48 protein-coding genes, 1 tRNA gene, 1 pseudogene and 1 riboswitch are annotated in these 57671 nt (G+C 41.7%); of the genes and pseudogenes, 20 read left to right on the top strand and 30 right to left on the bottom strand.

Annotated features, from left to right (window positions below; translation table 11 throughout):
* Positions 1-196 precede the first annotated feature (196 nt).
* Entirely contained in the window at positions 197-523 is a 327-nt protein-coding gene (gene trxA, locus I8752_RS02970) for a thioredoxin (protein WP_214430841.1), read from the bottom strand.
* A gap of 80 nt (positions 524-603) precedes the next feature.
* On the opposite strand from trxA, the gene I8752_RS02965 reads away from it, so the two are divergent.
* Positions 604-945: an ArsR/SmtB family transcription factor gene (locus tag I8752_RS02965; RefSeq protein WP_214430840.1), complete on the top strand. Its 342-nt coding sequence runs from the start codon at positions 604-606 to the stop codon at positions 943-945.
* Between the two features lie 201 nt (positions 946-1146).
* Here the strand turns inward: I8752_RS02965 and I8752_RS02960 are convergent, their stop codons facing one another.
* A complete protein-coding gene (locus I8752_RS02960; protein ID WP_214430839.1) occupies positions 1147-1338 on the bottom strand; it encodes a hypothetical protein in 192 nt (63 codons plus the stop codon).
* 431 nt (positions 1339-1769) lie between these two features.
* A complete protein-coding gene (locus I8752_RS02955) occupies positions 1770-2852 on the bottom strand; it encodes a glycosyltransferase family 4 protein (protein WP_214430838.1) in 1083 nt (360 codons plus the stop codon).
* A 638-nt stretch (positions 2853-3490) separates the two neighbouring features.
* Between I8752_RS02955 and I8752_RS02950 the strand changes: the two genes are divergently transcribed.
* The 4 genes from I8752_RS02950 to I8752_RS02935 all read left to right on the top strand — a co-directional run bounded on the left by I8752_RS02950 (position 3491) and on the right by I8752_RS02935 (position 10227).
* Positions 3491-4291, top strand: coding sequence for an ABC transporter permease (locus I8752_RS02950; protein WP_214430837.1), 801 nt, complete (start codon positions 3491-3493; stop codon positions 4289-4291).
* 759 nt (positions 4292-5050) lie between these two features.
* Positions 5051-6442: a sensor histidine kinase gene (locus tag I8752_RS02945; protein WP_225895404.1), complete on the top strand. Its 1392-nt coding sequence runs from the start codon at positions 5051-5053 to the stop codon at positions 6440-6442.
* The gene (locus I8752_RS02940) at positions 6435-7754 is read left to right on the top strand and encodes a hybrid sensor histidine kinase/response regulator (protein ID WP_214430836.1); all 1320 of its coding nucleotides are present in this window, start codon (positions 6435-6437) and stop codon (positions 7752-7754) included. Before I8752_RS02945 ends, I8752_RS02940 begins: the two co-directional genes overlap by 8 nt.
* Before the next feature lie 616 nt (positions 7755-8370).
* A complete protein-coding gene (locus I8752_RS02935; RefSeq protein WP_214430835.1) occupies positions 8371-10227 on the top strand; it encodes a bifunctional serine/threonine-protein kinase/formylglycine-generating enzyme family protein in 1857 nt (618 codons plus the stop codon).
* A 151-nt stretch (positions 10228-10378) separates the two neighbouring features.
* Here I8752_RS02935 and I8752_RS02930 read toward each other — a convergent pair whose 3' ends face one another.
* The 3 genes from I8752_RS02930 to I8752_RS02920 all read right to left on the bottom strand — a co-directional run bounded on the left by I8752_RS02930 (position 10379) and on the right by I8752_RS02920 (position 11992).
* On the bottom strand, positions 10379-10699 hold the full coding sequence (locus tag I8752_RS02930; protein ID WP_214430834.1) for a hypothetical protein: 321 nt from the start codon (positions 10697-10699) through the stop codon (positions 10379-10381).
* Entirely contained in the window at positions 10680-10907 is a 228-nt protein-coding gene (locus tag I8752_RS02925; protein ID WP_214430833.1) for a DUF433 domain-containing protein, read from the bottom strand. Before I8752_RS02925 ends, I8752_RS02930 begins: the two co-directional genes overlap by 20 nt.
* A gap of 110 nt (positions 10908-11017) precedes the next feature.
* Positions 11018-11992: a DUF1517 domain-containing protein gene (locus I8752_RS02920; protein WP_214430873.1), complete on the bottom strand. Its 975-nt coding sequence runs from the start codon at positions 11990-11992 to the stop codon at positions 11018-11020.
* A 1781-nt stretch (positions 11993-13773) separates the two neighbouring features.
* Here I8752_RS02920 and I8752_RS02915 point away from each other — a divergent pair.
* Positions 13774-15009, top strand: coding sequence for a glycosyltransferase family 4 protein (locus tag I8752_RS02915; RefSeq protein ID WP_214430832.1), 1236 nt, complete (start codon positions 13774-13776; stop codon positions 15007-15009).
* Here I8752_RS02915 and thiS read toward each other — a convergent pair.
* Together thiS and I8752_RS02905 are read right to left on the bottom strand one after the other, a co-directional pair.
* The gene (gene thiS, locus I8752_RS02910; RefSeq protein ID WP_214430831.1) at positions 15006-15218 is read right to left on the bottom strand and encodes a sulfur carrier protein ThiS; all 213 of its coding nucleotides are present in this window, start codon (positions 15216-15218) and stop codon (positions 15006-15008) included. The genes I8752_RS02915 and thiS overlap by 4 nt on opposite strands.
* Before the next feature lie 136 nt (positions 15219-15354).
* Positions 15355-16458, bottom strand: a complete 1104-nt coding sequence (locus I8752_RS02905) for a thiamine phosphate synthase (protein ID WP_214430830.1) — start codon at positions 16456-16458, stop codon at positions 15355-15357.
* Positions 16459-16902: 444 nt separating this feature from the next.
* Between I8752_RS02905 and I8752_RS02900 the strand changes: the two genes are divergently transcribed.
* The 3 genes from I8752_RS02900 (at position 16903) to I8752_RS02890 (ending at position 19330) form a co-directional block, all read left to right on the top strand.
* The gene (locus tag I8752_RS02900; RefSeq protein ID WP_214430872.1) at positions 16903-18675 is read left to right on the top strand and encodes a DUF1565 domain-containing protein; all 1773 of its coding nucleotides are present in this window, start codon (positions 16903-16905) and stop codon (positions 18673-18675) included.
* Positions 18676-18896: 221 nt separating this feature from the next.
* Positions 18897-19103 (top strand): type II toxin-antitoxin system HicB family antitoxin, encoded by a 207-nt coding sequence (locus I8752_RS02895; RefSeq protein ID WP_214430829.1) that lies wholly within the window; start codon positions 18897-18899, stop codon positions 19101-19103.
* A 2-nt stretch (positions 19104-19105) separates the two neighbouring features.
* Positions 19106-19330 carry a type II toxin-antitoxin system HicA family toxin gene (locus I8752_RS02890; RefSeq protein WP_214430828.1) on the top strand — a complete coding sequence of 75 codons (225 nt, stop codon included), beginning with the start codon at positions 19106-19108 and terminating at the stop codon, positions 19328-19330.
* A gap of 12 nt (positions 19331-19342) precedes the next feature.
* Here I8752_RS02890 and I8752_RS02885 read toward each other — a convergent pair whose 3' ends face one another.
* The 4 genes from I8752_RS02885 to I8752_RS02870 form a co-directional block, all read right to left on the bottom strand.
* Complete coding sequence (locus tag I8752_RS02885) at positions 19343-21505, bottom strand: pentapeptide repeat-containing protein (protein ID WP_404827071.1); 2163 nt, start codon at positions 21503-21505, stop codon at positions 19343-19345.
* A gap of 90 nt (positions 21506-21595) precedes the next feature.
* Positions 21596-22603 (bottom strand): zinc-dependent alcohol dehydrogenase family protein, encoded by a 1008-nt coding sequence (locus I8752_RS02880; RefSeq protein WP_214430826.1) that lies wholly within the window; start codon positions 22601-22603, stop codon positions 21596-21598.
* 268 nt (positions 22604-22871) lie between these two features.
* Positions 22872-23570: a M48 family metallopeptidase gene (locus tag I8752_RS02875; RefSeq protein ID WP_214430825.1), complete on the bottom strand. Its 699-nt coding sequence runs from the start codon at positions 23568-23570 to the stop codon at positions 22872-22874.
* The gene (locus I8752_RS02870) at positions 23567-26746 is read right to left on the bottom strand and encodes a type I restriction endonuclease subunit R (RefSeq protein WP_214430824.1); all 3180 of its coding nucleotides are present in this window, start codon (positions 26744-26746) and stop codon (positions 23567-23569) included. The genes I8752_RS02875 and I8752_RS02870 overlap by 4 nt, the downstream gene beginning before the upstream one ends.
* A gap of 387 nt (positions 26747-27133) precedes the next feature.
* Between I8752_RS02870 and I8752_RS02865 the strand changes: the two genes are divergently transcribed.
* Positions 27134-27376: a DUF1902 domain-containing protein gene (locus I8752_RS02865; protein WP_214430823.1), complete on the top strand. Its 243-nt coding sequence runs from the start codon at positions 27134-27136 to the stop codon at positions 27374-27376.
* Positions 27377-27379: 3 nt separating this feature from the next.
* On the top strand, positions 27380-27568 hold the full coding sequence (locus I8752_RS37135) for a type II toxin-antitoxin system HicA family toxin (RefSeq protein WP_225895403.1): 189 nt from the start codon (positions 27380-27382) through the stop codon (positions 27566-27568).
* A 3-nt stretch (positions 27569-27571) separates the two neighbouring features.
* On the opposite strand, the gene I8752_RS02855 is transcribed toward I8752_RS37135, so the two are convergent.
* The 9 genes and pseudogenes from I8752_RS02855 to I8752_RS02815 form a co-directional block, all read right to left on the bottom strand.
* Positions 27572-28810 (bottom strand): restriction endonuclease subunit S, encoded by a 1239-nt coding sequence (locus I8752_RS02855; protein WP_214430822.1) that lies wholly within the window; start codon positions 28808-28810, stop codon positions 27572-27574.
* A gap of 35 nt (positions 28811-28845) precedes the next feature.
* Positions 28846-29253 carry a type II toxin-antitoxin system VapC family toxin gene (locus I8752_RS02850; RefSeq protein WP_214430821.1) on the bottom strand — a complete coding sequence of 136 codons (408 nt, stop codon included), beginning with the start codon at positions 29251-29253 and terminating at the stop codon, positions 28846-28848.
* A complete protein-coding gene (locus I8752_RS02845) occupies positions 29250-29465 on the bottom strand; it encodes an AbrB/MazE/SpoVT family DNA-binding domain-containing protein (protein ID WP_214430820.1) in 216 nt (71 codons plus the stop codon). The genes I8752_RS02850 and I8752_RS02845 overlap by 4 nt, the downstream gene beginning before the upstream one ends.
* 237 nt (positions 29466-29702) lie before the next feature.
* Positions 29703-29969: pseudogene (locus I8752_RS37130) on the bottom strand (type II toxin-antitoxin system PemK/MazF family toxin); the annotation flags it as partial.
* An 843-nt stretch (positions 29970-30812) separates the two neighbouring features.
* Positions 30813-31391 carry a Uma2 family endonuclease gene (locus I8752_RS02835; RefSeq protein ID WP_214430819.1) on the bottom strand — a complete coding sequence of 193 codons (579 nt, stop codon included), beginning with the start codon at positions 31389-31391 and terminating at the stop codon, positions 30813-30815.
* A 2-nt stretch (positions 31392-31393) separates the two neighbouring features.
* Positions 31394-33148 (bottom strand): type I restriction-modification system subunit M, encoded by a 1755-nt coding sequence (locus I8752_RS02830; RefSeq protein WP_318780806.1) that lies wholly within the window; start codon positions 33146-33148, stop codon positions 31394-31396.
* 120 nt (positions 33149-33268) lie between these two features.
* Positions 33269-33340, bottom strand: a tRNA-Gly gene (locus I8752_RS02825).
* Positions 33341-33402: 62 nt separating this feature from the next.
* Positions 33403-36573, bottom strand: a complete 3171-nt coding sequence (locus I8752_RS02820) for an efflux RND transporter permease subunit (protein WP_214430818.1) — start codon at positions 36571-36573, stop codon at positions 33403-33405.
* Positions 36574-36615: 42 nt separating this feature from the next.
* Positions 36616-38100 carry an efflux RND transporter periplasmic adaptor subunit gene (locus I8752_RS02815; RefSeq protein ID WP_214430817.1) on the bottom strand — a complete coding sequence of 495 codons (1485 nt, stop codon included), beginning with the start codon at positions 38098-38100 and terminating at the stop codon, positions 36616-36618.
* 478 nt (positions 38101-38578) lie between these two features.
* On the opposite strand from I8752_RS02815, the gene I8752_RS02810 reads away from it, so the two are divergent.
* The 3 genes from I8752_RS02810 (at position 38579) to I8752_RS37920 (ending at position 40941) form a co-directional block, all read left to right on the top strand.
* Positions 38579-39454 carry an Npun_R2479 family HD domain-containing metalloprotein gene (locus tag I8752_RS02810; protein ID WP_214430816.1) on the top strand — a complete coding sequence of 292 codons (876 nt, stop codon included), beginning with the start codon at positions 38579-38581 and terminating at the stop codon, positions 39452-39454.
* A gap of 141 nt (positions 39455-39595) precedes the next feature.
* On the top strand, positions 39596-40714 hold the full coding sequence (locus I8752_RS02805) for an ABC transporter permease (RefSeq protein ID WP_214430815.1): 1119 nt from the start codon (positions 39596-39598) through the stop codon (positions 40712-40714).
* Between the two features lie 95 nt (positions 40715-40809).
* Entirely contained in the window at positions 40810-40941 is a 132-nt protein-coding gene (locus I8752_RS37920; RefSeq protein ID WP_263985280.1) for a hypothetical protein, read from the top strand.
* On the opposite strand, the gene I8752_RS02800 is transcribed toward I8752_RS37920, so the two are convergent.
* Positions 40938-41183 (bottom strand): hypothetical protein, encoded by a 246-nt coding sequence (locus I8752_RS02800; protein WP_214430814.1) that lies wholly within the window; start codon positions 41181-41183, stop codon positions 40938-40940. The genes I8752_RS37920 and I8752_RS02800 overlap by 4 nt on opposite strands.
* Positions 41184-41317: 134 nt before the next feature.
* Here I8752_RS02800 and I8752_RS02795 point away from each other — a divergent pair, with 134 nt between their 5' ends.
* Positions 41318-43843 (top strand): tetratricopeptide repeat protein, encoded by a 2526-nt coding sequence (locus I8752_RS02795; protein WP_214430813.1) that lies wholly within the window; start codon positions 41318-41320, stop codon positions 43841-43843.
* A 490-nt stretch (positions 43844-44333) separates the two neighbouring features.
* Here the strand turns inward: I8752_RS02795 and cobJ are convergent, their stop codons facing one another.
* The 6 genes from cobJ to cobG form a co-directional block, all read right to left on the bottom strand.
* Positions 44334-46136, bottom strand: coding sequence for a precorrin-3B C(17)-methyltransferase (cobJ, locus tag I8752_RS02790; RefSeq protein WP_214430812.1), 1803 nt, complete (start codon positions 46134-46136; stop codon positions 44334-44336).
* A 207-nt stretch (positions 46137-46343) separates the two neighbouring features.
* A complete protein-coding gene (locus tag I8752_RS02785; RefSeq protein ID WP_214430811.1) occupies positions 46344-46721 on the bottom strand; it encodes a hypothetical protein in 378 nt (125 codons plus the stop codon).
* On the bottom strand, positions 46693-47280 hold the full coding sequence (locus I8752_RS02780) for a Panacea domain-containing protein (RefSeq protein WP_214430810.1): 588 nt from the start codon (positions 47278-47280) through the stop codon (positions 46693-46695). Before I8752_RS02780 ends, I8752_RS02785 begins: the two co-directional genes overlap by 29 nt.
* A gap of 175 nt (positions 47281-47455) precedes the next feature.
* Positions 47456-48163 carry a precorrin-2 C(20)-methyltransferase gene (locus I8752_RS02775; protein ID WP_214430809.1) on the bottom strand — a complete coding sequence of 236 codons (708 nt, stop codon included), beginning with the start codon at positions 48161-48163 and terminating at the stop codon, positions 47456-47458.
* Positions 48160-48786 carry a precorrin-8X methylmutase gene (locus I8752_RS02770; RefSeq protein ID WP_214430808.1) on the bottom strand — a complete coding sequence of 209 codons (627 nt, stop codon included), beginning with the start codon at positions 48784-48786 and terminating at the stop codon, positions 48160-48162. The genes I8752_RS02775 and I8752_RS02770 overlap by 4 nt, the downstream gene beginning before the upstream one ends.
* A gap of 4 nt (positions 48787-48790) precedes the next feature.
* Entirely contained in the window at positions 48791-50422 is a 1632-nt protein-coding gene (gene cobG, locus I8752_RS02765; RefSeq protein ID WP_214430807.1) for a precorrin-3B synthase, read from the bottom strand.
* A riboswitch (cobalamin riboswitch) is annotated at positions 50397-50538 on the bottom strand. (Overlaps the previous gene by 26 nt.)
* 358 nt (positions 50539-50896) lie before the next feature.
* Here cobG and trpS point away from each other — a divergent pair.
* The 4 genes from trpS (at position 50897) to I8752_RS02745 (ending at position 54536) form a co-directional block, all read left to right on the top strand.
* Entirely contained in the window at positions 50897-51907 is a 1011-nt protein-coding gene (gene trpS, locus I8752_RS02760; protein WP_214430806.1) for a tryptophan--tRNA ligase, read from the top strand.
* A 179-nt stretch (positions 51908-52086) separates the two neighbouring features.
* Positions 52087-53019 carry a methylenetetrahydrofolate reductase gene (locus tag I8752_RS02755; RefSeq protein ID WP_214430805.1) on the top strand — a complete coding sequence of 311 codons (933 nt, stop codon included), beginning with the start codon at positions 52087-52089 and terminating at the stop codon, positions 53017-53019.
* Between the two features lie 135 nt (positions 53020-53154).
* Positions 53155-53922 (top strand): Uma2 family endonuclease, encoded by a 768-nt coding sequence (locus I8752_RS02750; protein WP_214430804.1) that lies wholly within the window; start codon positions 53155-53157, stop codon positions 53920-53922.
* A gap of 218 nt (positions 53923-54140) precedes the next feature.
* The gene (locus I8752_RS02745; protein WP_214430803.1) at positions 54141-54536 is read left to right on the top strand and encodes a helix-turn-helix domain-containing protein; all 396 of its coding nucleotides are present in this window, start codon (positions 54141-54143) and stop codon (positions 54534-54536) included.
* 161 nt (positions 54537-54697) lie between these two features.
* Here I8752_RS02745 and I8752_RS02740 read toward each other — a convergent pair whose 3' ends face one another.
* Both I8752_RS02740 and I8752_RS02735 read right to left on the bottom strand, forming a co-directional pair.
* Positions 54698-56038 carry a serine/threonine protein kinase gene (locus tag I8752_RS02740; protein ID WP_214430802.1) on the bottom strand — a complete coding sequence of 447 codons (1341 nt, stop codon included), beginning with the start codon at positions 56036-56038 and terminating at the stop codon, positions 54698-54700.
* Positions 56039-56099: 61 nt separating this feature from the next.
* Positions 56100-57128 carry a serine/threonine protein kinase gene (locus tag I8752_RS02735; protein WP_214430801.1) on the bottom strand — a complete coding sequence of 343 codons (1029 nt, stop codon included), beginning with the start codon at positions 57126-57128 and terminating at the stop codon, positions 56100-56102.
* A gap of 183 nt (positions 57129-57311) precedes the next feature.
* Between I8752_RS02735 and I8752_RS02730 the strand changes: the two genes are divergently transcribed.
* Positions 57312-57521 (top strand): hypothetical protein, encoded by a 210-nt coding sequence (locus I8752_RS02730; RefSeq protein WP_214430800.1) that lies wholly within the window; start codon positions 57312-57314, stop codon positions 57519-57521.
* The last annotated feature ends 150 nt before the right edge of the window (positions 57522-57671 follow it).

The following is a 57671-nucleotide window of genomic DNA, read 5'->3' as shown; positions in this document are numbered from 1 at the left end:
GAGGCAGAAGGTAGGAGTAAGTCAAAAAGTAAAAGTAAAAAGTAAAGAATTAAGAATTGAATCTCAAAATTTCATCAGTTCTCTTTTGCCTTTTGACTTTTGACTTTATCTTGTCTCCCTCATCCTCCTCATCTCCCCCTGCTCCCCAGTTCTTCACAAACTAGGGGCGAGCAAAGCCCACCCCAAGCTATTAACTTTAGCGAATATGCTGTGCTAGAGTCTTAGTCAAGGTGGTTTTTGGCACTGCTCCCACGACTGTATCAACTTGTCTTCCCCCCTTAAATACCATCAGCGTGGGAATGCTGCGAATTCCATAATGACTGGCAATAGTGGGATTTTGATCTGTATTCAGCTTCACCACTTTCACTTGTCCTTGGTATTCGGCAGCAACTTCATCTACAACCGGAGCTACCATTCGACACGGCCCGCACCAAGGGGCCCAAAAATCCACTAATACTGGAATTTCACTTTCCAGGACTTCTGGTTTAAATGTGGCTTCTGTGACGTTTGTAACGGATGACATAATAGCCCTCCTGATTTAATTCTATTATTCGATAATATCGAATAAGTAAAATATACGTCATTTTAAGAGATAATGCAACTATGAGATTCTTATATCATCCAGACCGAAAAGACATATCTTTGCCAGGAGTGCTGTATGCGTTAGGCGACCCGGTGCGGCTAGAGATTGTCCGCTTATTGGCGACCAAGGGCGAGCAGTGCTGTGCCAACTTTGATTTTGCGATCGCCAAATCTACCATGTCCAATCATTTCAAAATTTTACGAGAGTCGGGGGTAGTCTTGACTCATAAAGAGGGGACACTACACATTAATCAGTTACGACATGAAGATTTAGAGGCGCTGTTTCCCGGACTGTTGGATGCGGTGTTGCGATCGGCTCAACCATTGCTTGTTTGTCACCAATCAACAGTTAACAGTCGTTAGTAGGAGCAGGGGAGCAGAGGGGCAGAAGGGCAGAGGAGCAGAGGAGCAGAGGAGCAGGGGGGCAGAAGGGCAGAGGAGCAGGGGGGCAGAAGAGCAGAGGAGCAGAAGGGCAGAGGAGCAGGGGGCAGAAATAACTTATGACTCTTGGCTTTTGCCTTTTGCTTTCTAACAACTGACAACTGACCATTGTACAGACAAGGGTTAATCGCGTCTGTACAGAACACTGTTAGAATTTACTTTGCCACCAATAATTGCTTGCAACACATTTCCTATTAATACGAAAAACCCCGCAATTAACATCACAAGCATTAAACCTGTGAGACTTGCAAAAGGAGAGATAAGGAACAAGAGTAAGAACGCAAACATCACAATTGTTAATAGTGTCTTATTCATGTTTTTCGCCTGTGGTAACTTCTAGTTTTAACTTCACTAGCTAATTTATAAATTGACCTGTATCTAAAAGTAGAAATTATTTTTCATTCTTTAGTGTCTTAATTTAACCAGCTAATCCGCAGCAAAAGTAGTTACTAAACTAAATTACTTTTGGGTTGATATTTCTAAAATTTTGAGAACAAACTTCAAGCTGCATTTTCAGTTCTGAAATTGAATGATGGCTTTGAAAGACGTAATACTTAGAAAGTTATCTATAACTTCTAAGTATTACTGATGGGCTTTGAAATTTTCTACCCTATTCTGTAGTTATTTTTGCTAATGAGTCATTTTTAACTTCCCAAATTTTATGACCGTGGTGAAAAACTATCCAAAAGTTTGGCGGACAGAATTTTTAGCCACAATTATCAAAAAAGTCAACCAAAACTTTCCATCTAAATGCGACTAATTGCAGCAGCAGCACTGCGTACATGCCCGTTACTAGCAAATCGTTTTTGGATAATTTGCTGATAAGCTGCTTCATAACCATCGGCCATTCTTTGCATACTAAAACGGCTTTCAACATATTTCCGGCAAGTGGTGCGGTCTAACTCGGTCACTTTGTCAATAGCACTGACGAAATCTTCAACACTGTTGCACAGAAAACCCGTTTTTCCATGTGCAATTACTTCGGTAGTAGACCCCAGTTTCATGGCAATAACTGGCGTACCTGATGCCATCGATTCTACCATCACCAATCCAAATGGTTCTCGCCAAGTGATGGGGAACAAAGTAGCTACTGCACCTCCCATCAGGGCATTTTTTTGTTCGTGGTTTGCTTCACCAAGATATTCAATTTGTTTGCCGTCAATGTGGGGTTTGATTTCCTGCTCGTAATATTCCACATCAACCGCATCTATCTTACCAGCTATTTTTAAATGCCAACCTGCTTGTTTTGCAATGGCGATCGCTAAATGTGTTCCTTTCTCTGGAGATATTCTACCCAAAAATGCTAGATATGGTAACTCGTTTGGTTGGGCATAAAATTTGTAACTACTAACATCAATTCCGTTGTAAACGGTTGATACATAGTTTAGCCCTAATCTCGGTTCCCGCTGTGTATCTGAAATACTGATAAAAGATTGATGCTTGGCATATTGAAACACTTTTTCATTGTCAGGGGTGAAAATACCATGCAAAGTATGAACTGTAGGTGTTTTCACGAGATTTGCATAAGGTAATGCCGCACAGCCCATGTGAGAGTGAATAATATCAAACTCTTCTGCTTTTTGATAGACGGAGCCTAATTGCAGCATCTCATACATACCGTATTCTTTGACGCTGGGATCGAGTCTTAAGGCACGGGGATGAACTGATACTAATTTTGCCAAACTGATAGAATCACCCGATGCAAAGAGTGTAACTTCGTGTCCGCGCCGGACTAATTCATCAGTTAATAAGCTTACTACTAACTCTGTACCCCCATAAGCTGGAGGGGGTACTCTCTCAAATAAAGGAGCCACTTGAGCAATTCGCATTACAAACCTCCTAACAAAAATAAGATGTAAAAGAGACTCTTGACTGAAAACTAGGATAATGGTGTGGGGTTTTTGCTCATCAAAAATTCGGAAGAAGCTTTAACTCCTCCCAAGTTTTGTTGCACATCAGCTAGTACCCAATATCAAAGTCTGCAAGCCTTGTAAGCGTAGCCGTGAGGCAGTCGCAGACAAGCTCGATTTCCGTCGGTTGCGTTAGCAGTGTTTGTTTTTTGTTTCAAGAGAAATTGTAAATAACTTTGCACTAGAAACTCACTTGGAACGCTAACTCTTTGGAAAGAATCCCTCACACATCATATACTTTTACTTTTAAAACATTTATCTACCTAAATAAATAATTTTTATTATTCCTTAAAGTAGAATTTGTTCGACTAATTAACTTGTGTAAACCTGATTTTGACGACTCTTACACTAGATATGTTTGGGATTATGAGGAAAACTGAAAAGGTTAAAGAGAAAGGGAGAAAACCTGATTTCATTCTTTTTCCTCTTATTTATTTCCCTTTTTTCAATCCATTTCCCTACCTGCTATCGCTTGCAATGACCTGTAGATTGATATATTGACTTTTGACATTAAATAGGATATAAATGCAGTCCGTAGGAAGTAACCAATAGTAAGTGTGAATATTTCTCCATCTCGAAAAAAACCGCGTGTCGCATGGCAGGCGGTTTTCTCCATACTCATATTTGCGTTCATGTACCTGCCTATACTGGTACTTGGCTTTTATAGCTTCAATCAGTCACCCTACAGTGCAACTTGGAAAGGATTTACGCTTGATTGGTATAGCAGACTATTTGATGACGATCGCATTTTGTCAGCTTTACAAAATAGTTTGATAGTTGCCTTTTGTGCGGTGGGTATTTCCGCTGTGCTGGGAACTCTAATGGCGGTAGGATTGGGACGTTATCGATTTCCCGGCAAGAAATTGTATCGCGGTATTTCTTACCTACCGGTGATTATTCCAGATATTGCGATCGCAGTAGCCACCTTAGTCTTTTTAGCAGCGTTTGCCATTCCCCTGAGTTTATGGACAATAGTTGCAGCTCATGTGGTGTTTTGTTTAGCTTACGTCGGACTAGTGGTTTCTTCACGCCTAACTAACTTAGATCCCCACTTAGAGGAAGCAGCACTAGATTTAGGAGCTACACCAGTGCAAGCCTTCACTAAAGTATTGCTGCCACAGTTGATGCCTGGTATTATAGCAGGCTGTCTTTTGGCTTTTGTCCTCAGTTTAGATGATTTTCTCATTGCCAGTTTTACCGCAGGTAGCGGTTACAATACCTTACCAATGGAAATTTTTAGTCGCATTAAAGCCGGAGTTAAGCCTGATATTAATGCTCTAAGCGTGTTGCTAATTTTAGTATCGGCGATCGTGGCTTTTGTTGCTGAATTGATTCGCGCTTTGGGAGAGAAAAAGTGAAAACAGAGTTTTTCGGAGCAAATCAAGTAAAAATGACGTTAATACCAATTCGTAATTCGTAATACCCTTCGGGAAGCCGCGCAGAGCGCGTCTATGTAATTCGTAATTAAGAAAGTCAGAGATGGCATGGCTTTGGGGGTTTGAATGTGTTGCCTCATTTTAGAGGATTGGTATAAGACTGTAAAAGTCCAAAAAAACTATAGTTAATTGAGTCGTTAATAGCTAATTTGGCGAAAAAATAGTAGCTATATGGTGTTAAATTCTTGGGTGTGGTTAAAATCAAAAGTTTGATTGCTAAGTTATATTAGCTGTAGAGGCGATATTAATCTCAATTTGAGGATTGAGATTAATATCGTTTAATATTTTCACTAGCACTTGAATAAATGGCTCGATTAGTACAGAGTCAACATAAATTTACTTTTTTAAATATTCTTTTGATAAAGACTCCCGTGATAGCACTGATGTCACTTAAGCAATAACACCATGTAAAATAATGGTGATTTAGGATTAAAAATAATACTAAAATATTTATATTTTCATCATTACTTGCGAGTAAGTTATTTTAATCTCAAAAAATTGATGTTTATATAATCTTGGCATCAAAATAGTATTGTTGATTAATTATTAGTGCGGCATATTATAAAAAGTATCCAGTTTAAAAAGCTAAAAAGCTCATTTTAAAATAACTGCTTTTTTAAGCGGCACAATAGCCAAGTATATCAATAACTTGACTTGTTTTAGTTTAGTTATCATAACAATTTGCAGGATCGTAGCGAACAGATGGCTGGATTAGCAGTTCATGTGAATTTAATCAGCCAAATTTTAATTGCGGGAATTGATGGACAGTCTTTGACGAAAGTGTGGTTTTCGCAAGGAGAATGGCTATGGTTTTTTTGTGGGTTTTTGATTAGCAGTTGCGTGACTTGGCAATTACTGCAAATTAACTACACGAGCAAGCAGTCACAACTAGAAAAAGCTAATCAGCAATTACAAAACTATTCTCAAACTCTAGAGCAAAAAGTTAGCGATGTCTACGAGAACTATAACGTCTTACATTCTCAAGAATTAGAAGCTACTAAAAGAGATGCTGATGTTGCTAACCAAGCTAAGAGAGCATTTTTAGCAAATATGAGTCATGAATTGCGTACACCCCTAAATGGCATTTTGGGTTACGCACAAATCTTGCAACACTCCCAAACTTTAACTCAGACAGACCTTGATAGTATAAACATCATTCATCAGTGTGGTTCTCACTTATTAACCCTAATCAACGACATTTTAGATTTTTCTAAAATAGAAACTCAAAAACTAGAATTACACAAAAATGATTTTCATTTTCCTTCCTTTTTAAAGGGAATAGTGGAAATGTGTCGTATTGGTTCATGCCAAAAAAACATTTTGTTCATTTATCAAGCAGATTGTCAGATCCCTAATGGAATTCATGCAGATGAAAAACGTTTGCGACAAGTCTTAATTCACTTGCTTAGTAATGCCATTAAATTTTCCGATAACGGTAAAGTCGATTTTAAAGTAAAAGTTTTAGAAACTCATCTTTCGGGTGTGGAGAACGAGTCAAACATCATCAAAATTAGATTTCAAGTTGAAGATACCGGAATAGGTATAAAAGCCGCACAATTAGAGAAGATTTTTTTGCCTTTTGTACAGGTATGTGACAAACAAAACCCAATCGAAGGAATTGGATTAGGATTAGCTCTTAGCTGGAAAATTGCTGAATTAATGGGAAGTGAAATCAAAGTTGAAAGCAATTTCGGATTTGGTAGCAAATTTTGGTTAGATTTAGATTTAGAAATTGCCAGTAATTGGATACAAACTCTCCCCTCTCAAAGTACAGAGATGATTACAATTAAAGATAAAAAATCAAAAGTGATTGTAGATAACCAATGGTATCCTTTGACATCTTACATTCCAACTAGTGAATTTATTGTGCCAACAGATGTCGAACTAGAAAAGCTGTTAGATTTGGCCATGAGAGGGAATATTAAAGGTATCAAAACAGCATTAGAGGAATTAGAACAGTCAGACAATAAATTTTTTGCATTTATCACAAAAGTTCGACAACTAGCTGACGAATTTGAAGCCAAAAAAATTCGAGAATTTATCAAATATTTTAAGGACGATCTCAATGAATGAAAGATATTTTGAAAATGCTACAATCCTGATTGTAGATGACAATAAGACAAATTTACAATTAATTTCTACTGCGATCGCAGATTCCAGATGGGAAATTTTGATAGCTACTGATGGCGAAAGTGCCCTCGAACAAGCTGCATATGCCCAACCTCATTTGATTTTATTAGATGTTATGATGCCGGGAATCGATGGGTTTGAGACTTGTCGCAGACTTAAGGGAAATTACATAACACAAGATATACCAATCATTTTTATGACCTCTTTATCTGACACAACTGATAAAGTCAAAGGTCTTTCTATTGGAGCAGTTGATTACATTACGAAACCTTTTCAAACAGAGGAATTTTTAGCAAGAATTAACGTGCATTTAAAGCTGCGTTTTTTAACTAAACAATTAGCACAACAGAAGCTAGAACTAGAACAGCGAGTGCAGGAACGTACAGCAGAACTTTCTCAAGCGTTGCATGAATTAAAACAATCTCAACTCCAGCTAGTGCAAAGTGAAAAAATGTCTGCTCTCGGTCAATTAGTTGCTGGTGTAGCTCATGAAATTAATAACCCTGTCGGCTTTATTAAGGGTAACTTAAACTATATATCTCAATATACATCTAGCTTGATTCACCACTTACAACTTTATCGTTATTACTATTCAAATCCAGTATCAGAAATTCAAAATCACGCTCAAACGATTGACTTAGATGAAATGATTCAAGATGTATCAAAAGTGTTATCTTCTATGAACTTAGGTGTTGAACGTATTTGTGAAATTAGTCAAAGTTTGAGAACTTTTTCTCGCTCTGATAACTTTACCAAAGTAGCTATTGATATTCATCAAGGTATTGAAAGCACGTTGATGATTCTCAAGCATCGATTGAAAGCAAATAATCCATATCAGCCTATTGAAATTGTAAAAGACTATAGTATTTTGCCTGATATAGAATGCTATCCTGGCCCTATCAATCAGGTATTTATGAATATTATTGCTAATGCTATTGATGCTTTAGATGAATCTATAGATATTTCTAAAATAGATGTAGGACAATACTTTAAAGAAATCATTATTTCTACACAGCTAGATTCTTCAAGCCAAAGTGTCATTATCTCAATTAAAGATAATGGTAACGGTATGGAACCAGAGTTACAAGAACGTATATTCGATCAATTTTTTACTACTAAAGCTGTAGGCAAAGGAACAGGCTTAGGATTATCTATTAGTCGGCAAATAGTCGAAGAAAAACATTTAGGAAAACTTAACTGTATTTCTGTGTTAGGAAAAGGAACAGAATTTATTATAGAAATTCCTATTAAGTAGTTTAGATATGCTAAAAATATCACTCTATTTAATGTAACACATAACACAAAGCAAATTTTTTAGAAACTGCAAGACAACTTTTATACTCAGATAAAAATACAGAATTATTCAACAATTCTTTAACTTGTCTCTTTAGAGAGATGAATTTGAATAATCTTGAACTGAATTAGTATTTTAAAACACCTAATAAATGCCAAAATGAGATAGTCTAGTTGTTTTAGTATCAGTCAGTTTAGAGTCTGAATTTATTGATAAAGACTAATACAATGAGAACACGCTTGACAAGTTTCATCGCTTAGTATTATTATTCCTTGTTGTGAGAGAAATCTATTTTTTGCATATACTATTACTTAAAAAGTACCAGTAAACTACAAATAAATACAGGTTATTCATCTGTAGTTTTTAATATGGGTATATACAGATGAAAGCTATAACGAATTTATTTAGTGCAATGTGGTAAAAAATGAAATAACTATCTGATGAAAAAGGATATAGAGCTTACTAGAGAAGCAATATTATTTATATATTCAAGAAAACTGCTTTCTTGCACTAATATATATTTTAAGTTTGATAGTATTAGGGCTAATTTGGGACAAAATGCTATTTACTCTTCACTATGCAAATCTGCCAAAATCCCAATTGCTCAAATCCATTTAATCACGACGGCAACAGATTTTGCATCAGTTGCGGACAAAGCAGCTTTGGCAAACTTTTGAGAAACCGTTACCGCGTATTGAGGCTATTAGGTGAAGGCGGATTTAGCAGAACTTATGAAGCCGAAGATGCAGATAGATTGGATGCACCTTGTGTAATTAAGCAATTTTTCCCTCAAGTTCAAGGAACATTACAACGCACCAAAGCAGCAGAATTCTTCAAAGAAGAAGCGTTTCGCTTGTATGAATTAGGAGAAAATCATACTCAAATTCCTCGATTGCTAGCTTACTTTGAACAAGGTTTAAGTTTGTATCTTGTGCAAGAATTTATTCAAGGGCAAACTTTGTTACGAGAAGTTCAGCAACAATCTTTTAGCGAAGAAGAAATTCGCCAGCTTTTGATTGATATATTACCAGTTCTAGAGTTTGTTCACTCTCGTAACGTTATTCATCGAGATATCAAACCAGAAAACATTATCCGCCGTGCAACTGATAGCAAACCAGTATTAATTGACTTTGGTGGTGCAAAACAAGTAACACAAACTAGTTTAGGCAGACAAGCTACGGTTATTTATACCATTGGTTATGCCCCAACCGAACAAATGGCTGGATTTGCTTGTCACGCTAGCGATTTATATGCTTTGGGTGTAACTTGCGTGCGTCTTTTAACTCAATGTTTGCCTTTACAAAATGCTTACGGGCAAATTAATGATGAGCTTTACGATGCTATGAATGGTAAATGGTTGTGGCAAGAGCATTTACATCAAAAAGGTATTACGATTAATGATGACTTAGGCAAAATTTTAGATAAATTACTCAAACATTTGCCTAACGAAAGATATCAATCAGCAGCAGAGGTATTAAACGACCTAAAGTTGAAAAATTCTGCAACTGAAACACAAATTATAGAAACTACTCAACATACATTAATACAATTACCATCGCCACAAAAAGTCAATCTTCCATTACCTCCCTTACAAACCTTTCAATTTGAGGTAGTTACAGTAGATACAGGCGGTCGAGAAGTTAGCCGCGATCGCTCCAGTGCTAAATTTTTTATAGAAGAATTGAGTAAAGGTATCTCACTGGAAATGGTAGCCATTCCTGGCGGTACATTTATGATGGGTTCGCCAGAATTTGAAGGAGATGCTGACGAACGTCCCCAACATCAAGTTGCTATTAAACCTTTTTTTATGGGAAAATTTCCCGTAACTCAAGCACAGTGGAGAGCAATAGCAGGTTTACCCAAAGTCAAACAAGCTTTAAATCCCAACCCTTCTAAATTTAAAGGTCAGAACCGACCAGTAGAAAATGTCTCTTGGCACGAAGCTGTAGAATTTTGCTTGAGACTTTCACAAAAAACCAAACGTGAATATCGTTTACCCAGCGAGGCAGAATGGGAATATGCTTGTCGCGCTGGAACAATTACATCTTTCCACTTTGGCGAAACAGTTACCTCTGATTTAGTAACCTGTAGTGACAGCGATACTTACTCTGGGGAAGCCAAAATTAGATATCGTAAAGAAACCACAGATGTCGGCAGTTTTCAAGTAGCAAACGCCTTCGGGTTGTATGATATGCACGGGCTAGTTTGGGAATGGTGTGCCGATCCTTGGCATAACAATTATCATGGCGCACCAACAGATGGCACAGTGTGGGAAGTTGGCGGTGATGTTTATCGTCGCGTGCTACGCGGTGGTTCTTGGAGTTTTAGTGCAGAACTTTGTCGCAGTGCTAGTCGTAGCTGGAACGAGTCAGATGGTGGGTTGAGAGTATGCGGTTTTCGTGTTGTCTTGTCTTCTGTATCGGATGCTGAGTAAATTAGAAAGTTCAGAATCGGTTTTCGTGTCGTCTCCGTTCCCGCGTCAGGACTTCCTTCCCCTTTACACTTCTTAACTTTTACCCACTTTGGGCAATGAGAATTTCAAGCTAGAGATAATTTTAGCGACTGTCTTGAAAGTAGCTATAAAGCTATAGCTCAAGAGAGATTTGCACGTACATTCCTGACGAAATACTCTCTACTTCTGCCAAAATTTTATCGGTGATAGTTGATAATAGCTTTAATCGATTTGTAGGAAGCTCAATAATCGCGATGCTTCTTCTACTCAAGTTTTGCTGGTATTTCAAATTCTTATCTGATGTGAGAAAAATATCATACACACCATCAATCCTCATCATCAGTTCACCATTTTTAACTCCAGTCCATCCCTGTTCTTGAACAGTGGTTACTTCATAAGCTGACAAATAGTGCTTTAAAGCTTTTGGTAAATTCTCATCCAGAATGATTTTCATATTGAACTTGTTGGCGAGCAAGTCTTAGAAAATTCACTGCATCTACACGATTAACAGATGGGAAATTGTCCAAAAACTCTTCTAGAGAAAATCCATCATCTAAATACTCAAGAAGTGATTGGGCTGGAACTCTAGTATTTCGGAATACTAATGTTCCACCCATGACTTGTGGGTCGGAACTTACTGGACTTTGGAATAAAGTAATCATAACTATACATCGCCTCTAGATTCTTTGCCGATCGCTAGCAAAATAAAAAGTGTTGTGTTTGCAGCACAACACTTTTTCCTAACTACTATTTAGTTTAATCTTGCAATTGATTAAACCAGTTTTAAATCAGAATACTCTGCTAGGACATCATCAGATGTCAGAACATCGCCTTGAGCTTGGGGAGTCCAAAGAACTTCAATTGCTAGCAGTCTATCGCTAGGCAAACCGCCAATTTGCCGCAAAGCTTGACGCAAGTCATCAGCACTGTTGATTTTAGGAATTTCCAACTTGCCCAGTGTTGCTGCCAATAGGGTAACGATAATGTATTCGCCAGGGCCTTCGCTAATCAGACGAGTTGGATTATCGAGTTCATCAGCAGCTGGTAATGCTTCTTTGGCAAGGGCTGCTTTGAGCTGATTATTCACATTAGAAAGAGTTTCTTCGCTGAATTTGCTGCGTTCGGCCAACGCCAAACGGTTGAATTGACCTTCCGCTGAGTTTAATTTAGCTTGTTGCGTACCACCACCTGCATACACCCAGTATTCTGGATGGCGGAGCAAAGCTAGGCTGGCTTCTTGTAAAATTTCTGCTCTTCCTTCGGGAGAGTTAGTATCAGCAGTTTCGGCAATGCGGTTGAGTTCGGGTTGCAAATCGCGCGCTTGCGCCAATAACCCAACTTGCAAACGAGTTACAGAAACAGGGGGATTACTACCGTAGCCTGTTTCTTCTACTTCACCGCTACCTGCACGACGAAAACTTTGTACTAAAAAGTTAGCGATCGCGATGAAAATTAAAATGGTAAATAGACCGCCAAAGCCTCCCCCAATACCCCAGAAAGGAAGCAGAAAGGGAAAGCCAAAACCACCACCAGGATAGGGTGCGTAGTATCCCCCTCCACCAGGTGCGTAAGTGCGCGGCGTGTAAGTGCGGCTTGAAGGCGCTCTAAAGGAACCACCGCCGATCCGACCACCACTACGGGCAGCTAATGCTCCATCGGCGTGACTAAGTGCCATAGTTAACACTAGGCTCAGGACAAAGAAAGTTTTTAACAGCGGTTTGATGGTTTGTTGTAGTTTTTTACGCATAGCACAGTCACTTGAAAAATCGTATTGCTTAATAGAGAGGTTCCGGTGTGGTGCTGCCAGCCCGTAACAATTTAGCGAGTCTCGATCGGCAGTAGCTTTGTGTAACATTCATCTTTGACGGCTACATATCCAATCTACCGTGTCTTATCTTGGTTAAACAGCAAGCCAAAGGAGGATTTCTGTAGTAGATAACCGTACCTCAAAACCTCGACCCTATGCTGGGACTTTGGAATCAATTAATTATTTCTGTCTTTGGATACTTAAAAACAACTTACGCACAGGTAATGGAAAAACGAAGCGCTTACTGCTTCGCAGAAGCCGCACGGTAGAGTAGTGGCTTTTCGGAGGCTAGGAATAAGAGTTTGAGAGAGTTTTTGCATAAGTTGTATTAAAAAGCGCTGAGTCACCGAAGTTTACCCGCAAGGAGGAGCCAAAAAGAGGATAGGGGGATAGGGAGTAGAGGATATTCCCTTTCCCCTTTCCCCTTGTTTTTAGGTATGATTATTTGTATAGCTAGTCTTTAGTTCAACAATTGTGCATCCACCAATTATCATCTTTAGCAAATCTATCAGTGTGGAGCGATGGGCACGTTTGACAATTTAAATTAGTAATCTACACTACATTATGTAGGTTTTCGAGCCAACTTTCAATTGGGATTGATTTATCCTAAGATTTATATTGTAATGGAATTATAACAACTTATTTATCTAATACAAATGAGTAGTTGGCAATCATTTTGTCTACTAAAAAATAGTGTGTATAAAAGTAGCTTAAAGTCAAAAATTGAACATTTTGTTTTGAGAGCTATTTAATCAGATAGACTCCTAAAATAAGCTATTACGCTTTGAAATTGTACGATTGCTCGTGAGGTTCGTTGACCGCTGACAGTTAACAGTCAACACGAAAAGATGTGCAAATTAAATGCGCGACAGCTGATGATTTTTCGGCATTTTGGCACAATATGCATACTAATTCATTATAGGCTCTTAAAATGAGCTACTGTTAGTAATTTTTTTAACAGTTTATTGTTAGTTGTTTTAGCTATAATTGCTAGCTATTTTTTAGTTTTGGCTAATTATTACTTTAATTTGAAACATAAGAAACAAAATAATTAATTAACAAATACTTTACATAAATAATCATAAAACCTCTATATTTAACGTCTTAGAATATTACTTAAGTATTTGTAATGCGATCGCCGAAAAATCGAGAATGAGTTTCGTATATGTAAGCTTTTTTCTACAGAGTGTCAATGATAGGTATAAATATCTCTACATCCGAAAATTAATTACAGATTGTGACAATTTTTGACAAAAAATATCTAAATTCCTAGTTTTTACGAAGACACTGTTGGCGAACATGATAAAAAAGGAGAAAATTAAATACATAACCAGTATATTCCCCGATCGAATCATCAACAGGAATTATTCCTCAATATGTCTTGGAGATGGCTGCGATCGCAACTGTGATTTGAGGAGTCAACCCGTAGCCAAAATAAGTTGGAACAACCTTAGTCACCAATCTAAACTTCAAAGCGTTCCTTTTGCCTTAGCAACCACCATAGAGCAACAAAGCATCCTACTTCATCCCCATTGAACTCCAAGTTTTAGCTAAAAGAATGTCAAAACTGATGGAGCATTTTCACTTGAAAAAAATGTCACAAAGATAATAGCGAATTAGGAAATCTGAATTAATAGGAGCAAAATAAGACTAAGTTTATCTCGCCCCAGTGAAGTTATGGACAATTACAAATTATTGAAATTAGAGTTCTTGAAATTAACATGGAACATATTTCACAACTAGAAACAAAAATCCGAGACGAAACTGCATCCCCGGACATTTTAGTTATATCCCGTTTTTTCTTGCCAAAAGAAGCTTTAATCGGAGAATATCTTTATAATCGTTGTCTTCAAGACCCGGAACGGGTGATTGTTTTAGCGGCTAGTTGTCCGGGCGATAAGGTATTCGATAGAGTTCAGCAGTTTCCTGTCTATCGCTGGCCGAATCCTAAATACTTGTTGGGTCGTTTTATCGGGAGTCTTTTAAAGCCGCTGTGCAATTTAGTCTGCTCGTTTGTATTAGCAATTAGACTTTATTTTCGCTATCACTACCGCTACATTGAGTGGGGTCACGGCTACGAATTTCCTTCGCTGTTGCTATTAAGCTATCTTCTACCTATACGCTTTTTTATTTACTTGCATGGCAACGATCTTCTTAGGGCTTTACGCAACCCTCTTTGGCGATCGCTATTTAAATTGACACTGACACGAGCCGAAGGGATTGTTTGTAACAATTCTTCTACGCGAGATTATCTCAGAAATACTTTCCGCTTAGAAACTCCTACCCATGTAATTAATCCTGCAATCAGACCGGAAAAATTTGATGGGGAACCCAGTCAAAGCAATCTCGATGAATTACGCCTGCGCGTGCGTCAGTCTTACAATATTCCCGAAACAGCAGTCGTCATTCTCTCAGTCGGACGACTAGTGAAACATCGAAGCTTCGATCGCATAATTGATAACATACCACTACTGCTCACCATTGGCGTAGATGTCCACTACATCATTTGCGGTCAAGGCCCGTGTGAATCAGAACTGAAATCTCTGGCCCATCGCTTGCGGGTAGACAAGCGAGTACACTTTGCAGGATATGTACCGAATCGAGAATTATCTGGCTACTATGCAGCCTGTGACATATTTGCCATGCTGACCTTATTAGATACTAAGGCTAGCAGCCTAGAGGGTTTTGGCGTTGTCTACTTAGAAGCAAGTTACTTCGGTAAACCTGTAATTGCTTCTCGTTTGGGTTCTGTAATTGATGCGGTTCGCCATCAAGAAAATGGCATACTAGTGAATCCCAAATCTGGCTATGAAGTTTTTCAAGCCTTCAAACAATTATGCCAAAATCAACAATTGCGCGAGCAACTCGGTCGCCAGGGCAAAGAATTAGCCAAGCGTAAAACCCTTCACCGCTTGCTTTACAAAACCGAGTCTGTTCCCAACGGTTTATTAACTTAACCACCGCCAACAATCGTGACTACTTCCAAGCGATCGCCTGCTTGGATTTTTGTCTCTTGCCAGAACTGACGATGTAAGATTTCACCATTATATTCCACCGCGACCAAACGGGGATTAAAACCTAACTGCTGGAGTAAATCTGGTAAAAGTATTTGGGATGAACAGCTACGAGTTTCGCCATTCACTAAGAGCGTAATCTCGTTAGACATAAAAGTATTGCTGAGTCAGTTGTCAGCGATCGGTGGTCAGTTGTCAGTAGTCAGTAGTAAAGAGTGCTGAGTTATGAGTGAAGAATTATCTCCTCGATCTCCCTCTGCCCCCATGCTCCCTTGCCCCTCTGCCCCCCTATGTCTCTGGTTTGATGCGATTTAGCTGTGACAGTAAATATTGTGTCACTAGGGTAGGTTGTTCGGCTTGCATAAGCGATCGCACTACCGCCACGCGTTCTGCTCCCGCATCAATCGCATCATTGATATTATTTGCATCTATTCCCCCGATGGCAAACCAGGGAATTGAACTATTTGCAGCCGCATAGCTGACGTATTCTAAACCTGCGGCGGCTTTACCCAGTTTCGTCGGAGTTTCATAAACTGGCCCAACTCCAATATAATCTGCACCTTCGGCAATTGCCTGTTGCATTTCATCAGGGTTTGTGGTAGAACGACCTATCAACCGCTGAGGGCCGAGTAGTTGTCTGGCAGTGGCAATCGGCATATCTTGCTGTCCTAGATGCACGCCGTCTGCATCCACTGCTAAAGCTAAATCGACTCGGTCGTTGACAACGAACAAAGCGCCATAACTGTGACATAGCTGGCATAGCTTTGTCGCTTGTTCTAGACGCAAGCTGTCATCAGCAGTTTTATCGCGGTACTGTACGAGGGTTAATCCACCTTTGAGAGCAGCTTCCACAGTTGTTAACAACGTTTCCGTCGGGGAAGTGACAAGATAAAGACGCGATCGCCAAAGCATTTGCTGGCGTTGATAACCCATCAAATTACTTTCTAGGGTATAAACCCGATAGCGCATCTGCTTAAATGCCGGCCCCATATTGGGGTGGTGAAGCTTGCCGTATTCTTCCAAAACCCGCAATGCTTCTTGAACGCGGCAAAAATTGGCTTGCAATAAAGATTTGACGCTAGAGCGTTGTTCTTCTTGAGGATGGGTTAATTCTGTGCCGCGATCGCCTGGTGTATTTCGTGCCGCTCTCAATTCCGTAGTATGCCAGACAGCAATCTCTTGCCGCAAGTGTTTACACTCCCCAGACAATTGGGCATTATTTAACCCAAAACGACACCATTCTTCAATAATTCGCAAGCCTTCACGAGCGCGGTCTAAATTAGCATCTAATATGCGGTAAACAACTTGCTGTATTAGCTCTTTTTGGCTGTATGGCTCGACCATTACAACAACCCCATTAGTGCTTTCATCGTAATAGCCAGCCTCTTTCATAGTTGCAATGTTCTTCGCATTGGTAATTTACTAGATATTGGGTACTGGGTATTGGGTACTGAGTACTGGGTATTGGGTACTGGGCATTGGGTGTTGAGAAAGCTCTTTCCCAGTCCCCTATCCCTAGTCCCTAATCCCCAGTTCCTAGTCCCTAATCCCTTATTCCTTTATTAATTACTTTCTATGCAAAATAGCCAATAGGTCAATATGTAGATTACATTATCGACATTACTATGTTTCTAGCAGTATAAAAATTTATTGTTACTTCTAAGGAGAAGTGTAAAATTGATTCCCCCCCTTGTATTTGTGAAATATCGTAAAGCAGATATCCAGCAAGTAAAGCTAACTGTCTGGGCAGACAAACCAAGCCCTTGGCTGCGATTAGCAACGCCTTTTTTTAGTTTCTCAGTGTTGTCTTTAGCGGTTGGCGTGGGATTAGCAAGCATGACATTGCTGGGTGCAAGCCTTAGCAGCGTCGTTGCTCAGATGCCATCTGTAAGCGATCGGATGCACCTAGGTGAAACAACAATCTCTCAGGTTCAAGTGCTATTTGTCAACCCAAGTATCGGAAATGACACTGGAGGCGGTAGCGAAGCCGCTCCGGTGAAAACAATTACCCAAGCGCTGCGATTAGCTGCTCCCAACACAGTAATTATGCTCTCTCCAGGTACTTATAGTGCTGAAACTGGAGAGATATTTCCCCTGATGCTCAAAGCGGGTGTTGTTATTCAAGGAGATACTGCCAATAAAGGACGGGGAATTATTATTCAAGGCGGTGGCGAATATTTAAGTCGGAGTTTTGGCGGGGAAAATGTCACAATCGTTGGTGCAAATCAAGCAAAGTTGACTGGGGTGACGGTTACAAATCCGAATCCTCGTGGTTACGGCTTGTGGATTGAATCGAGTAATCCAGCGATCGCAGAAAATACATTTACTGGCAACACCCAAGATGGAATTTCTGTGACTGGCAATAGTGCTACCACAATTAGCAAGAATTACTTTTATCGCAACGGTGCAAATGGCATTACAATTGGCGGCAATTCTCAGCCGCAAGTGCGAGAAAATATCTTTGAAGAAACAGGCTTTGGGATTAATATTACCCAAAATGCTGCCCCTGTATTGGTAAGCAATCAAATTATGCACAACCGCTCCGGAATTTTAGCCCAAGCTAATACTCGCCCGATTTTACGCCATAATTTAATTCAAGATAGTAAAGAAGATGGTTTAGTTGCGATCGCTCAATCTCTGCCAGATTTGGGTAGCGCCAACGAAGCAGGCGGTAATGAATTTCGTAACAATGGTCGCTATGACATTAATGCTAGTGCTGCCAAGCAGGTGATTTTTGCTGGTGGCAATACCCTCGCTAGCGATCGGATTGCTGGCAAAGTAGATATGAATGCTCAAACAGCATCTGTAGCTAACAACTCTCAACCTGCCACCACAACCAATAGCGTAATTTTAGAAATTCCCCCTAGTAAAGAAATTACCTTCTCTGCTCCCGAAGCACCTAATACCACCAACAAACCAACAGTCATCAGTCAACAGTCATCACTCAACACTCAATTGTTGCCTTTACAGCCAGCCGTTGTACCACTTACTGTACCCACATATAATCAACAACCTCCCAAATCAGGAGTGGGTGGCTTTCCCATTCCTAGCAGCTTGGCAGGCAGAGAAACATCTACAAATACTTCAATTGCTCCTAGAGGACAAACAACTTCATTGCCAGCAATCAAGCCTGATACACAACAACTCAATTATGTGCATATCAACCCCAATACAATTGAGTTTACTGCACCCCAGCAGCCATCCAATCCAGTAGCACAGGAGCAAACGCAATTATCACCAGCACCAGAAATTGCTCCTGGAAGTGATTCAGCTATTTTGCCCGTTGCCGATGGCAATATCCCTATTGGCAATACTCGCAATATCCAAAAAGTGCCAGTACCTCAAACTTATATAACTGCCTATGGTGAAAGTTATGCGCCGCCGACTAAAGATAAGCAGATAGGTGTCCGCTACCGCGTAGTTGTAGAAACTACAACTGACAAAGAGCAGGATTTAGTAAAATTTCTTGCCCCTGGAGCATTTTCCACAGTTTGGCAGGGTCGCAGAGTCATGCAAGCCGGAGTTTTTAGCAATCGCGATAACGCTGATGAAATGTCAGCAAAACTTAATAGCAACGGTTTAAAAACCATCATTGAGCCATTAAATTGATAGAGAAAACGCTAGCTGTTAAACGCCAGTTCGCTCAAAGGGAACCCTCCGAAGTTGATTTGGGGGGAAACCCATAAAATAGCGATCGCATTCGGATGATTTACCCCTAAACTGAATTTGGAATGTAGATGAGGAGAGTAGGCGATCGCTCGGCTGCTTTTTTGAGTTCAATAGTCGCAGGTTACAATAACAAATAACTACGAGTCGCTTGCTAACAACGTATGAAGTTCAATGTAATACTCGATCGCGATGAAGATGGGGTTTGGATTGTTGAGTGCCCTAGTATACCTGGTTGTGTTAGTCAAGGTCAGACAAGAGAAGAAGCTTTGGAAAATATCAAGGATGCGATCGCTGCTTGCCTTGAAGTTCGTGCAGAACTTGGTTTACCACTTACCGTCGAGACTCATCAAGTAGAGGTTACAGTGTAATCATGGCATCTGCCCTTCCGGTTCTCAGTGGGCATGAAGTTGTTCGTGTGTTTGAATCGTTCGGTTGGGAGTTTGCACGTCAAAGTGCTAGTCACATCATCCTAGTTAAGAAAGGCGAAGCAGTAACCTTATCTGTTCCAGACCATCGTGAGGTGGCGAAAGGAACATTGCGTAGTCTCATCCGTACTGCTGGGCTTACAGTTGATGAATTCATTTTTGCTATCTAATCGCGCGATTGGCTACTTCAGATAAATCAATAAGTTCAATCCGGGAATGGTGCGGGAAAGCGTCCACAAAACCAAGGTAATGTAAAGTACACCCAAACTCCATTGATACCATGCAAGTGTGGCAATGATACCCGGCAAGTGTTCGTCTCGCAGACGAATATCGTTAAATCCCAATCTCACTAAGTTGTTGAGGCTAAAGTCGTAATAATTCAGCCAGTTCCAACGGCGATCGCACAATAATGGCATATATCGTTCGCGGAATGTTTGATTTCTGGGTATAACTGGTAAACGTCCAATTAACAATCGTAACTGTCGAAATGTTCCGTCTTCTGTAAAGTAGGAAATATCCATCAAGTCGTGATAACGACCTTGTTGGTAAAGTCGAATCAATAAAGCCACTGGTAAGGGGATAATAATCATCAAAAGACAACCTAATGTTAGCCAAGGTTGCTCGGCATTGCGAAATATCGCTAATAAGCTAAAGAATCCTAAAACGCCAAAACTTATCAATATTGCAACGGTTTCGTAGTATGTAGGAATAATTGCTACGGGAAGCAGGCGGCGGTAGCGATCTACTAGCCAAAATAGTAAGCCGAAGAAAGCGATCGCAACTCCCCCCACACCAAACACTAACCAGAAATTTGTACCATAGCCACTCAACAGCAACAGTATACTCAATGCTAGCCAGTTCCAAGCTTGCAGTAACCACCCACCAAAAGAAAGGGGTTCGGTAACGACGAAGCGATCGCTCAGTTGCGTATAGGTTTCTAAATCTATACTTGGTAAAGTGAGTAACTCACTGCGATCGCGAAACAGTTTGATTTGACGATTATCGACTATCTCTTGTGCTTGAGTTGTAGAAAAACCCAAATTAATTAAACTTGCGAGAGTTGCACTATTAATATTTGTTGTTACTAAACGCCGACTAACTTGTGTTAATCGTAATCGTTGTTTTGTGTACTCTAGCTGATTGGCATCGGCAACTTGCTGTTGCTGCCGAAAATTTTGTCCTAAATTCCGCAAAACGTTTTGATTTCCTTGCAAAGTCGGAACCCAAAACATTTTACCAATCTCACCAGGATTACCTAAAATTTTTGCTTGGTTAGAATTAAAAGTCAAGCCAGGTACGCTTAAATAAGCTGCTTTTGCAAACCTTGTATCGCTAAAATCTGCTTGGTTGAGAATACTAGCACCTTTCAGATTTACGCTTTGATTAAATTGCGCTTCTCGGAAGCTAATAGCTTGTTCAAAAGTCGCTTCTGTGAGGAAAAGTAAATGATTGAAATTCGATTTGGTAAACTGTGCTTGATTGGCAAAACGTACATGAGAAAAATCAGCATTTTCTTGCCACTGCACATTACTAAATTTAGCTAACTGTTTAAAAACGGCTTGGTTGAAGTTACCATTGTCTGCAAATATGCTGCCATGAAAATCAGCAATTTCCTGAAATTGAGTTTTTTTAAAATTAGCTTTGTCAAAAAAAATACTGCTTTGAAAATTACTTAATTGTCGGAAAGTTGCACCGTTGAAGCTTAAGGGACGGCTGAATCTAGTTTCAGTCCAGTTAGTGGGTTGAAGAAAAATTGCGCCTTGGGCATTCACAGATTGGAGAAAGAATGTATTGGGAAACTGCACTTCTCCATTGAAGCGAGTTTGTACCAAAGTCAAAGAACCACGAAAAACAGTAATTTCGCTGGCTGGAGTTGAAGTTTCTAAAAGCGAGCGACAGTCCTTTGAATTGGGTAAACTAATTCCTAGTGACTGCAAGCAGGACTTACGCAAACGTTCTAATTGTTCTTGTTCGGTTGCAGTGAAAATGAGAGCGATCGCTTGAGTATACAGGGGTGTTCTTAAACCCAAATCGCTACCTAAAAAATCTCCTTGAATTAAAGAATAGCTGAGGTCTAAACCCAAAGGTTTTGCACCAGTCTTTTGTAGTTCTTTTCGCAGCAATTGGTAAAAAGCATCGCGGAAAGTTGCATTTTCTGGTCGTAAATCGATTGTCATTTGCCGCAAATCCACGGTCAAGTTACCTTCGTGGAGTGTCGGCGTGCGTAGTCGCTCTTGCAACAATTCTAGAGTTAAAAGCGTGCGTTCTGGTTGTGTTTGGGCTGCCCAAGCAGGTAAGGGCAAAAAAAGAGTCAAGAAAAGCAAGAAAACGCAGAATAACTTCAAAAAAAGTCTATATTTGTTTCTCTGCTTCTGTGCGTTTAACTTTTGCGATACTCCGCCCTTAAAACATAAATTATCCAACTTGAGTGCGTATCATTCATCGCTCATCAGCAAAACAATTTTACCTGCGATCGACCCACTTTCAAGTAGTTGGTGTGCTTTGGCAGCTTCTTCTAAAGGAAATTTATGCCCTACCTGGATTTTTAACTTGCCTTCATCGATGTATTTAGCACATTGTTCGAGAATTTCTGCTTGATGCTGAAGGCTTTCTGCCAATCCTAGTAACATTGGTGTCAGCATCAATTCCAAACCAATGCGGAGATTACGCATTCTCGCAGATTTCCAAACAGTATTGGCATCTGGTTCGAGAATCGTCACAATATCGCCATATACTCGCACTGCCGGAAAGGTTTTAGAGAAAGTTTCGCCGCCTACAGTGTCAAAAGCTAAGTCTACGCCTTCGCCGTCAGTCCAGTCTAAGGCTGCTTGCACAAAGTCTGTTTGTTTGTAAAAAATTACACGGTCAGCACCGAGTTGTCTAACAAAATTCGCTTTATCCTCAGAACTCACAGTAGTGGAGACAGTAGCACCTTTGAGTTTCGCCAATTGAATAGCTACATGACCGACACCGCCAGCACCTGCATGAATCAAAACTCGTTCCCCAGGTTCTAATCGTCCCCGTTCGTATAAAGCTTCCCAAGCAGTGATTAACACTAAAGGTGCGGCGGCGGCTTCAGCAAAGGAGATGGAAGCAGGTTTATGTGCCACAAACCGTTCGTCAACAACGTTATATTCAGCGTAGTTGCCTTGATGTGACCCTAAGCCGCCATAGCAAAAATATACTTCGTCTCCCAGACGGAACCGCTGAACGCCAGCACCTACGGCCTCAACTATACCTGCCCCATCACATCCTAAGATGGCAGGCATTTGGTCGGGGTAAAAAGTACCTCGGTTACGAAGTTTAGTGTCAATGGGGTTAACGCCAGCCGCCACTAAGCGTACTAAAAGTTCAGTATTTCCTATAGGAATAGCAGGGTTTACAACTTCTTTTACTTGCAGAACTTTGGGACTACCAGCTGTTGTCATTAAGACTGCTTTCACAATTCTTTCCTCCTGGCTTAAGCTAGATGCACCTCATTTGCAACTTTAGCGCAATCATCAACACCCAGAAAACTATGTTTTGCTTAGAAGAATTCAGAATGTCCTAACTGCGGTGCAAGGTTTAAAATTCCAGCGTTGTGGATAGATGGACATTGCCAGAGGTGTTTTATGAGATTTACAGAGATGGTAAATTATCAAAAATCTGTAGAAGTTTGACACATTCTTTCAACTTTGTCTAAATGCGATCGCTCCTATCATTTCACTATTTTTAAAGGTTATAAATTGCCCCATTCTGGGCTAACCACTGTTTACGTTCTTGATAGTTCGGCACAATCCGTTCAACTCTCTCCCAAAATCCACTGCTGTGATGCGGTTCAATTAAATGGACTAATTCATGAACTGCCAAATACTCAATCATCGCTTGTGGTAGCATCGCTACTCGCCAGTGAAAATACAAATCCCCTTTGTATCCGCAAGAAGCCCATCTATTTCCTAACTCGCGTATTTGAATAGAACGAGGTGAAGTAGTAACTCGTTTAATCAGTGTAGTGATTTGTTGTTCTAGTATTGCCTGAAGATGTGTTCGATACCACTGAATGAAGTGTTCTCGACCTTGGGCTTGTGCTTTATGCTGTAACTCAAAACGACTTTGATATAGTCTTAAGTATGGTTGTGTTTGAGCCTCATCAACTATTTTGAGACGATAACTACGTCCTAAATAATAGAAACCTTCACCTGATACGTATTCCTTAACGTTAACTGGTGCATTAAATGACTCTTTTTTTAAAAGTTTGCTATAAATCCAGTAACGTTTATTATTAACAATTTTTTCTAATGTTTCTATGGGTACTTCTGGGGGAGAAGCCAAGACTAATTGACCGTCACGTTCGACGGTAATACCTACGGTGCGGCGTTTAGTACTGTGGCGAATTTCAAAGCTGAGGTCGCCAAAGGTAATAGTTGTCATGCCATTAAATTATCACGATTTCTCCTAGCTAATTGAACTAATTTATCTGCGACTTCTTCTAGTTGGCTGTAACTGACTAAATCACGATCGTCTAAGTAGCCTGCTATCCATCTTCTTAAATCCTCTTGGACTATTTGGCTACCCCAATTTATTCGTCGTACTTCTTGGCGGATGTGTTCAACAATTTCTACAGTTGCTTGAGCAATTTCGGGGAGTTGTTTTTGTGAATATTCACCTAAAATATTCAGAAATGGCATTTGAGTTTTGGGATCTAATCCAGTCTCATCTGTAGTCTTACCAGTTTGAATTTGTTCTATATACTTCCGCAACGCCTCAACTTTTTCTTCCCAGTTATCAGCTAAAGATTCCAGAATTTCTGTGAGTTTTTCACTTAAATTTTTGTAGTAAACTGGGTCTTCTTCATAATTTACGCTGATATGGTGACGAGCAGCGAATTCCATTTCTGCCGCTTGTGCTTTAATTGAGCGATGGTGTTGAACATGGGTTTTAAAATCCAAGGACATGATATCAATTGGTGGTACTTTTGGGTCAATCCCTTGCGATTCAATATATTGGTCTATTAATGCCCTAACTTTCTCTTTAGCACTAACAATGTTAAGTTTTTCATCTCTGTAGAGGTCAGCAACAGCTTTTTTAATAAAGCCAAGCTTTTTGGCATCTCGAACAAAATTATAAGGCTGACGTGCTTCTGAACGTGGCAGTATTGTATCGAGAGTGTTGAGAAAATCTTGGAAACAGTCATTAAATTCGACTCTGAGGCGTTCATCTTGGAGTAAGTCTACACAAGCATCTACATCATCAATTGTGCAGTGGTTATCAGTGAATAGAGCAATCACTCGCTGATGCCTGTCGCGCAATTTTGGCAATTCTGCACGAATATCAAACCAAGCCAATTCTGTATCAACATTCTCGTAAACTGAGAGTGCAGTAGCGATATCAACACCGTAATAATCGACTACTAACCCCTCTGTTTTCTTATCATTATAGACTCGGTTAACACGAGCGATCGCTTGCAGCAATTCATATTCTTTTAGTGACCTGTCTAAATATAGAACTTGTTCTAACGGTGCATCAAAACCCGTTAATAGCATATTTTTTACAATTAGAATCGCTAAACTATCTTGATTTAAAGGCTTTTTAAATTTCTCTATATTAATTTCTTGTTGACTTTTATCTGTCCACTTTTTCCAGCTAGGGTCATCTCCTTTATCACTAGAGATGACAGTAGCAAATTCTAGCTTGCGGATGGTTTCTAGATGTGGGAGTGCTTGAGCAAAAAAACGAGTTTCGGCATCACGCGATTCTAAAACCTCCGGGTCAAGAATTTGCAGAATGGGGGCGCGGTGTTCTAGTTGCTGTACTATTTCTCGTTGCGCTTCCACAAATGCTTCTTGGTAACGGACTGCGGCCAGACGGGTAGAGGCGACTACTTGGGCCTTAAAACCTCCTGCTAAAATGCGCTCAATATAATGACGTAGCATACTTTTAGCTTTGGCTTTAATTAGTTCCCGTGCTTCGCCAACTTGGGTTTTAGTAGCGTAATTAGCTTTAATTAGCGCTCGTTCTTCTGGTGTTTTATCAGCAAAGATAATTTCAAAAAGTTGGTCGAGGTCATCACCTTGGGTTACAGTGCCTCTAGCTTCTAATCCTTCGTAGACAATGGGCAAAGTAACTTTATCTTCTTGAGATTTGCGGATATTGTATTCGTCAATAAATGAACCAAAAATTTGCAGCGTGGTTTTTTTGGCAGCTTTGACAATGGGTGTACCAGTAAAGCCAATACGGACACAGTTAGGTAAGGCTTCTAATAAGTTGGTGTGGAGGGTTTTGGCGTGAGAACGGTGTGCTTCATCAATTAGCACTAGGATATTTTCCGAAGGATTGAGGTTTTTCGGAATTGGTTCAATTTCTGCTTCTTCAGAATCTTCGCCGCCTTTAAACTTTTGAATCATGCCGAAGACTAAGCCAGCACCCGGTTGTTGCAAGTATTGTTCTAACTTTTTGACGTTTTTAGCTTTTTGTAATGGTTCTCCAGTGAGGACGGCGGTATCTGCAAGTTGTTTTTCTAAATCTCTGCGGTCAGTGACAACCACAATTTTAAAGCGGCGTAATTCTGGAATAGTGCGAATTTTGCGAATTAAGTAAACCATTGTCAGGCTTTTACCTGAACCTTGGGTATGCCAGATAATGCCACCGCGTTGGTCATCTGTACCATGTTGGGCGCGGGTTTGGTTGTGTTGGAGTCGGTGCAGTGCTTTATAAACTGCGCGATATTGCTGGTAACGGGGGACTATTTTAATGGTGCGTCCGCCGCTAGTTTTAAATAAAGTGAAATTATGCAGGATGTCGATAAGATTAGCTAGTTTCAACATCCCGGCGATGAGGCTTTGACGAGAATTCAATTCAGAAGCACCTAATTGTGCGGCAATTTCTGCTTGGGGGCTGGGAATGGTATCTTTCCAATCAACATAATGTTCATAATTTGCGCCGATGGTTCCGGCTGTTGCCCGTCCTCTCGATGCTGCTATCATCAGCAAATTGTAGTGGAATAATTTTTCAGCACCTTCTGGTTGACTGCTACCCCGTTGGTTGGAATATTTCAATAAGTCTTGAATTGCTTCAGTTATCGGGTTATCTAGATTGGGACTTTTACATTCAATTACTACTAAAGGAATGCCGTTAACAAGTAGTACCATGTCTGGGACTATAAACCCCCGATTACCAGTTGCCCAAGGCGGGTCTACTCGGTATTGATTGATGGCTAAAAAATTGTTGCGGTGAATATTTTCAGGATTAAATTCAATAAAATGAACAGTGTGCTGTTTCCCGTCTTGTCCTAAAACTGTAGTGCCTTTGAGTAGTAATTCTGTGGCGGCTTGGTTAGCTTCCATTAATCTGTTTGCACCCAAGCGTTCTAGCTGACTCACTGCGGCTTGAACTTGCATATCATCTAGCCAAGGATTGCCGTTGTCATCTAAGTTGATGCGTTTGATGGCGGCTTTGAGGCGTTGTGTCAGTAGAACTTGCTTAAAGTTTTCGCGTTCGGTAATTGCGGGGTTGTCCCAACTGCCTTCTATGTACTGCCATCCCATGCTGATGAGTTGTTCAATGATGGGTTTTTCTACATAAATATATTCTGGGGTTGTTTGTGGCATGGTGATAGTTTTTACATTAAGGGACACACCTAATATATTTTGCACCAAGCTCAACTATTTGAAGGGTAAGCAGTAAATTCGACATATATTAGCGCATTTGCTATTTCGGGGTACTCATTTGCTATTTCGGCGTACTCATTTGTTATTTCGGCGTACTCATTTGCTATTTCGGAGTACTCATTTGCTATTTCGGAGTACTCATTTGCTATTTCGGAGTACTCATTTGTTATTTCGGCGATCGCATTTGCTATTTCGGAGTACTCATTTGCTATTTCGGGGTACTCATTTGTTATTACATCTGCTTATGCCCGCTACGCCTGTGGTCTACCCAAGTAAAAGCTGCTGTAAAATATAACTACCATTGCAAATTCGACAAAACGCTTGATAATGACACAAATCACGTTTAAAGTTCAAGCATTTTGGGATAAAGATGCTGAGGTTTGGGTTGCAACTAGCGAAGATGTGCCAGGTTTAGCAACAGAAGCTTCTAGTATGGAAATTCTCACGCAAAAGCTTCGAGTAATGATTCCCGAACTTATTGTTATAAATGGAATAATAGCCTCTGACTATGTAGGCTCAATTACTTTTGAGTTAATCAGCCATCGACAAGAGTTAATTCAGGTGGCTTGATAAATGGGTGCGTCTTTTACTCCTGAATTGAAAAAGATACTTACTGAAGCTGGTTGTTATTTTGAGCGACAAGGCAAGGAAGACCATGAAATTTGGTATAGTCCAATGTTAGATGAGTTTCAAAACCGAGATAAAAGTTTAGAACGTAAACCCAAGGTACTTGCTAGTTATAAGGTTACTAATAAAAGTTGATGTCTAGAGATTTTTCACGCGCACTTTGCCAGTTAATAAGTCTTGCATTAGTCCTTGTTTTTGGAGTCTGAGCTTGTTAAGGTGGGCTTCTTCTGTGCGGATGCGAGTATTTTGGTTGTCGATAATTTTAACTATTTGCTCCTGTTCTTTTAATTGTGGAAAAGCAACGGAAAGGGGATGTACAAAGTTTCTATTTAGAGTTGGACACGCAGTTGCAGAGTCTAAGCGTTCTAAACGCATCCATTGAATAAAAATACAAATAAATTTTGGATTATTCCCATGAAAATCCTTAACCCAAAGAGTTGTATCAGTAGGCCAATAGGGTTTTTCTATATAAAACGCTTCTCCCAAGTTCCCTTTACGTCCAGTAATTACTCCAGGTGGTTCCACCATAAATGTATCGTGATAACCTGTAATACCTGATGAGGCAACAATAGGAACTATACCAGGTCGAACTTCTTTGCTTGTGATATCAAAACCTCTCTGAAGAGTAACTTTATCTCCAAAAGTACAAAAATCCCAATCCTTCGGAATTAGTCCTAGCACCGAATCTTTGAACTGTTCAGGGTGCGCCTGTGGATCTCTCAATTTGCCATCGTCATCTAACCCGCGTGTGAGTAAGTCTTGCAGTAGTCCGGCTTTGGTTTGCTTAAGTTTTATAATAAGGGAAGATGTGCGTGCGATCGCTTCATCCACCGCATCCAAAATTTCAGCAATACGAGATTGTTCAGGTAAAGGAGGAAATCGAAAGAAAATTTTGCGAAATACTGACTGTTTAATTCCTAATACTGTTGAACCTGTTGATTTTTGTTCTAATCTTCGGCGAGATTCAGACCAATTTAGTAACCAAAATAAATAACCATCATCAAGTTCTTCAGGATTAGCACGAAGTGTAAGAAGACGTTGAGCTAAAGCAATTTTATAACTGGGAACTCTGGCAACATTTCCTAAAGGAGCCTCAGTTGTAAACAGAACATCTTCAGCTTTTGGAAGTCCGCGTCTCATCCAGATGTCATAATTTTTTTCATCAATATACTCATGCGGTTCTGGATCTAAATATCCATCACGAACATTTTTTGCAGTAATTAGAGGAATCCCGGAATTAGTTTTCTCTGGAGTTTTACCTCGATAATCAATAATTTGTTGAAGTTTATTATCTATGGAACATACTTCCCAATCCTTTGGAATCTTCCCAACAGGCGAATCTTTAAACTCCTCATTCTTAACCAAAACCTCACGCATACCCCACACCCTGCAAAAACTCACTCAACCAGCTTTCAGGGTAGCTTTTCAAAACCAGCCTGAACAAAATGCTTGTCAAAACTTAAAGCTGTAGAAATTCCCAACTGTTTCATTACCACAAACGAAACACAATCAGTTAGTGAATAAGACTTATCATCATACTGCTGGAATAATCGCCAAGCCTCAAAAAACAGCACTTCATCAACATGAATAAACTGAACTGATGGGCTACTTAGCAAGCGATTACCAACTTCAACAGCTTTAGCATGACGATTTCGACTATTAAAAAAGGTAACTATCTCATCAAAAACATAAGATGTAGTTACCAATCGAGGTAATTTCTGAATAAAACTTTGCCAATGTTTTAATGTCACATCGTGATTAATATCATCAGATGTTTCTAAGGCAATGATATAACTCGTATCTAAAAAAACACTAGTCATTCACCAGAACCGTAAATATAAACATCAGTTTGTTCAGAAGCATCAGTAACACCACAAGATATAGGGTTCATTCCCATCTCAAAAATTGGATCGCTTTTAATAGTTGTGATTACTACAATTAAATTATTTTCCTTGCGAATTTCTACCTCTTGAACTCCCTCTAGAAACTCTTTAGGAATCACCACGCCTTGTTCTGTTACTTTGACTTTCATTAGCTATTAATCCTATCAATACTATATATCAAGCATATCCCAGTTAATAAAATTAAACTGTAGGGTGCGTTATCGCTGTCTTCGTAACGCACCTTAAATTGTTAGTGGTGCGTTAGCCTTCGGCATAACACACCCTACTTCAAGTATTAAATATACCCCAACCGTTGCAAAAACTCATTTAACTTCTTCGCTGCTGCATCCCGTTCTGTCTCAATATCCTGCAACGTTACGCAATACTTATCCACCCAATTCTTGAGTGTCCTCATCATCAAATTGTCCCGGTAAATCCAACGCAATCAACAAAGCTTTATTGAGTTGTGCAATTACTGTATCTGAAATAGTTCCCCGCAGACGCAACAAACGAAATTTCGATAATACCCGCACCTGGTCAGCCATAGCAATAGAATCTCTATCTAAACCTCCATCTGGTGCTTGAATTAACACCTGAGTTGGAAAAACTCGCTTTGTCGTGCGATATGTCGTACAGGGAACTGCTAAAACTACGCGCGCAGCTTCCAAACGCTTCACCAATTCATTCTTTAAAGTCTTTAACTCTGCCTTCGCTTCCTTCAACTGTTTAACAATTTCCTTATAGGGTTCCAATTGCGCTTCTATCTCGGCAATTTTGGCTTCATTTTCTTGAATAAAAACCTCAAGTTCCGCAATTTTATCTTTATTTAATAAAGGTGCTTTCTTTAGAACCTTGAGTTCTTTCTTCGGCTCTTTAATCGAATTTTTTATATACTTTAAGTCTGTCTCTAAATTCTTGACAACATTAACCGCTTCTGATTCTTCACCTTCCTCAGCATCACTCTCAGCTTCCTCACCCTGCTCAAAAGCTTCTTTTTGCTGTTCCAATTCCGCAATTTTCGCCTCAGCCTCAGCAATATCTTGTAAATAATCTGGCATCAACCGCCCCACCAATTTATGATTTAGAGGGTCAAATTTTGCCTGCTTTTTCTTCTCATCCTCATCTTGTTCTAAAGCATCTTTAATCGTATCTACCCAACTATCAACTAAACCCCCAAAATCTGACTCTGATAAAGTTCTCAGTTCATACCTCTGTTCATTCCACCAACTAGCAACTACACCCGCCACTTTAAAGCGGTCAAGTAATCCTACAGCTTTTAAACTATCAACAAAAGAACTCAAAAACTCAGCGCGGAGTTCCATCACTTTTTTAGTTTTAGGCAACTCACTCAAACTAGGCGCGTGTACTTGCCACCAAGCAGCAAACACACTATAAAGTTTGCCTTCTTGTTGCTGTACGCCAGCATCAGCTTCGATAAAAGTTTTAATTTGCGATCGTTCAGTAATTGTAGAAATAAAATTAAGATAATCAGTCATCTATGCAAAAATCTGCTGTAAATTTAAAACAAAACCAGGGAGAACATCCTCACCCGATAAACTTGTAGGAGCTTGTAAAACTTCTGGTGCTTGATTAGAACGATAAATTATTACTTGTTTATCTTTAGGATTAATTAACCAACCAAGTTTTAAACCATTGGCTAAATATTCCTGCATCTTAGCTTTAGTATCTTCCACATCATCAGTTTCAGAAACTAATTCCACTGCAAAATCAGGACACAAAGGAAGAAACTTCTTTCTTTGTTCTGGTGTAAGAGCATCCCATCTTTCTATCCTTACCCAAGAAGCATCAGGTGAACGAGTTGCACCATTTGGTAGTTTAAACCCAGTAGAAGAATCAAACGCTTTTCCGAAATTATTTTGATTGCTCCAAAACCATATTTGACCTAATAAATCAAAATTACGGTTTCCGGTTTCTCCACCAGTAGGTGCCATGATAATTAATTCCCCTTCAGCAGTTAACTCTAGCCGTAATTCTTTATTCACAGCTACAATTTGTGCAAATTCCTCATCAGTAAATTGCAGATTAGGAGGTAATTGTAAAGTTAAAGCTGTCATAATTAATTGCGCTCCACAAAAATCCTAGTTGCATCAAACCCATGCGCGGCTAATAGATTTGACTTAGCCTCTACCTCTACTTTAGGAATTCCCCCTAACAAATGCGCCCGTACATCGTGCGGTTCTGGGGGTGGTGCATTGTCAGCATAGCGGCGGATATTGCAGTTGTAATCGTTGTCTTTTAATTCTTCCTTAGTTACTACTGCCGAATATCCGGGTAAAAACACAAAATTTTCAAACACCCAGGAAATTTTTTCAATATGCTCAGGACGCAAATAATTTTGAGCGCGACCTGCATAATATTCAGCATCAGCATTAATAAACAAAACTTTTCCCTGGCGTTCTACAGGTTTCGCCCCTTGTGGACACATCACCAAAATACAGGCGGGGATACCTGTACCATAAAACAAATTGGGTGGTAAACCTATCACCGCTTCTAATTGGTCATTTTTAATAAAACTTTCCCGAATTCTCTTTTCTTCTCCACCGCGAAACAATACCCCATGCGGCATTACCGTCGCCATCATCCCATCAGTTTTGAGAACAGCTAACATGTGTTGGGCAAACATTAAATCTGCTTTTTTACCCGTTTCAGGACAATAACCATGTGTAAAGCGTCCAGGGAATTGCATTCCCTCACGGCTATAGTTTTGCGAAAACGGCGGATTGCTGATTACTCTGTCAAAGCGGATCAGTTCACCATCAGCAATATGCAAAGGATTAAAGAGAGTATCGTCATTGTGTATATCTGCATCTCTAATGCCGTGCAACAGCATATTAATTTTGCAAATTGCCCATACACCGCCGTTATTATCCTGACCGTATAATGCTAAATTTCTGGCATCACGACCGCATTCTTCTACATATTGCTTGGACTGAATTAACATTCCCCCAGAACCACAACAGGGATCGTAAACTGACATCCCAGGTTGGGGTTTTAACAGGCGCACCATCAGCTGCACCACCTCACGCGGCGTATAAAACTCGCCCCCTTTTTTTCCGGCTGAATCTGCAAATTCTTTAATCAGGTACTCGTAAGCCGCACCCAGTAAATCAGGAAATACAAAATCCTCATTTCGCAAACGATATTTATTGAAGTGTTTAATCAGTTCGCGCAACTTGACATCAGGAATCCGACTTCTACCAACTTGACGGTTAAAGTCAATATGTCCCAGCACTCCCGTCAATGCTTGGTTACTTTCCTCAAGTGCTGCCAAAGCCTTATTTAATCCATCAGCTACGTTTTTATGTAGCTCATCACGAATATATGCCCATCGCGCTTTTTCTGGTACAAAAAAAGTTTCTTTGTAACTGATAGGGCTTTCTGCCCTGATTTTTGCCTCTTCTGGTGTCCGTCCCCGTTGCAGATTCTGCTGCAAAACCTGCTCGTACTGCTGCTCAAACACATCTGAGGCGCGTTTTAAAAAAAGCATCCCGAAGATGTATTCTTTAAACTCCGAAGCGTCCATCTTGCCGCGCAGAATATCCGCAGCAGAAAAAAGATGACGTTCTAGTTGCGGCAGTGTAAGTTTGCCCATAGTAGATGCGGAGATTGCGACACTAATGCTTTGCCAGTATATCTTTTGTTGAGAGACACTCCAATACACTTTCAAATTGCTGGCTATACGCTCGTATATGGTATCCAACCATACTGGTATTACAGGTTGGCCTGCTTTTATTTGGGCGTAGACGCAAGGCGGCTTGCCGTTAGGCATCGCTTGTTCTAATTCAAATTCTACAAGTTCGAGCGATCGCACTCTCAACTAGAAGGTAAAATGCGCTGGTCGGAAATGCTCAAAAGCGATGCCGAATTAATAGCAGCGAAAGCACAGCAATTTGGCAATACGGACAATAATTTGTCACTATACAGCAACAAAAGCGGGCGATGGGACTCGAACCCACGACGTTCACCTTGGGAAGGTGACATTCTACCACTGAATTACACCCGCAAATACCTATCAGCTCAGACAAAGCTAGCAGATATTATAGCACTACTTAATTAATCTCAAATTTAAGAAGCCGATTTTTCGCTAGCAGGAGGTAGATTAATGACTTCATGCTCGTTAGTAGAGTGACGCGATCGCTTCTTGCCAAACCCATAACGCAATGTATTCATAATCCAGTTTTGCAAGTCATCAATATAAGTAAATATCACCGGTACTACCACCAAGGTCAGCAGCGTAGAAGTTGTAAAACCACCCATGATGGCAATTCCCATTGGTTGGCGGACTTCAGAACCCGCGCCAATTCCCAACGCTAAAGGCAGAGTCCCGGCAATTGTTGCCAGAGAAGTCATCATAATTGGGCGCAAACGCGACACACCAGCTTCTATCAAAGCATGACGCTGGGATTTGCCCTCTTGCATATTGATAATTGTATAGTCCACCAAGAGAATCGAGTTTTTAGTGACAATCCCCAACAGCAATACGATGCCAATTAAAGCATAAATTCCCAAGGGTTTTTGGGCAACCATTAATGCTATGAGTGCGCCGCCCAAACAAAATGGCAATGCCGCCATAATCGACAAGGGATGCAGGAAATTATTATACAGCAAGACGAGAATTGCATAGATGCACATGACTGCTAATGCTAGTGCGCCGCCAAAGCGACTGAAAATGTCTTGCATAATTTTGGCACTGCCGGAAGGTTGCTGTGCTACCTCTGGCGGTAAGTTTTGCAATGCAGGTAGATTGTTAATTGCTTGTACTGCCTCTCCCAAAGAAATACCTTGCAAGTTAGCTTCGACAGCAACTTGACGGGCGCGATCGTAGCGATTAATAGTTGCAGGGCCGCTGCCAAAGCGAATATCTGCAACGGCTACTAGGGGAACCAAGCTACCATTTTGACTGGGAACTTGGAGATTTTTCAAGTTATTGATATCTGCACGCGCTTGCGGGTCGATTTGGACGCGGATCGGAATTTGCCGATCGCTTAAATTAAACTTGGCTAAATTTGCATCGTTATCGCCGATAGTCGCAAGGGAGGCAGTACGGGCGATCGCTTGCACTGTCACGCCCAAATCTGCCGCCCGTTGGGGATTGGGAATCACTACTATTTCTGGTTTGGCTAAACTGGCAGTAGAAGAAACTTCCACTAATCCAGATACACCTCGCATTTGCTTTTCTAGGGCATTAGCAACTTGATTTAACGCTTGCGGATTTTCACTTCTCAGGACTATTGATAAACCCTTGCGACTATCCCCCGGACTTTGACTTTGAAAACTGATTCTCGCTCCTGGTATTTTTTCAAATAAAGGACGTACTTGTTCCTCGAATTGTTTTTGGGAAATGTTGCGTTCTTCCTTGGGTTTGAGTTGCACGGCGAGGGTAGCAGAATTTATCTCTTCTGTCGCTAGTACGCTTTCAACTACTGGATTTTTCAGAATGAAATCTGTTGTTTGGCTGGCAACTTTGTTGACATCTTCCAAGGTGGAACCGGGGGGTAGTTCGATAGAAATACTAGAAAGACCAAAATCCCCATCATCAACAAAACCCTTGGGAATCAAGGGAATTAGCATCAAACTAGCAATGAAGAAAGCCAAAGCGATCGCCATTGCAATTAATTTATAGCGTAATGCTGACTGTAACAGTAATTTATAGGGCTGAAAGCGGCGCTGGCTAAATTTTGGATGTTGAACGTTAGATTTGACATCAAACAGCTTCCCCAATCTCATCTTTGCTTGGCTGGCACTAGTTTGTTGCTTTTCTTTCAACAGATATGCACCCATCATCGGTGTAATCATCCGCGCCACCATAGTTGAAAAAATCGTGGAAACGGCAACGGTAACGCCAAATGGTTGGAAAAACTGTCCGGGAACGCCACCCATAAAAGCAACGGGTAAAAACACAGCAATAATCGTCGCAGAAGAAGCCATGACTGCTAATCCCACTTCGTCAGAAGACTCAAAAGCAGCTTGCCAAGCTGATTTACCCATTGCCATATGCCGTTCCATGTTTTCAATTTCCACAACGGCATCATCAACTAAGTTACCTACTGCCAATGCTAATGCCAGCAAAGTCATGTTGTTGAGGGTGTAACCCAAGGCTTGCTGCACGGCGAAGGTGGGAATCATCGATAAGGGTAGAGCGACAGCGGTGATTAATGTGGCTCGCCAGTCGCGTAAAAATACTAAAATAACGAGGACTGCCAGGACTGAGGCTTGAATTAATTCATCAATGGTGCTTTCGTAAGATTGGCGAACAACGTCAGCTCTAGTAAAAATTAAATCTAGTTTCACATCTGAAGGAAGCGTTTTTTGCAGTTGGGCGACTGCTGCTTTTACTCCTTCTTCCACTGTCACCATGACGCTGCCAGTGCTACGCAACACTTGGAAGGCTACCACAGGCTGCTTGTTCAAGCGGGCGGACTGGCGGACATCGGCAAACTTATCTTCAACGGTTCCCAAACTCGATAAAGGTACAGAACCACCCTCTGGCAAGAGGATTTCGTAAGTTTGCAAAACATTCACACTACTGGCACTACCAAGGGTACGGATAGTTTGTTCGCTACCGCCGACTTCGGCGCGTCCCCCAGGTAAGTTAATATTCAAAGCGCGGATTTGGTCGTTTACTTGGGTGGCAGTAATGCCCAAGGATTGTAACCTATTGGGGTCGAGGTTAATCCGGATTTCTCTGTCAACTCCACCCACCCGTTTAATTTGTGCCACTCCCTTGACTGCTAACAAGGCACGGCTGATGGTTTGGTCTACAAGATTGCTTAATTCTTCTACAGAACGGCGGTCGGATTTGACTGCGTAGGTAATTACCGGGCCGCCAGCAAAATCCAGACGTTGCACAATCGGATCGTTGATGTCTTGGGGTAGGCTTTGGCGAATTTGGGCGATCGCATTTCGCACATCATTAGTGGCGCGATCGCTATTTATCCCTAAAACAAAGTTAATAGTTGTTTTAGAACTGCCATCGCTAACTGTGGAAATCATATTATCAATGTTGCCTAAGCCAGCGACAGCATCTTCAATTTTTTTCGTCACTTGGGATTCGAGTTCCGCAGGCCCCGCCCCTGGTTGAGTTACTGTGATTGAAACTGCGGGTACATCAATATTGGGGTTCGTATCGATTCCCAAAGATATGAAGGAGAACCAACCCACCACTGTCAAAATTAAAAATAAAACTATTGTGGGAACAGGTTTTTTAATCGACCAAGCCGAGATGTTAAAAGACATCAGAAGTATGAAATATGAAGGATGAAGAATGAAGGATGAATTTTAGACTTCATCCTTTTGGCTGATAACTCGAACTTTGTCACCATCTTTGAGATAGCCAGCACCGTCAACTACGACGCGTAAGGCATCGCTTAACTGCAAACCTTTAATTTCTACCCTGTCCCCATCGATAGGTTCTCCTACCTCTACTGTTTGGGTGCGTACTATGTTTTCACCAGATAAAACGAATAAAATTGCACTTCCATCTGGTTGGGGTTGTACTGCTTTTTGCGGTACTGTCATTCCGAGGGTGGTGTTGACGGTAATTGCAGCCCTAGCAAACATTCCTGGTTTGAGCAAATCTGTCGGCGGCAAGTCAATTTTTACCGTGGCTTCACGCCTTTTATCGTTCACCAGTGGTTGTATCTCTTTGACTCGTCCCTGCAACTGCACGCGGTTATCGATATCGGAAGTAATTTGCACGGATGCACCAACTTCTACTTGGGGCAGTTGAATTTCGGGAACCTTGGCTTGAAGTTCCAGCCTGCGATCGCGAATAATAGAAAATAGCTTTTGCGTCCCACCAATGATAGTTCCTACCTGAGTTTGCGGTGGCACGCCAGTTACATCTCCGACTCTTGCTAATTTCTCTGCCACAATTCCTGAAACCGGGGCGCGGACTACGGTTTGACTCAGTTGAGCTTGTAGTTGTTGTAACCTCGCCACACTACTGCGGACATCAGCTTTGGCTTTGTTTATACTAGCTTCCGCACTATTAGAATTCGCTTGACCGCTACCGACATTTGCTTTCGCACTCCGAACATTTTCTTGGGCTAGCCGCACAACTTCTCTGGCAGTTTTTACTGTATAGAAGCGAGTATCGAGTTCTTGCTGGCTAATAGCCCCTGCCTTCGCAAGCTTGCGATAGCGTTGGAAATTCTTTTGAGCTTCTTCTAACCTGGCTTGAGTTTGAGCTAAATCTGCTTGGTTTTGTTGGACTATTGCTTGATTGGATGCCGTAATAGCTAACTTTGATGCTCGGTCTGCTAATTTCGCTGCTACATCTGCTTGCTTTGATTCTACATCTGCCTTGGCTTGATTAATTTGTGCTTGCAGGATGGAATCATCTAGTATTGCCAACACTTGACCTTTTTTGACAAAAGTTCCTTCTTTGATATCTTCGGGGATGATTTTAATTTGTAAGCCGTTTGCTTGAGGCAGAACCGGAATCAAATCGCGGGCTGCTATGGTTCCCGTAGTATTGAAGGTACGAGTCACACGAGTCTTTTCTACCGAAGCAATGGTGACAGTCATCGCCGGGTTAACTTTTGGTGCTGTTTTATTAGCTACAGCTGTTTGTTGACGAGCGGGAAGATAACTTAATATACCCATACTGCCTAAGGCGATCGCTATTCCTAAGCCAGTACCTGCAAACAACGGCATCAGCCAAGGGCGGGGTTGTCTAGCATCAGGTTTGCTAACAAAGATATCTTCCTCAGCTATTACAGGTTCTTCCGCCTCGACCTCTGAAAAACTTTCGTTGTCCACAGTTACACCTCCACTTTCCGAATCATGCAATACCATTATTGGTGTTTAAAAAAGGTTGAAATTTATTAGGCATGTTAAATATGACTCATGTTTTAGCATTTGGACTGAAATAATCCCCAGTATAATAACCTTAAAAAAAATTATTATTTTATTCTTATGCTTAAAAATAATTCAGTGTTTATACGTAAAAATAGCTATTTTTCTCATCCCTCTTATCTGAGTCACACACCTTTATGGATTGCGATCGCTGCCACTGAGGAGATAGACATGAAACACTAATTAACATACGGCCTCCCCTACTCCTTTAACTTTCACTTTTTCAAGTCAGGGAAACATCGCTTATCATGTGAGCAAAATATAAAAGCAGCTAGCGTCCACACCCATTTCTAAGCTACAAAGGAGAGATTGACTTGGCGATTCCGATTATACGGTCTGAGAAAAAATCCCCAAATAATTAATATCAATCTGAGTAACTAATATGTTTAATGCCACTGAAATTTTAATTGATGCTTTTGTCAAGCAAATTCGAGAAGGCTACCGTCGTACATACGGTTGCTTAAAAAATGATTACCAAGATATTATTGCTTGGGCTGGTAGCATGGCATTGGAAAATATTGCCAATAGTGATGCTCTTTATCACAATGTCGAACACTCTGTCTTAGTTACCCTTGTCGGACAGGAAATGCTACGTGGCAAACACATCCGGGAAGGTGGGGTTTCTAGTGAAGACTGGTTGCATTTTATTATTTCCTTGGTCTGTCATGACATTGGTTACGTTAAAGGAGTTTGCCGACAAGACCAAGAAGCAGCAGGTCTCTATGCTACTGGTAAAAATGGCAGAATGATTTCTCTACATCCAGGGGCTTCTGATGCCAGTCTGACACCCTATCATGTTGACAGAGCCAAACTTTTCATTGACGAACGTTTTGGCGGTCACAAGTTGATAGATGCTGAGGTTATTAAGAGTAATATTGAATGGACTCGCTTCCCCGTACCCGCAGCAGAGGATCATCAAGAAACAATTAGCTTTGCTGGGCTAGTACGTGCTGCTGATTTGATTGGGCAATTAAGCGACCCGCGTTATTTGAAGAAAATTACTTCTTTATTCTACGAGTTTGAAGAAACTGGAATGAATAAAGTTTTAGGGTATGAGACACCTGCCGATTTACGCAAAAATTACGCTAAATTTTACTGGAATGGCGTTCATCCCTATATTAAAGATGGATTGCGTTATTTATCTTTGACACAGCAAGGAAAACAAATTGTTGCTAATCTTTACTCAAATGTATTTGTTGTAGAACATGAAAAAACCCAAGAAGAACATTTATATTTAGTTGAGCAACGACATGCTTAAATCAAAAGTTAAGAATTAAGAGTAGAGACGCGATTAATCGCGTCTGTTAGGAGTTAAGAATTATGAAGAGAGCGCAAATGAATGATATAGAATATTCATAATTTACAACTTAAAACTTTTAACTGATAACTCCTAACTTTTATGAATTGGTGGCAAAGACTGCAAAAAAATCCTTTGGCGAGATTTGGGGCAATTTTATTGCTAATTTTCTATGTGGCGGTAATTGCTGCTGATTTCGTTGCTCCTTATGACCCTTATGCCTCACAGGCAAATGGTTCGCTACTGCCACCAACTCGGATTTATTGGGTTTCAAAATCATCAGGGCAATTTATCGGCCCCCACATTTATCCGACGACACAGGGAGACACTAATTTACAAACAGGCGATCGCCAAGTGATTGTAGACTTCAAAAAGCCATCGCCATTGCGTTTGTTTGTCTCTGGGTCAGAATACCGCTTGTTTCAGCTAATTGTGCCCTTGCCACCCAGTTGGGATGAAGTCACTATTTTTCCTGGTATACCCTTAAATTGGCATTTGTTTGGCGCAGCTAATGAGACAAAATTGAACATCTTAGGCACTGACGAACAAGGACGGGATCAATTCAGTCGCCTATTACATGGCGGCCGGATTAGCATGTTTATCGGGATTATCGGGGTGATAATTACTTTTCCCCTGGGTTTATTAATCGGAGGTATTTCCGGCTATGTCGGCGGTTGGACTGATAGCATCATTATGCGCTTCGCGGAAGTTCTCATGACCTTCCCTAGCATTTATCTTTTAGTTACCTTGGGTGCAGTATTACCAGCAGGACTAAGCAGCAGCCAGCGCTTTTTATTAATTGTGTTGATTACTTCAGTTATTAGTTGGGCTGGTTTAGCACGGGTAATTCGCGGACAAGTGCTGTCAATTAAAGAGCGAGAATTTGTCCAAGCGGCACGAGCAATGGGCGGTAATCCACTTTATATAATTATCCGCCATGTTTTGCCGCAAACAGCGACTTATGTAATTATCTCTGCCACTCTTGCAGTTCCCAGCTTTATTGGTTCCGAAGCAATACTCAGTCTGATTGGTTTAGGAATTCAACAACCAGATCCCTCTTGGGGTAACATGCTTTCTTTGGCAAGCAACGCTTCTATTTTAGTATTGCAACCTTGGTTAATCTGGCCGCCAGCCGTGCTGATTATTTTGACGGTACTAGCTTTCAACTTATTGGGTGATGGGTTGAGGGATGCCCTCGATCCCCGCAGTTTACGCAGATAAAAGGGGGAGACGCGGAGAGGGGGAGACGCGGGGATGCGGAGAGGGGGAGACGCGGGGATGCAATTTGAATGATTATTAGCTGATCCAAAGATACAGTGAACAGAGCGTTCGTTGAAGCCAACGTCTTTAACGAACGCATACTTGTTTTCAGTGCCAAATTTCAGATTTGGAAATTTAGCCGTCACAAAGGTGCAACTTCCGCACAATCCCAACTTGGCATCATTTAGTTTTTTGGCTTGCCGCGATGCACTAGAGTTTTGACTAAACCTGTAACAGCCACAATCACAGTAGCAATTCCCCCAATTGACAATGAAGTTAAAATTGCCGCTGCGAGGATGATTTCAGTAGGGCTGTATCCGTCTCGCATCCAGGTAGATGGATTTTCTACCGATGTTGGCGAGGCGGGGATTAATTGCGAAGTTTGGGTGGTTTGATTAGCGTTGACTGGAGTTGTTAAAACAGTTTTCATGGCTGAACCTCTTCTAAATGTTTCTATGCAAATCGTATTTCTGCCAGAAGAAGAGGAGATTCCCTAAAAATGGAGACAAAGTAGAACGAAAGTAGAAATTAAGTAGAATCGAGAAGAAATCTCACAAGCTGTCTATGGAATGGGCTGATTTTCTAGCCAATGAAGCTGCTATTAATAGCTTATCCCCAGAGCAAACGGCAGCTTTTGTAGAGCGTTTGAAGACTGAAAACTCAGGGAAGAGTGAAGCAAAACTAGCCAGCGAATTAAATATTGGTGCGGCTGCTTTCAAAAAGCGGATGGCTGAGGTGTATGAAAAATTCGCCAAGAGTTTTCCTGAATTAGCCACTTCTAACAGTCGGGGTAAGCTAGAAAAGTTACGGGCTTGCCTGACAGCGAAATATAATGGTGGGCAAGATGCCCAACCAACAATTAAAGAAATTCATCAAAATATTCCCCCTGCTGTTCCATTTGAAAAATTTGTGGGGCGTGAGGCAAAACTAGAAGAACTGCACCAGAAATTACAAAAGAAATTACAAACATCTCGGCAAGTTGCGATTGTAGCTGTAGCGGGTATGGGTGGAGTCGGGAAAACTGAACTCGCTACTCAATACGCCAAACAGCACTTGCAGAATTATCAAGGTGGGGTTTGCTGGTTATCTGCACAGGGAATAGATGTTAGTATTCAAATTCTCAGATTTGCCGAATTAAAATTTAAACTCATTGCACCAGATGACTGGGAATTAGCAGATAGGCTGAGATACTGCTGGCAGAATTGGCAACAAGGTGAAGTGCTGCTGGTGTTTGATGATGTCAACGACTACAAAAAACAGGTTCAGCCTTATCTCCCACCAGAATCATCCCGGTTTAAAGTATTGCTGACAACCCGCTTAGGGTTTGATAGAACTTTGCCGCAATTGCCTTTGGGTGTTCTCAAACCATTGGCGGCGATGAAATTATTAAAATCGCTGGTTGACAGAGAACGGCTCAAAAGCGAAGCTTGGGTTGCGAGAAGAATTTGTAAATTCTTGGGATATTTGCCTTTGGCGTTAGAGTTGGTAGGGCGATATCTGGATACAATGCCAGATTTGTCTTTGGAAAAATTGCTGAAGCGGCTAGAGAAAAAGCGACTGGAACACGAAGCAGTAGCCAAGGCTAACCCATTGATGCGTTATGAATATGGTGTAGCTGAAGCTTTTGCATTGAGTTGGGAACAGTTAGATGAGAATGCACAACGTTTAGGCTGTTGGCTGAGTTTGTATGCTTTAGCTGATATTCCTTTTTCTGTTGAGGCGATAGAAGATGATGAACAAGAACTCTACGAGAAAGCTATAGCCCAGTTGCAGAAACTGCATTTAATGCAATGGCAAAGTAAAGGAATTTATCGACTACATCCACTGATTCGGCTATTCTTCCAAATGAAGTTGGATGAATCAAGTAGTGCAGATGAGGTGAAAACTGCTTTTGTAGCACAGATGTTAGAGGTGGCAAAGCAAATTCCTCAACAGCCTAAACGTGAAGATATTTTCAACCTGATTCGACATATCCCCCACATTGGAGAAGTTGCAACCCACTTATCCCAATATCTCAGCAACGAAGATTTAATTTTGCCTTTCAGAGGTTTAGGCCATTTTTATTACGGTCAAGGACTTTATCAGCAAGCAGAACGTTGGTACAAAGTATGTGTAGAGGAAGCTAAAAATCGTCTTGGTTTAGAACATCGTGATGTCGCCACCAGCATGAACAACCTTGGAGTACTCTACCAATCTAGAGGACGCTACAACCAAGCCGAATCCCTTTTTCAGCAAGCTTTGGAATTAACAAAACACTTACTAGGAGACAACCATCCTGATGTTGCCACTAGTTTAAACAATCTCGGATTACTCTACCAATCTAGAGGACGCTACAGCCAAGCCGAACCCCTTTTTCAGCAAGCTTTGGAATTGAAAAAACACTTACTGGGAGATAACCATCCCCATGTCGCCACTAGCCTGAACAATCTCGGATTACTCTACCAATCTACAGGACACTACAGCCAAGCCGAACTCCTTTTTCAGCAAGCTTTGGAAATGGCAAAACATTTCCTGGGAGATAACCATCCCCATGTCGCCGGTGGGCTGAACAATCTCGCAGAACTCTACCGTTCTACAGGACGCTACAGCCAAGCTGAACTCCTGTATCAGCAAGCTTTAGAACTGAGAAAACACTTACTGGGAGACAACCATCCCGATGTCGCTGCTAGCCTAAACAGTCTCGCAGTACTCTACCAATCTACAGAACGCTACAGCCAAGCCGAACCCCTGTATCAGCAAGCTTTGGAACTGAGCAAACGCTTACTGGGAGACAACCATCCCCATGTCGCCAATAGCCTGAACAATCTCGCAATACTCTACGAATCTACAAGACGCTACAGCCAAGCCGAACTCCTGTATCAGCAAGCTTTAGAACTGAGAAAACGCTTACTGGGAAACAACCATCCCCATGTTGCCAATAGCCTGAACAATCTTGCAGGACTCTACTTTTCTACAGGACGCTATAGCCAAGCTGAACCCCTGTATCAGCAAGCTTTGGCAATTTGTGAGCAGACTTTAGGTGTAGGTCATCCCGATACAATTAAGGTTCGAGGAAATTATGCCAGGTTTTTGAGAGAAGCATATCGCTAGCGATCGCCCCCTTTCTCCCAAAACCATACCTGTAGTTGAAACTGTAGCAGCGATCGCCCACAAATTATAACTTCAAAAAGCAATCGCTCCCTCTTAATTTCTTCCTCTGTGTCCTCTGCGTCTCTGTGGTTCGATTCTCATGCTAATTGGCGAAGCACGTAGGCGTAGCCCGTCGTAGACATCGCCCTCTCATCCCTCAAATAAACTCAAGCATAGAGCGATCGCTTTGCCGTTTCAAGTTCCAAACCCCAAGTTTGAGCTTTTGAACCTCAACCGTCAACCTTAAAGGCGCAACTTCCAGCATCAAAGGCGCAACAGTCAACCTCAAAGCCGCAACTTAGAGGATTAAAGGTGCAATCGTCAGCCTAAAAGGCTCAACATTCACCCTTAAAGCCGCAACCGTCACTCTCAAAACCGCAACTTCGAGGATCAAAGGTGCAACCGTCAGCATCTAAGCTGCAACCGTCACCCTCAAAGGCTCAATAATCCCCTATATCTCTTTATCTTCCGTGTATCGACGAGGAGTATACACAGAAATACTACCATCGCTGCGCTGAATAGTGCGAGTTTGCCTCGAACCAACAAGAATAACCGTCCGCATATCCGCAACATCTGGCACTAACTCTTTAAGAGTAATTACTTTAACCGCTTGCCCCGGTCTTCCGAGATTTCGTGCCAGCACCACCGGAGTATCAGCCGTTCTGTAACGCAGTAAAATATCTCTTGCTTGCGCTAGCTGCCAAGTGCGTTCTTTAGAAACAGGATTGTAAAAAGCAATGACAAAATCAGCTTGAGCAGCCGCCGCAATTCGTTGTTCGATAATTGACCAAGGCTTTAAAATATCAGACAGGGAAATCGCGCAAAAGTCATGTCCCAAAGGAGCGCCAATCGTCGCTGCCGCCGCTTGCATTGCAGAAATCCCTGGTGCAACATGAATATCAATACTGTCCCATTCCGGTTTATTGTGATAATCCAGTACCTCAAAAACTGCTGTCGCCATTGCATAGATACCGGGGTCGCCAGAAGAAACTACCGCTACATAACGCCCTTGGGCTGCTAAATCCAGCGCTACTTTAGCCCGTGCAATTTCTTCCCTATTGTCAGATTCATGCCTGCGCTTGCCATCAGCAAGAGAACCGACTAAATCTAAGTATGTTTTATACCCCACTAAATCAGTCGCTGACTTCAGAATCTCCCTCACCTCTGGAGACATCCACTGCGATGCACCCGGCCCCGTGCCGATAATTGCCAAACGTCCGCGTGGCTGACCTATGGTGCTGGGGTCGATTGGTTCGGGGGCAATGGCGATCGCAATTTGGGAGGATGAAGAAGACACGGAGAGGGGGAGACGTGGGGACGCAGAGAGTATTTGCGACAAATTCACCGCGTCCCCGCGTCCCCGCGTCCCCGCGTCCTCTTGCATAGCGGCGATCGCAACTGCTTGGGCGGGGCTATAACCTTGTGATAATAAGCTTTCTAACTGATTTGAGGTAAAGAAGCGGATAGGTACGTCCAAGGCGCTAGCAACAGCGTTAATTGCTGGATTGGCAGCAGCACTGAGGGGTGCAAATATGCCGGCGACTGATGCAGGTGCAAGTTCGGCATCAGCAAGTAGCTGCTGTACTGAAGTTACATCAACAGTGTTAGTGATGGCGATCGCTACAGTTGCCGGATGATAGACTAGGCGGTTGGGTGCAGGAGTCACCAAGCGTTCTGTAATTTGGATGGTCAAATCTCCATTGGAGTCAATCGGCAATTGGCTATTACTCAGCCAGGGTGCTGTTCCTTCTAACTTCACTTGCGCTCCAGCTAATAAATCTGAGATAAACGTCTTCGCATCGTCTGGATTAGCTAAATGATATCCAAGGGGAGGAGACAACAGCGCTGTGCGAAAACGGATATCCCCCGTAGTTGTGATTGCAGCTTTAATATTGAGTACTTCGGCAATGCGACGCGCCAAATCATTCACGCCATTGAGTCCGCCCAAAAGCGGAACAACAGCGCTACCATCCTCGGCTACAGCTAACACTGGCGGTTCTTGGCGTTTATCTGAGAGCATGGGAGCTAGCGTTCTAATGAGAATTCCAGTAGCACAAATACCAATTAATGGTGTTCCCTCAGCAAATAATTCCCGCAGTGTCTCGCCAAAATTCGTATAGCTGATATCGACTTCAGACGTGCGACCCGCTAGACCGTATAATGTAGCTCCTGGTAGAATGTTCATCATTTTGCGTGCTACTGCCACACTATTTTGGCCCAATACCACAACGGCGGGTGCAATCTTCGTCATCATAAGAGTTCTTGAACTTTAATAGATATCTTGCAACAGTTTTTAGCTTTTTAATAAAACCACAGATATAGCAAAGTGCTGAGTGCTGAGTATAAACCCTGCCTAGTTTCTAGCAATTGATACTGTCCTAACCTTTGGTTCAATTGCTATAAATAACGCACCGCTGACATTAAAATCAACCACCCGCTGCAACGAAGTGTTGACCGCGCACTAGTAGTCTAAGATTTCTTTAATAAGACTGTTCAGATCGGCATCAGCAGGGCGTTTTGTAAACTGCTCGTGACTGTAAATCCAAACTAATCTGATTGTGCAAGTAGTTGCATTAACTAAATACATCAACCTGATTTGTCCCGAAGCTCCTTTGGATACTCTAAGTTCTAACTTGTGAAAAGTCCATTCTTCAGGTAACTGAATCTTTCCAGGTAAAGGTTCGCTACGAGAGTTATTAGGATACTGGTCTTCAATCAAATCTTCCAGAACTTGCGCAACAAGCTCAACAAAACTAGATCCATGAAACTTTGCAAGTTTTTTGAAAGAACGCTTGAAATTATCAGATTCTTCAATCGAGAAGGGAGTTGAGCCAGTCACGCACCTCTCCTTTGCCAATGCGATTTGAAGATTCTGTATTATAAGCATCTTCTATTATTTTGGACATGACGGATTCATACGCGGGATGATCGCGCTCTATCACATCAAGCTTCTGATAACCCAATGCTTTCATATCCTCAAGTAGAATTGTTTCAGTTGAACTTGCGTGACTCGACAAACCCTTGCGCGCTTTCTTCCAAGGAAACTCAACATGAGTCATATCACTGAGTCGATAAGCATGGTAGCCACCAAAATATCTCCAAATTTCTTCTAAAAGCTTTTTCTTCTCATCCGGAATCTGTAACAAGAATTCCTCACCGGGTATGGGTAACTGTTTAGCTTCAAATTCACTGTAAAACCTGTAAGCAGGAGGACACACAGGGCCATATCGCCATGCTTGGATTACTTCATCAAACAATGGCTCATCATATAATGCTAAATGCAAGCTTTGTGAATAGTAAAGAAGCTTTTGCACCTTCATGTTAGTCATTTCAGCTTCTATTCCATCCTCGTAAGCTCTCACTATGAAGTAGCGAGCCACATTGAGACAGTCGATCATAGCTCAGACCCGCAAATCAATTAAACTCACCATGCTAGCAAATTTTAAATTTGCATACACAAATAGTATTATAGTCAAGAACTATAAATATATAGTACATAATTACTATTTACACTTTGAAAATTGAGTTCATCAGCAACTGCTTTCATCAAACCTGTAAATTTGTACAAAGATTTTACAGCCGATTTTTGCTCGGTATCACAATCATTGCGAAATAGGGCACTTCAGCCGGATTAACCTCATCAAGCGGTACAATTCTCTGCTGTGACATGGTTGCCCGTTCAATATACAATGCCCGCGATGCCAATCCTAATTGATGCAAGATATCCCGCACTTTTGTAAAATGACGACCCAACTTCATAATTGCAGCTGCATCGGTTGTCAGCAGTTGTGTAGTCAATTCTTCTGCTGGCATTGGGGCAGGTAAGACGGTAAGAATATCGTTGTAGTAAGTGAAGGGTACGCCCAAAGCTACCGGACAAGCCATCAGCGAGGAAACTCCAGGGACAACTTCTGTTTCGTACTGTTCGGATAGCCGTGTGAAAACATACATGAATGACCCGTAGAAAAACGGGTCGCCCTCACACAAAACTACTACATCTCGTCCGGCGGCAAGATGTTCGGCAATTGGTTCAACTTCTTTGTCGTAAATTGCTTGTGCCTTTTCTGGCTCTAAGGCGCGGGGTAAATGAAACTGCACTTCGATTTGATTGCCGCTCAAATACTGCGACACGATCGCCCGCGCTATACTCTCTTTATCTGTGGCTGATTGATAGGCTACCACAGGTGCAGCACGCAATAGCCGCAGTGCTTTCAGGGTCAACAATTCCGGATCGCCCGGCCCGACACCAACTCCATAGAGACGACCTTTGTTCGCGTTCATTCTTCCTCCGTTGCCAAGGCGTTAACTGCGGCAGCAGCGATCGCACTTCCACCACGCCGACCATGTAATGTTAAAAATGGGACATTTCGGCTGTCTGCTGCCAGTGCTGCTTTTGACTCGGCTGCACCGACGAATCCTACCGGAAAGCCCAATATTACCGCAGGTTTCGGACATCCTTCATCCAGCATTTCCAGCAACCGGAATAATGCGGTGGGTGCATTACCAATTGCTACTACTGCTCCTTCAAGGTGTATTCGCCACAATTCCAAGGCAGCCGCAGACCTTGTAGTATCAAGACGTTTAGCCATTTCTGGTACTTGCGAATCGTTGAGGGTGCAGATAACTTGGTTGTTAGCTGGCAAGCGCTTTCTGGTAACACCTTCAGCAACCATCCGGCAATCACACAGAATCGGCGCTCCTGCTGCCAGTGCTGCCCGTCCAGATCGCACTGCTGTCGGTGAATATCCTAAGTCAGTAACAATATCCGTCATTCCACAGGCATGTATCAGTCTTACAGCAACTTTCGCTACATCCCATGGCAGAACATCTAAGTTTGCTTCCGACCGGATGATAGCAAAGGAATTCCGATAAATTTCATTAGCATCTTTGATGTAATCGGACATTGGTTTAGGAAGCGACAAGTGGGGAATATGATAGTGAGAATAACTGTTTGAGTTGAGCGATGCCTGCGGCGGGCTGCGCCAACGCATATCGATTGGTAAATTCTCCAAAAGATTCGTGAGAATTTAATCGTTGTTTTTTATACACGTTTAGCATTTGCTCTAACAGTGCAGGCAGTTCGAGAAAGCTGACATATTTATAGAGTTGGCGACCAAATTTATGATTACTGTCATCGTCACCAACATAAACTTGATAGCCTTCCACAGTTCCATTTTCCGTTTCCAGACTGATACCTAGTAAAGTAATGTCACTTTTACTATGCTGGGCGCAGGATTTGTCGCAGCCGCTGAAGTGGATATTAACCGGACAGTCTAAACTGACGCGAGTTTCCAAATACTTTGCTAAAGCTAATGCATGGCTTTTTGTGTCGGTAGCAGCAGCAGCGCAACCCCGCTTACCGGAACAGCTAACTAACGCACTCTTGATGTTGCTGGTTGAAGAATCTAATCCTAAGACTGCAATTTTTTTCTCGACATCGCTAATACATTGCTGGGGAATATCGGTTAAGAGTAAATTCTGCCAAGGAGTTAACCTAATGCTGCTGCCATAGCTTTCTGCCAAATCAGCCAAACCTCGCAATTGCTGACTCTCCAAGCGACCAAGCGGCAAAACTACACCAATATAAAATAAACCTAGCTGACGTTGCGGATGAATGCCGATGTGTTGATACTGAGTATTTGACTTCACCCCAAAAGCTTCTTTTGTAAAAACAGAAAATTCCTCTTCCTTCTCTCGTAGAAAAGAGAGTTGGGGGATTAAGTTTTCTCTTGTTTCACTGCAAAAAAGGGAAAAAGGCAGACTTGCTTCCACTTCCTGAAGAAAACTTTCGCAACCCAAACTATTTAATAACTCTCTCAAACGCGGCTTGCGTTTACTACTAGTATCAATATGATTTAGATAAATATTAGCTAAAGCAGCTAAAACTGGTAAACATTCCTCAGATGTTAATAAAATTCCCATATCGCTGGGTGGTTCGCCTTTCGCACCAACGCTGAGGCAGAGGCGGAAGTAAACTTTACCTTTAATTAAAACAGCAGCAAACGCGATATCATTGAGGCGATCGCGTACTGAAACTAACCCACCACCATCAAAGCAAACGCTAAATTTTGCAGACAGTCCTCCCAAGTTAGGGTGTGTAGCTATGTAATTATCCCAACCTCGAACAAAGGGACGCGTGTCAATTAATTCTTGAGGATCTATGCCAGCAGTGGGGCTGGTCATAATATTACGGATGTGGTCTACACCTGAATTATGAGAACCCAAGCCCAAATTTTGCAGGTGCTTTAGGAAGACAGGATTTATCTGGGAGCGAATTTCACGAACTTGTAAATTGGCTCGATTAGTCACATCGACGTAGCCACCACCGCACTGTTCGGCTATATCTGCGATCGCACGGCACTGCATACTATTAAGCATCCCGCCTGGTATTCTGATGCGAGACAGTATACCATCTTGAGCGGGTGTGACGTAAAATAAGCCAGGACAGGCGTTACCGGACAACAAATTTGAAACTCCTTCTCTGTGCAACGCAGAGAGTAGATAGTGAATGTGTCTGAAAGACACGGTTGGAGTTGGCATTCTGACTCGGTAAGTCAAAAGTGAATCTAAATTTTTACCTTTTGCCTTTTCCTTACAGCTGCGGCACAGTCCCGGAATTGCACCGGAGTTTCCCGACTCCAAGCTTTAGTAATGTAGCATAGATTAGGAATTGGGGATTAGGGACTGGGGAATTAGGAAACTTCTAACTTTCCTTGTTCTAAAGAGTCTTTAATATTCGCGAACGAGCCTTTGATACTCGTGAATCAGTCTTTGAACTCCTTTAAAGAGTCTTTGATACTCGCGGACGAGTCTTTGAACTCTGCTGAAGAGTGTTAGAGTTAGCGCGTCTTTTTGTTCTCCTCCTTCTGACAACTGACTCTTGTACAGACGCGATTAATCGCGTCTCTACGACAACTGACAAACAGCAACTTGACCAGGAAGATGTCAAAATTAAATGAGTTTTGTAACCGCCACTTTACATAGTGCGGATTTGAGATAACTAAGTTGAAATTTATGGGCAAGCAGCGCGTTCTTTCTGGAGTTCAACCAACGGGCAATTATCATCTAGGTAACTATTTGGGAGCGATTCGCAACTGGGTAGAAGGTCAGAGTGAATATGAAAATTACCTTTTCGTAGCTGATTTACATGCAATTACAGTACCACACGAGCCAAAACAGTTGGCATCTGATACCTACACCCTCGTTGCGCTCTATTTAGCTTGTGGTCTGGATTTAAATTACTCTACTATTTTTGTGCAATCGCACGTATCTGCCCACAGCGAACTCACTTGGTTGCTCAACTGCATCACACCTTTAAACTGGTTGCAAGACATGATCCAGTTTAAAGAAAAGGCTGTCAAACAGGGAGAAAATGTGAGTGCTGGTTTGTTAGATTACCCTGTACTGATGGCATCTGATATTTTGCTTTACCAAGCAGATAAAGTACCAGTCGGTGAAGACCAAAAACAACACTTGGAATTGACACGGGATATTGCTGCGCGGTTTAATCATTTATTTGCTCAACCAGATCGACCAGTGCTGAAATTACCAGATCCTTTGATTCGTAAGGAAGGAGCAAGGGTGATGAGTTTGGCGGATGGTAAGCGCAAAATGTCCAAGTCCGATCCTTCCGACTTAAGCCGAATTAATTTGCTCGATCCACCAGATCAAATTCAATACAAGATAAAACGCTGTAAAACCGACCCAATTCGAGGTTTAACTTTCGACGATCCAGAGCGCCCAGAGTGTAACAACTTATTAACACTGTATACCCTGCTGTCTGGAAAGACCAAAGAAGAGGTAGCGGCGGAGTGTCAGGATATGGGTTGGGGACAATTCAAGCCATTATTCACAGAAACGACGATCGCAGCTTTAAAACCAATCCAAGAAAAATATCAGGCAATCACAGAAGATAAAAGCTATTTAGAGTCTGTATTGCGTGATGGCAGGGAAAAAGCAGAAGCGATCGCCAATCAAACCCTAGCACAAGTGAAAGCAGCTTTAGGCTACTCTACACCTCTGTAAACCCACATTTTTCACAAGCTTAAGGGGAAAAGAGGACGCGGGGACGCGGGGATGCAAAGAAAGAGGGATGAGGGAGATGGGGAAGAAAACAGTTTCCTACTTCCCCAGTCCCCAATCCCCTAGTTTCTCTTTCAGGTGTGGTTCGTTATACCCTGTAAGAGAAGCAACATATTAATGTTATGGATAATAACCATAGCCACACTATTTTGAATTCCTTTCCCAGAGCCGCGCAAGCGGGTGAATTTTTAGTTACCGCCGAGGTTGCACCACCAAAAGGCGGTAATCCACAACACATGCTCCAAATGGCGGCGACCCTTAAGGGGAGGGTTCATGCCGTCAATATTACCGATGGTAGCCGAGCTGTGTTACGGATGTCTTCTTTGGTAGCATCTGCTATTTTATTGCAAAACGGTATTGAGCCAGTTTGTCAAATTGCTTGCCGCGATCGCAATCGCATTGGTTTACAAGCTGACTTGATGGGCGCTCATGCTTTGGGTATTCGCAATATTTTAGCTTTGACTGGCGACCCAGTTAAAGCAGGCGATCACTCAGATGCCAAAGCCGTCTTTGATTTAGAAGCTGTACGACTGCTGCAACTGATTCGGAAAATGAATCAGGGTTTTGATTGCAACGAAAAACCTTTAACTGATGGTGCATTAGATTTATTTGTTGGTGCAGCAGTAGATCCGCAATGCGCGAGTTGGTCGGGTTTGCAAAGTCGATTTGAACGCAAAATCGAAGCCGGCGCGCAATTTTTTCAAAGTCAATTAATTACCGATTTTGAAAGACTAGAAAAGTTCATGGACAAAATAGCTGCTGGTTATAAAAAACCAATTTTGGCAGGAATTTTTCTGTTGAAATCAGCAAAAAATGCCCAATTTATTAATCGGTGCGTCCCTGGTGTAAATATACCACAGCATATTATTGATAGATTGGCACAAGCAAAAGACCCGCTTGAAGAAGGTATGAAAATTGCAGCAGAGCAAGTAAAGATCGCACGGCAATTATGTCAGGGCGTTCACATGATGGCGGTGAAGCGCGAAGATTTGATTGCACCAATTTTAAATTTAGCTGGAGTTGCGCCAGTTAATCAATTGGTGGCAATTAAATAAAGCGAGGCGATCGCATTTATTCGTGTGTTGAAAGAGGTGCGTAGACACGCAGTGGCTTGTCGTCAGACATCGCCCCTCTTTCTCTTTTCATTGCTAAACTAAAAAACAACCCTTATCCTCTGCAAAGGTAGTTTTATGACCTCTGCAACCAATCCATCCACTGAAGAACTTACCCCATTTCCAGACCATACGCAGCTACCGGAATCAGACGGTACATTCGTGAAAAACTTTCAGGAACATCCGCAAAGCATTTTACTAACAGACTCAATTAAACCGATATTGCAAAAACGTCACCCTGATGGGCAATACTGCATTGGTCAAGATAGCGGTATCTACTGGCGTATGACTGACCCACCAGAAAAAGGCGCAGAAGCACCGGATTGGTTTTATGTTCCTAATGTACCACCTTTGCTCGATGGGCAAACGCGAAGGTCTTATGTACTGTGGCGAGAGTTTATCGCCCCCTTGGTTGCCTTAGAATTTGTTTCTGGCGATGGTAGTGAGGAACGAGACAAAACTCCTTGGAAGGGTAAATTTTGGATTTACGAGCAGGTGATTCATCCAGCTTTTTACGGCATTTATGAAGTGAATAAAGCCAGCGTGGAAGTTTATGAATTAGTTGGCGGACAATATCAGTTATTAATAGTAAATGAGCGCGGACATTATCCTATACATTCTTTGGGTGTTGAGTTAGGTATATGGCAAGGAGAATATCAGAATATGGAATTACCTTGGCTGCGCTGGTGGGATTTGCAAGGTAATTTGTTGCTGACTGGTGAGGAAAGAGCAGAACAGGAAAGTCAACGGGCTGAACAAGAACGCCAACGAGCTGAACAAGAGCGTCAAAGAAATGAACGTCTAATTGCACAATTGCGATCGCTCGGCGTTGAACCAGAAGCATAGGTTAAGGGAATTATTGAACGTGAATTTTTCCCCTAAAGCAATTCGATTTATTGTTGAGGCGTTAGAATACCGGATTGAAGCTTATCAAAAGCAATTATAAACAGAAAACTTGAATGAAGATAAAGCCTCAGATATCACTAATGACATGATGTTTTTGGAATCGTTTTCACAAGAGTTAAAGAAGACACTCTTAACAATTGCGCCATCTGTTTTTTAAAATGACCCGTACTTTTAATCCGGAATCTTATGGTAAATTGCTAGCCGAGTATCAGCCAAAAATAATTACCACGGAAGCAGAAAACGAACAAGCGATCGCACTTGCATTAACCTTAGAACATCGTCCCAATCGTACACCAGAAGAAGAGATGCTGTTGCAACTGTTGGTGACATTAATTGAGCAGTTTGAAGAAACCCATTACCCAATTCCCCAAGGTACGCCCAATTCGATGTTAGTGCATCTGATGGATGCACGCGATACTACAACCGAAGCATTAGCTGAGGTAATTGGTTCATTGGAAGTTGCTTTGCAAATTATTAATGGTGGCACCATCAGTAAAACTCAAGCAGAAGCGTTGGCGGACTATTTTAATGTAGATATCAGTTTATTTACCTAGCTTTTCTTCGATAACAACGCTCTTAAAACCAGGGCTTGGTATTGAGCGGAAATTTAATATTTTGGTGTGAAGTTAAACGTGCGTAGACGCACAGCGGCTTGTCCTTAGATATCGCTTCTCTACTCGATACAAAAGCTACAAAATCTTTTGCCAGTTAGCTTCTAGAGCTTGAGTAAGTTATGAACCAGTATAAAAATTCTATGTCCTAACCATCCCAAACCCAAGCCTAGACTAGAAGTGCTAGCTAAAATTAGAAAAGTATGAAACTTGCTAAAAGATTTTTGTAATTTATCCTCAGCCAAAGCCCCAGCCACAGTCCAAGCCACAGCCCAAGTCCCACCCACAGCCCAAGCCACAGCCCCAGCTACAGCCCAAGCCCAAGCCACAGCCCCAGCCACAGCCACAGCCCCAACCACAACCCAAGCCCCAGCCCCAGCCACAGCCCGACGAACCCAAGCCCAAGCCCCAACCACAGCCCAAACTATGTGCAAAGCGTTAAGCGCTACTAATAAATAGCCTAGAAATGTGTAACTCAACAATACACCAACCAACCAGCCCCAGGGAATAATTCTAGGTGATTTAGTAGCTGGTTCACCTAGAACTGCTTCTGGGTTTGGCTTAGTTTCCGAACGAACAACTTCTTTTCTATAAACTGGCTTAACAGGTGGTGGAGACGTTGCTTTTGGAGCTTCTAACATTGCTAACCATGCCTGCATTGACTGCGGACGGTCGTTTGCCTCCAGCGCCATGCCCGTAAGAATTGCTTGATTTAATTGAGCGCTGACGCTTGGATTAATTAGTTTAGGTGATTTCAGAGAAGTATCATCGAGTTTGCGAGCCAGAGAGGTTGTGGGGCGTTGACCTGTCACTGCATAATAGAGTGTGGCAGCAAGACAGTAGACATCGACAGTTGGCTCCCGACTACCTCTACTCATCTGCTCATAGGGTGCAAAACCATCATTACCTGCAATTCCCTTTGAACTTAAGGTTTTAGGCAAAATTTCTTTGGCGATTCCAAAGTCAATTAAAACCGCTTTACCATTACTTCGCACCATAATGTTTCCAGGGTGGGCATCTCGGTGTACTAGCCCTGCTTGATGCACTACGCTCAAAGCTTCCCCAATCTGGCGGATACATTGTACAATCTCCGCTTCTGGTAAAGCCCCTCTACGCCTTACCGCCTCAAACAAATTTTCTCCCTCAACAAAGTCCATCACTAAACAGTAGGTAGCACCTTCTTGAAACAAATCAATCACTCCCACAATGTGAGGATGGGGGTCTTGTGATAAGCGTGCGAGTATCCGCCCTTCTTGGATAAATCTCTCTATGTACTTTTCATATTCCGGATCGTGGCTGAGGTATTCATTAGGTGTCTTAATTACAACTGTCTGGTTTAGTTCAACATGCAAAGCCTTATAGGTAATCCCAAATCCCCCTTGTCCCAGGACTTGCTCAATTACATATTTGCCACCTTGCAATTGTTGTCTTGCTATCCAGGGCATGAATACCTCTAAGTAAAGAAAAATACCTTAATCCAGCATCCTGATGAGAGTGTACCTAAATCTACGGAGTTTTACTAGATGACGGACTAGGAGAGAGTGATGGAGGGTTGGAAGACGGAGAAGGTTTGAAAATAGGAATCCAACCAACCATACCTGACAGTAAGGTTCCAATAGCTGCAATTAAAGTTGCAATAGCGGTAACAGCAACCCAATTAATATTTGATTCCGATTTCGGAGGTACAGGTGTCTCTGTCTTGCTAGTTTCCCCAGTCAACTCCAAAGAATCAAGCCATTCTCGCATTGATTGTGGACGCTGTTTAGGATCTAGCTGCATACCTTTTAAAATTGCTTGATTGACGCGAGGGCTAATTCGATCGTTGAATTCTTTGGGAGACACTAAATGTTCGCCATCCACTTTGCGCTTTACTGCATCAACAGGTGTTCTTCCTGTCAAAAGTTTATACAGAGTAGCTGCTAGTGAATAAATATCGCTATACGCACGAGTTATAGTACCTCTAGCGTAAAGTTCAGGAGGCGTAAATCCATCAGAAGTTTCCTTGGTTCGGCTTGTGGTTAAGATATGGTCAAAATCCAAAGCTAAACCAAAATCGATTAACACCGCTTCTAGCTGTCCCTCTCGCTTCCGCAACAAGATATTTCCTGGATGCACATCCCGATGAATCAGTTCATTTTCATGTACAACTATCAGTGCTTCGCCAATTTGCTGAATGTAACGCAGTGCGTCTGGTTCCGAAAGTATTGATGGGCGGAAGTCAGCTAAACTCACTTCATTCACATACTCCATTACCAAACACAAATGGTCTGCTTCCTCAAAGGAGTCTACGACCTCCACAATATACTTATGCTTACACTTTTGCAGCTTAAAAGCCTCCCGCAAAAACATTGTCTTTAGCCGTTCGCGTTCCAATTGGTTAAGGGAATTTAGCAAGTCGTCATTTAAGGTTTTAATGACAAAGCGATCGCCATTCTTATTTTTGACCAAATAAGTAATGCCAAAGCGTCCTCTTCCCAATTCTCTCTCAACGGTGTATTTGCCACCTTGCAAGCGATCGCCAGCGACCCAAGCCATCTTTGCAACTCCCAAAATGCTTAGATTAATTCTCACACAAGAGAGCCTTAATAACTTGAGCCTCACTTGGCAGAATTAATGCGATCGCCTAACAGCCCAAATGCATACGCAATCTACTGAAATTAGTAAACAAACTGCGGTTTGTTTACACAATCTTTGGAAATGAGTACGCGATCTACTGAAATGAGTAAGCAAAAGGAAGTTTTATTTTCTCAATATGAGCGATCGCTTTCTCATTTTGGTGTTTTCCGCAAGCAAAAGGAAGTTTTACTTTCTCAATATGAGCGATCGCCTTCTCATTTTGGTGTTTTCCGCAAGCGAAAGGAAGTTTTGCTTTCTCAAACCCCAGTTTGCTTACCCATCACAGTGTTTTCCGCCAGCAAAATGTGCTAATGCTTACTAAATTTAACTTTATTAATTCAGAAATAAGTTAAAGACAAAAGCATGAATATTATTCTTTTATGGGAACTCCAAGAAATAAACTATCCAATTTTTGTCTGTAACATTATTATCTGGTTCTTCTCCCCCAGCTTCCCCAGCCTC

Source organism: Dendronalium phyllosphericum CENA369, from assembly GCF_016056275.1.
In the GTDB taxonomy this organism is placed as follows: domain Bacteria; phylum Cyanobacteriota; class Cyanobacteriia; order Cyanobacteriales; family Nostocaceae; genus Dendronalium; species Dendronalium phyllosphericum.
The sequence above is the reverse complement of the archived record's forward strand: the minus strand, read 5'-3'. Positions and strand labels throughout refer to the sequence as shown.

Coding starts and splice junctions, on each gene's coding strand:
- trxA (WP_214430841.1), bottom strand. CDS start 523: ATGTCATCCGTTACAAACGTCACAGAAGCCACATTTAAACCAGAAGTC.
- I8752_RS02965 (WP_214430840.1), top strand. CDS start 604: ATGAGATTCTTATATCATCCAGACCGAAAAGACATATCTTTGCCAGGA.
- I8752_RS02960 (WP_214430839.1), bottom strand. CDS start 1,338: ATGAATAAGACACTATTAACAATTGTGATGTTTGCGTTCTTACTCTTG.
- I8752_RS02955 (WP_214430838.1), bottom strand. CDS start 2,852: ATGCGAATTGCTCAAGTGGCTCCTTTATTTGAGAGAGTACCCCCTCCA.
- I8752_RS02940 (WP_214430836.1), top strand. CDS start 6,435: ATGAATGAAAGATATTTTGAAAATGCTACAATCCTGATTGTAGATGAC.
- I8752_RS02935 (WP_214430835.1), top strand. CDS start 8,371: ATGCAAATCTGCCAAAATCCCAATTGCTCAAATCCATTTAATCACGAC.
- I8752_RS02930 (WP_214430834.1), bottom strand. CDS start 10,699: ATGAAAATCATTCTGGATGAGAATTTACCAAAAGCTTTAAAGCACTAT.
- I8752_RS02925 (WP_214430833.1), bottom strand. CDS start 10,907: ATGATTACTTTATTCCAAAGTCCAGTAAGTTCCGACCCACAAGTCATG.
- I8752_RS02920 (WP_214430873.1), bottom strand. CDS start 11,992: ATGCGTAAAAAACTACAACAAACCATCAAACCGCTGTTAAAAACTTTC.
- I8752_RS02915 (WP_214430832.1), top strand. CDS start 13,774: ATGGAACATATTTCACAACTAGAAACAAAAATCCGAGACGAAACTGCA.
- thiS (WP_214430831.1), bottom strand. CDS start 15,218: ATGTCTAACGAGATTACGCTCTTAGTGAATGGCGAAACTCGTAGCTGT.
- I8752_RS02905 (WP_214430830.1), bottom strand. CDS start 16,458: ATGAAAGAGGCTGGCTATTACGATGAAAGCACTAATGGGGTTGTTGTA.
- I8752_RS02900 (WP_214430872.1), top strand. CDS start 16,903: ATGACATTGCTGGGTGCAAGCCTTAGCAGCGTCGTTGCTCAGATGCCA.
- I8752_RS02895 (WP_214430829.1), top strand. CDS start 18,897: ATGAAGTTCAATGTAATACTCGATCGCGATGAAGATGGGGTTTGGATT.
- I8752_RS02890 (WP_214430828.1), top strand. CDS start 19,106: ATGGCATCTGCCCTTCCGGTTCTCAGTGGGCATGAAGTTGTTCGTGTG.
- I8752_RS02875 (WP_214430825.1), bottom strand. CDS start 23,570: ATGACAACTATTACCTTTGGCGACCTCAGCTTTGAAATTCGCCACAGT.
- I8752_RS02870 (WP_214430824.1), bottom strand. CDS start 26,746: ATGCCACAAACAACCCCAGAATATATTTATGTAGAAAAACCCATCATT.
- I8752_RS02865 (WP_214430823.1), top strand. CDS start 27,134: ATGACACAAATCACGTTTAAAGTTCAAGCATTTTGGGATAAAGATGCT.
- I8752_RS37135 (WP_225895403.1), top strand. CDS start 27,380: ATGGGTGCGTCTTTTACTCCTGAATTGAAAAAGATACTTACTGAAGCT.
- I8752_RS02855 (WP_214430822.1), bottom strand. CDS start 28,810: ATGCGTGAGGTTTTGGTTAAGAATGAGGAGTTTAAAGATTCGCCTGTT.
- I8752_RS02850 (WP_214430821.1), bottom strand. CDS start 29,253: ATGACTAGTGTTTTTTTAGATACGAGTTATATCATTGCCTTAGAAACA.
- I8752_RS02845 (WP_214430820.1), bottom strand. CDS start 29,465: ATGAAAGTCAAAGTAACAGAACAAGGCGTGGTGATTCCTAAAGAGTTT.
- I8752_RS02835 (WP_214430819.1), bottom strand. CDS start 31,391: ATGACAGCTTTAACTTTACAATTACCTCCTAATCTGCAATTTACTGAT.
- I8752_RS02820 (WP_214430818.1), bottom strand. CDS start 36,573: ATGTCTTTTAACATCTCGGCTTGGTCGATTAAAAAACCTGTTCCCACA.
- I8752_RS02810 (WP_214430816.1), top strand. CDS start 38,579: ATGTTTAATGCCACTGAAATTTTAATTGATGCTTTTGTCAAGCAAATT.
- I8752_RS02805 (WP_214430815.1), top strand. CDS start 39,596: ATGAATTGGTGGCAAAGACTGCAAAAAAATCCTTTGGCGAGATTTGGG.
- I8752_RS02800 (WP_214430814.1), bottom strand. CDS start 41,183: ATGAAAACTGTTTTAACAACTCCAGTCAACGCTAATCAAACCACCCAA.
- I8752_RS02795 (WP_214430813.1), top strand. CDS start 41,318: ATGGAATGGGCTGATTTTCTAGCCAATGAAGCTGCTATTAATAGCTTA.
- cobJ (WP_214430812.1), bottom strand. CDS start 46,136: ATGATGACGAAGATTGCACCCGCCGTTGTGGTATTGGGCCAAAATAGT.
- I8752_RS02780 (WP_214430810.1), bottom strand. CDS start 47,280: ATGATCGACTGTCTCAATGTGGCTCGCTACTTCATAGTGAGAGCTTAC.
- I8752_RS02775 (WP_214430809.1), bottom strand. CDS start 48,163: ATGAACGCGAACAAAGGTCGTCTCTATGGAGTTGGTGTCGGGCCGGGC.
- I8752_RS02770 (WP_214430808.1), bottom strand. CDS start 48,786: ATGTCCGATTACATCAAAGATGCTAATGAAATTTATCGGAATTCCTTT.
- cobG (WP_214430807.1), bottom strand. CDS start 50,422: ATGCCAACTCCAACCGTGTCTTTCAGACACATTCACTATCTACTCTCT.
- trpS (WP_214430806.1), top strand. CDS start 50,897: ATGGGCAAGCAGCGCGTTCTTTCTGGAGTTCAACCAACGGGCAATTAT.
- I8752_RS02755 (WP_214430805.1), top strand. CDS start 52,087: ATGGATAATAACCATAGCCACACTATTTTGAATTCCTTTCCCAGAGCC.
- I8752_RS02750 (WP_214430804.1), top strand. CDS start 53,155: ATGACCTCTGCAACCAATCCATCCACTGAAGAACTTACCCCATTTCCA.
- I8752_RS02745 (WP_214430803.1), top strand. CDS start 54,141: ATGACCCGTACTTTTAATCCGGAATCTTATGGTAAATTGCTAGCCGAG.
- I8752_RS02740 (WP_214430802.1), bottom strand. CDS start 56,038: ATGCCCTGGATAGCAAGACAACAATTGCAAGGTGGCAAATATGTAATT.
- I8752_RS02735 (WP_214430801.1), bottom strand. CDS start 57,128: ATGGCTTGGGTCGCTGGCGATCGCTTGCAAGGTGGCAAATACACCGTT.
- I8752_RS02730 (WP_214430800.1), top strand. CDS start 57,312: ATGAGTAAGCAAAAGGAAGTTTTATTTTCTCAATATGAGCGATCGCTT.